The sequence below is a fragment of the Xenorhabdus lircayensis genome (assembly GCF_016306625.1).
GTDB lineage: Bacteria > Pseudomonadota > Gammaproteobacteria > Enterobacterales > Enterobacteriaceae > Xenorhabdus > Xenorhabdus lircayensis.
In genome coordinates this window covers 115344-173014 of record NZ_JACOII010000044.1, presented here as the reverse complement: position 1 = coordinate 173014, position 57671 = coordinate 115344, and the positions used below count along the sequence as shown (strand labels likewise).

Below are 57671 nucleotides of genomic sequence, written 5' to 3'. Positions count from 1 at the left end.
AGCCATTGATTGGGATGTTCGTCAACTCGCTGGTCTTGCGGGCACAGCTTAAGCAGGCTAGCAGTGTAGAAAACCTGATTCAGCAAATACATAATGTGATTACTCAGGCCAAAGCGCATCAGGACATGCCATTTGAGCAGTTAGTTGACGCACTGGCGATTGAGCGCGATACCACCCGCCACCCTATTTTCCAGATCATGTTTGGATTACTGAATGTTGGCGAAAGCTTGCCAAATCGAGCTGGACTGCCGTTTAGCTCAGTGCAATTGGAAGAGTCTCTACACAGTCCCGCCAAGTTTGACCTGAGCCTGTTTATTTCAGAAGGTCAGGCCAATCTTGCCGGCGCCATCAATTATGCAGTGAGCCTGTTTGACGAGGCCACCATAGCGCGTATAGCCGATATCTATCAGCGGGTACTGACGGCTTTCGTGGCGGATCAGAGGCAACCACTGGCCAGACTCGATGTCTTGTCCGCGCAGGAGAAAGACACCTTACTGCATACTTGGAACCAGACCGATACACCGTATCCACAGAACCAAACTCTCCAGCAGCAGTTTGAGGCGCAGGTGGAAACCACGCCGGATAACGTGGCACTGGTGTTTGAGGCAGAAACGCTGACTTACCGTCAGTTAAACGAACGGGCTAACCAACTGGCTGTTGTGCTCCGCGAATGCTATCAACAGCAACACAATAAGCCGATGCCGGCAGACACGCCAATCGCCCTGTATCTGGATCGCAGCCTGGAAATGGTGATCAGTATACTGGCAGTGCTGAAAGCGGGGGGAGCTTATGTGCCGGTGTCGCCAGAATACCCGCCGGAGCGAACGCGATTTATTCTGGCAGACACGCGGGCTCCTTTCATCATTACCCAACAGCGCCATCTGAAAACACTGGGAGAATATACTCAAGCGCTGGCAACTCAACCGGCTCTGATCGCTGCGGATGACCGAACAGTGACCCACGGCCGGTCGGTGGAAAATCTGCTTCCGACGAATGGTGCCTCTGATCTGGCCTATATCATCTATACCTCGGGAACCACTGGGCAGCCGAAAGGTGTAATGATTGAGCACACCAGTGTCATGAATTTAAGCCAGTTTATTGCCAGAACGCATTTACTGGGTCCGCAGGTCAACGCCTTGTTCTTCTCCAATTACGTCTTTGATGCGTCAGTTTTTGAGTTATTCCCGGCCCTGATGACAGGTACAAAGATTTTTATCGCATCATCAGCCATGACGGGGAACAGTGAACAACTGCTGTCTTTTATCAATGCTCACCAAATTACCAAGGCGTTTATTCCCACCACCTTAATAAATCATTTTTCTGCTGAATTCTTCCGCTCCACATTGCAGGTCATCCATACCGGTGGAGAAGCCCTGAATATGCTGTCTGTACCGACGGGTATCCGGCTGTTTAACCAATATGGCCCCACCGAAATCACAGTATGTGCCACCCAAAACTTATTGCAGGGCGGGGACACAGGGATCGGTAAGGGCATTGATAACACCCGACTATATGTCATTGATGATCAGGGTAATTTATCCCCTGTCGGCACGCCGGGAGAACTCTACATTGGCGGCGCCGGGCTGGCACGGGGATATTGGAATCGAACAGAGCTGACCGCAGAACGCTTTGTGGTGAATCCGTTTGCCACGGACGAAGATAAGGCCCGGAGCTATACCCGCCTGTATAAAACCGGCGATTTAGTGCGCTGGCGACCAGATGGCAATCTGGAATATCTGGGACGCAATGATTTTCAGGTCAAAATCCGCGGCTATCGCATTGAGCTGGGGGAAATCGAAAATGCTCTGGCGACCCACCCGCAGATCAAACAAGCAGTGGTGATTGATCACGAGCATGAAGGCAATAAAGCGCTGGCAGCTTACCTGATCATGAGTAAAGAGCTGTCTGAGGAGGCCCTGATCGGCTATTTGTCCGCCCGCTTGCCGGAATATATGGTGCCCACCAGCTTTATCCGAATTGACTCAATCCCCATGACCCTCAATGGCAAGCTGGATCGTCGCGCTTTACCGGCACCAGTGTGGATCAATCGTAACGGTTATGTCGCCCCGCGCAATGAACTGGAAACACAGCTTTGTGCGATCTGGCAGGACGTGCTGGGATTAGAGCAAGTCGGCATTGAAGATAACTTCTTCCGGATCGGTGGAAATTCCATTATGGCCATTAAGCTGGCGGCAGCCATTCGCCGTGCTCTGGCGGTGGAAATACCCTTGGTGCAGGTGTTTGGGCTGAAAACCATCGCCGGGCTGGCCGCGCATATGGGGCAGCAAGCCTGCACAGTGATCCCTCATATTAAGCTGGCACGTTACCCCTTATCGCTTGCCCAAGAACGAATGTTGTTTATCGAGCAATTTGAGCAGGGAAGCCATGCCTATCATGTTCCTTATCTCGTACAGCTGGACGACGGAGCCGATTTGTCTTTGCTGGAAACCGCAATTAACCGAGTCGTTGATCGTCATCCCGTGATGAAGACGGTTTACCGCAGCGATGAGGAAGGTCAAGCCTATCAACAAGTGCTCAAAGACCCGCTTATTTTCAGATCACAGTCTTACGAGTGTACGGGGAGTGAAAGTGTTAACGAATTTTTGCAAATGGTGCGTGTTGAGCTAGCGACTCCGTTCGATCTGACGACCGAACCCAGCCTGCGTCTGTGTCACTATCGGTTAACAAAAACACAAGCCGCAAAAAAGCATTACTTATTGATGATGTGGCACCACATTGCCATTGATGGTTGGTCGATTGATATTTTTATGGATGAACTGGCAGAGATTTACCGTTCCCTGCTGGAAGAGCGTGAGAGCCAGCTTCCGGCTCTGGATATCACTTATGGGGACTACGCCAATTGGCAGCGTAAATATTTGCAGGGCGAAGTGCGTGAACGCCAGTTAGCCTACTGGCAACAAACCTTGGCCGATTATGAGCCTTTATCTCTGCCAACAGACAGAAACCGACCAACGCAGGTGGATTATCGCGGGCAGGATTTCAATTTTGCACTGGGAAGCGAGCTTTCCGAGCAGCTGAGAACACTGGCAAAAACGCAGGAAACGACCCTGTATACCGTTCTGCTCAGTGGTTTTTATGTCACGCTGGCAAGACTGTCCGGACAGAACGATATGGTGTTGGGGACTCCTACCGATAACCGACACCATGCGCAAACCCAGCCATTGATTGGGATGTTCGTCAATTCACTGATCTTACGGGCACAGCTTGAGCAAACTGACAGCGTGGAAAGCCTGATTAGGCAGATACACGAGGTAATCACTCAGGCCAAAGCGCATCAGGACATGCCATTTGAGCAATTGATTGATGCATTGAACATTGAGCGTGACACTACCCGCCACCCGATTTTCCAAGTCATGTTTGGGCTACATAATTTTGGTGACGATCGAACCAACAGAGCCAGGCTGCCGTTTAGTCCGGTTAAACCGGACGAATCTCTCTACAGCCCCGCCAAGTTTGACCTGAGCCTGTTTATTTCAGAAGGTCAGGACACACTGGCTGGTGGCATCAATTACGCAATAAGCCTGTTTGACGAGGCCACGATAGCGCGTATGGCTGATATCTATCAGCGGGTACTGGCGGCTTTCGTCGCAGATCAGAAACAATCCATAGCCGATCTTGACGTCTTGTCCGCACAGGAGCGCTATACCCTGTTGCATACTTGGAACCAGACCGATACACCCTATCCACAGAACCAAACTCTCCAGCAGCAGTTTGAGGCACAGGTGGAAACCACACCAGATAACGCAGCGCTGGTGTTTAGGGGGGAAATCCTGACTTACCGTCAGCTCAATGAACGGGCGAACCAACTGGCGGTAGTGCTCCGCGAACATTATCAACAGCAGCACAATAAGCCGATGCCGGCAGACACGCCGATCGCCCTGTATCTGGATCGCAGTCTGGAGATGGTGATCAGTATGCTGGCAGTGCTGAAAGCCGGCGGAGCTTATGTGCCGGTGTCTCCAGATTACCCACCGGAGCGAACCCGATTTATTCTGGCAGATACCCAGACTCCGAGTGTCGTGACCCAACAGCGCCATCTGAAAACACTGGGAGAATATACTCAAGCGCTGGCAGCTCAACCGGCCCTGATCGCCGCAGATGACCGAGCAGTGACCGCCAGTCGGTCGGTGGAGAATCTTGTTCCAGTAAATGATCCCACTCATCTGGCCTATATCATCTACACCTCAGGAACTACCGGTCAACCCAAAGGCGTAATGGTTGAGCATACCAGCGTCACGAATTTGACCCAGTTTATCGCCAGAACGCATTTACTGAGTCCGCAGGTCAACGCCCTGTTCTTCTCCAATTACGTCTTTGATGCGTCAGTTTTTGAGTTATTCCCGGCCCTGATGACCAGTGCAACCACGTTTATCGCACCCACCAGCGTGACAACAGACAGTGAACAGCTACTGGCCTTTATCAATGCCAACCAGATTACCAAGGCGTTTATTCCCACTGCCTTAATGAATCATTTCTCCGCTGAATTATTCCGCTCCACATTGCAGGTCATTCACACTGGCGGGGAAGCCCTGAATGCACTGCCTGTCCCGACGGATATCCGGCTGTTTAACCAATATGGCCCCACCGAAATCACGGTATGCGCCACCCAGAACCGATTGTTGCAGGACGGAGAACGCGGGATCGGTAAAGGCATTGATAACACCCGCCTGTATGTCCTTGATGATCACGGCAACCTATCCCCGATCGGAGCACCGGGGGAACTCTATATTGGCGGCGCCGGGCTGGCACGGGGATATTTAAATCGTTCAGAACTGACCACAGAACGCTTTGTGATAAATCCGTTTGCCACGGACGAAGATAAGGCTCAAGGCTATACCCGCCTGTATAAAACCGGCGACTTAGTCCGCTGGCGGCCGGACGGCAATCTGGAATATCTGGGACGCAATGATTTTCAGGTCAAAATCCGCGGCTACCGTATTGAGCTGGGGGAAATCGAAAGCGCCCTGTCCGCACATCCTCAGGTCAAACAAGCGGTAGTGATTGATCACGAGCACAAGGGCCATAAAGCGCTGGCGGCTTATCTGGTCACGAACGAAACTTTATCGGATGAAGCCCTGTCGGATGACACCCTGATTGAACACCTATCCACCCGCCTGCCGGAATATATGGTGCCCGCCAGTTTTACCCGCATTGAGTCAGTGCCCCTGACCCTCAATGGCAAGCTGGATCGTCGCGCCCTGCCGACGCCGGTAAAAGTGAATCGGAACCATTATGTGGCTCCGCGCAATGAACTGGAAACTCAATTGTGTGCCATCTGGCAAGACGTACTGGGACTGGCGCAAATTGGCATTGAAGATAACTTCTTCCGGATCGGCGGGGATTCAATTGTCAGTATCCGGCTGGTGTCCAAACTTCGGCAGGCGGGCTTTACCCTGCAAGTCAAATCGATTTTTGAAGCCCCGACAGTGGCACGACTGGCGCAGCTATTGGCACAGGGAACCCCCACGGTAACAACCATTGCAGAACAAGGACGGCTAAGCGGGGAATTTGGCTTATTGCCTATCCAGCAGGACTTCTTCAGCCGGAATTTGTCATCTCCGCACCATTGGAATCAGGCATTTATGATCCTGCTATCCGGTGCAATCAGGCATGCCGATATCGAACAGGCTCTGATTAAGCTGACCGAACGGCACGATATGCTGCGTGCCTACTTTGTCGATACCGGAGCGGGTTACCGCCAATGTTATCAGGCAGAAGATCCCTCTTGGCTGGCCGCATTACAACACGGCGATGTCCGTGAGTTAAATGAGACAGAATTACATCAGCAACTGACACAGTGGCAGAGCAGGTTTGATTATTGTCATGGGCCTTTATGGCAGGCCGCTCATCTGACCGGATACGCTGACGGCAGCGCCCGATTATTCTTTGCATTTCACCACCTGATTATTGATGCAGTGTCCTGGCGAATTATTGCTGAAGATATGCGTTTATTGCTGCAAGGTGCAGTACTGCCGCCGAAGACAAGTAGCTATCGCCAGTGGGTCGCTGCCGTACACCAGTATGCAGCACAGCACCAACAAGAGGTGCCCTACTGGCAGCATGTGATGGCAGGGACAGCGGTTTATTCGGCCTCGGGTGAAATCAGTCAGCACCGGCTGGAGATTTCTGCCGAACTGACGGACATTTTGCTGCGTGAGGCTAATGCCGGTTACCACACCGAAATCAACGACTTATTACTCAGTGCCCTCACTCTGGCGTTGCAAGCGAGTTTTTCCCGATCAGTCAACCACATCGTCCTTGAGGGGCATGGACGGGAAAACATCGATAGCACCCTCGATATCTCAGAAACTGTGGGGTGGTTTACCTCCGTATATCCCGTTCGCCTGGAAATGCAGACCGATATTGCTGAGACGATTATTCACACCAAAGAGATGCTCAGGGCCGTGCCGAATAAAGGCATTGGTTACGGGTCATTGCACCAAGCCGGATACTTGGACGGTGACTTACCAACAATCAGCTTCAATTATTTCGGGCAGTTGGGGGGAGAAGGCGGACAGGTCAGTTATCAAGACGGGGCACTGACTCCTGACGATTGCGGAACAATGATAGCCAGCGATAACCGCAGCCCTCTGCTGATGGATATCAATGGCGCAGTTCAGGCAGGCAGGCTGCAATTCAGTGTGAGATCCCGTTTGCCACCGTCCCAGACAGAGGCATTTATCACCGCATTTGAGCAGGCACTCAATACCATCATCATGGCAAGCCAGGAACAGGCTCGGTTGGGCGGGGTGAAGACTCCCAGTGATTACGGGATTAAAGGCGTTTCAATCGAGCAGTTAAATCAGCTGACTCATCGTTTTGGTCATGTGAATAATGAAAATTCGCACCTCCATGTAGAAAAGAAAACCATTTTGGACGTGTAAAAATATGTTGATGCTACTTAATGAACTCAATAAAAATAATGTGTCAGTATGGACTAGTGAAAATAAGTTAAAACTGGCATTTACAGGAGAAACACCTCCTGTTCAACTCATTGATAAAGTAAAAGAAAAAAGAGAAAACATAGTAGATTTTCTCAACGAAAGAAGTATTTTCTCTGAAGAGGATTTTCAACGCCTTATCTTTAATAAAAATCATTCTAATTTTGATGAGTTCAGCAAACACGCTAAAAACAAAATTGAAGTGATATTTCCTGCTACCAGTTTGCAGCAAGGTTTTGTTTATCATCATTTAGCTCAGCCACAGGATGATGCCTATCGCATACAACTGCTGTTGGATTATCACGCACATTTAGACCTTACGGCCTACCAACAGGCCTGGGCGCTGGCTTCACTGCGCTTCCCCATCCTCCGCACCGCGTTTGACTGGGAAGGGGAAATCTTGCAGATAGTGACTGAGGGCGCCAGTATTGGCCCAACGAATTTCACACTCAAAGATATCAGCCCGTTACCGACAGAAGAGCGGGACGGCGCGATTGAAGCCATCCAACAACATGACCGGACACAGCCTTTTGATTTAAGCCAGCCCGGCTTAATCCGCCTCACTTTAATCCAACAACATGAACAGTTGGTAACGGTACTGATCACACAACATCACTGTATTTCCGACGGCTGGAGTAACCCCATTTTATTGCAAACCGTGCATGAGTATTACAACACGCTTGTGCAGGGACGGGTTCCTCAAATCACCGTGGAAACAGCTTATCTGGCGACGCAGCAATATCATCTTGATCATAAAGCCGCTTCCGAGGCTTACTGGGCTGAACACAAAACCCAGTTTCAGGGAGCCAATGATCTTTCCGCCCTGTTGAGTGATGACGTTGATCTGGCCCAGCTCAAAGCGGTTAAAAAACCCGCCAGCCAAATGCTGACCGTGCAGGGGAACGCCTATGAGCAGCTCAAGAGCATGTGTCGGGAGCAAGGGATCACGCTGAATGTGGTTCTGCAATTTGCCTGGCATAAATTGCTGCACAGTTACAGCGGGGATGAGCGAACCATTGTAGGCACCACCGTTTCCGGACGAGATGTGCCCGTAGAAGGGGTTGAGTCCAGCGTAGGCCTGTATATCAACACGTTGCCGCTACAAGTTCAGTGGAAACATAACAGTCCGGTTGCTGCCGTTTTACAGGAAATACAGCACGATATCGCCGCCCTCAACAGCCACAGTGCCGTATCACTCGCCAGCTTGCAGCCGGACGGGGAACGCCTGTTCCATAGCCTGCTGGTCTTTGAAAACTATCCGGCACCGGTAACGAACGAGAACGGGGAAGGCATTGAAAACAAACTGACATTCCGTCAGGCCATAGAAAAAGTGGATTATCCGGTGTTGCTGATGGCCTATGAACATGACAACAAACTGATAATGAAATTGAGTTATGGCGAAGATTGGCTGGCAGGCGGGCAGGCGCAGCGTTTACTTCGTCAACTTGAGCGCATTCTGCACACCGTCACCCGCGATCCGCACCAGCCACATCCCTCCGTGACGTTTCTCAGTGATGAAGAACGCCACACCCTGCTACACAGCTGGAATCAAACCGATGTACCGTACCCGCAGAACCAAACCCTGCAACAGCAGTTCGAGGTTCAGGCAGCAGCCACGCCGGATCACGTGGCGCTGGTGTTTGAGGGGGAAATCCTGACTTACCGTCAGCTCAATGAACGGGCGAACCAACTGGCGGTAGTGCTCCGTAAACGCTATCAACAGCAGCACAATAAGCCGATACCGGCAGACACGTCGATCGCCCTGTATCTGGATCGCAGTCTGGAGATGGTGATCAGCATGCTGGCAGTGCTGAAAGCGGGAGGAGCCTACGTACCGATTTCTCCAGAATACCCGCAGGAGCGAACCCGATTTATTCTGGCGGACACGCAGGCTCCTTTCGTCATTACCCAGCAGCGCCATCTGAAAACACTGGGAGAATATACTCAAGCGCTGGCAGCTCAACCGGCCCTGATCGCCGCAGATGACCGAACAGCAACCCACGGTCGGTCGGTGGAAAATCTTGTTCCAGTAAATGATCCCACTCATCTGGCCTATATCATCTACACCTCAGGAACTACTGGTCAACCCAAAGGCGTGATGGTTGAGCATGCCAGCGTCACGAATTTGACCGAGTTTATCGCCAGAACGCATTTACTGAGTCCGCAGGTCAACGTCCTGTTCTTCTCCAATTACGTCTTTGATGCGTCAGTTTTTGAGTTATTCCCGGCCCTGATGACCGGTGCAACCACATTTATTGCCCCCGCCAGCGTGACGACAGACAGCGAACAACTACTGGCCTTTATCAATGCCAACCAGATTACCAAGGCGTTTATTCCCACTGCCTTAATGAATCATTTCTCCGCTGAATTATTCCGCTCCACATTGCAGGTCATTCACACCGGCGGGGAAGCCCTGAATGCACTGCCTGTCCCGCCGGATATCCGGCTGTTTAACCAATATGGCCCCACCGAAACCACGGTATGCGCCACCCAGAACCGATTGTTGCAGGACGGAGAACGCGGGATCGGTAAAGGCATCGATAACACCCGCCTGTATGTCCTTGATGACCAAGGCAGCTTATCCCCGCTCGGAGCGCCGGGGGAACTCTATATTGGCGGCACCGGGCTGGCACGGGGATATTTAAATCGACCAGAGCTGACCACAGAACGCTTTGTGATAAATCCGTTTGTCACAGACGAAGATAAGGCTCAAGGCTATACCCGCCTGTATAAAACCGGCGACTTAGTCCGCTGGCGGCCGGACGGCAATCTGGAATATCTGGGACGCAATGATTTTCAGGTCAAAATCCGCGGCTACCGCATTGAACTGGGGGAAATCGAAAGTGCTCTCATCACACACCCTAAAGTCAAACAAGCGGTAGTGATTGATCACGAGCACAAGGGCAATAGAGCGCTGGCAGCGTATCTGGTGACAGATGAGATATTGTCGGATGAGATCTTAATTGAGCTCTTATCTGCCCGCTTGCCGGAATATATGGTGCCCGCCAGCTTTACCCGCATTGAGTCAATCCCCCTGACCCTGAACGGCAAGCTGGATCGTCGCGCCCTGCCGACGCCGGTAAAAGTGAATCAGGACAATTATGTGACTCCGCGCAATGAGCTGGAAACCCAATTGTGTGCCATCTGGCAAGACGTACTGGGGCTGGCGCAAGTTGGCATTGAAGATAACTTCTTCCGGATCGGCGGGGATTCAATTGTCAGTATCCGGCTGGTGTCCAAACTTCGGCAGGCGGGCTTTACCCTGCAAGTCAAATCGATTATTGAAGCGCCAACGGTGGCACGACTGGCACAATTGTTGGCACAGACGTCAACCACAGTAAGCACCATTGCAGAGCAAGGACGGTTAAGCGGGGAATTTGGCTTATTGCCTATCCAGCAAGACTTCTTCAGCCGGAACTTACCGTCTCCACACCATTGGAATCAGGCTTTTATGATCCAACTTTCCGGCGCAATCAGGCACGCTGATATCGAACAGGCTCTGATTAAGCTGACCGAACGACACGATATGCTGCGTGCCTACTTTGTCGATACAGGAGCGGGTTACCGCCAATGTTATCAGGCAGAAAATCCCTCTTGGCTGGCCGCATTACAACACGGCGACGTCAGCAGGTTAAGCGAGACAGAATTGCATCAGCAGCTGACACAGTGGCAGAGCAGGTTTGATTATTGTCATGGGCCTTTATGGCAGGCCGCTCATCTGACCGGATACGCTGACGGCAGCGCCCGATTATTCTTTGCATTCCATCACCTGATTATTGATGCAGTGTCCTGGCAGATTATTGCTGAAGATATGCGTTTATTGCTGCAAGGTGCAGCACTGCCGCCGAAGACAAGTAGCTATCGCCAGTGGGTGGACGCCGTACATCAGTATGCAGCACAGCACCAACAAGAGGTGCCCTACTGGCAGCATGTGATGGCAGGGACAGCGGTTTATTCAACCTCGGGTGAAATCAGTCAGCACCTACTGGAGATTTCTGCCGAACTGACGGACATCTTGCTGCACGAGGCCAATGCCGGTTACCATACCGAAATCAACGACTTATTACTCAGTACCCTCACTCTGGCATTGCAAGCGAGTTTTTCCCGATCAGTCAACCACATCATCCTTGAGGGGCATGGACGGGAAAACATCGATAACACCCTCGATATCTCAGAAACCGTAGGGTGGTTTACCTCCGTATATCCTGTTCGCCTGGAAATGCAGGCTGATATTGCTGAGACGATTATTCACACCAAAGAGATGCTCAGGGCCATACCGAATAAAGGCATTGGCTACGGCGCATTGCATCAAGCTGGGTATTTAACCGGCAATCTATCGGCAATCAACTTCAACTATCTTGGTCAGTTGGGGGGAGAAGCCGGGCAGCTCCGCCATCAAAATGGGTCTCTGACTCTTGTCGATTGCGGGGCAGTGATAGCCAGCGATAACCGCAGCCCTCTGCTGCTGGATATTAATAGTGCCGTTCAGGCAGGCAAGCTGCTATTCAGTGTGAGATCCCGTTTATCGCCGTCCCAGACAGAGAAATTTATCACCGCATTTGAGCAGGCCCTCAATAGCGTCATCATTGCCAGTCAGAAGAAAGTTCGGTTGGGCGGAATGAAGACCCCCAGTGATTACGGAATGAAAGAGATTCCTATCGAACGTCTCATCCATTTTCAGCAAATGTATCAGGTTGAAGCCCTGTATCCCGCCACCAGTTTGCAGCAAGGTTTTATTTATCATCATTTGTCCCAGCCGCAGGATGATGCCTATCGCGTACAACTGCTGTTGGATTATCACGCACATTTAGACCTTGCGGCCTACCAACAGGCCTGGACGCTGGCTTCACTGCGCTTTCCCATCCTCCGCACCGCGTTTGACTGGGAAGGGGAAATCTTACAGATAGTGACTGAGGGTGCCAGTATTGGCCCAACGAATTTCACGCTCAAAGATATCAGCCCGTTACCGGCAGAAAAATGGGACGGCGCGATTGAAACCATCCAACAACATGACCGGACACAGCCTTTTGATTTAAGCCAGCCCGGCTTAATCCGCCTCACTGTAATCCCACAACATGAACAGTTAGTAACGGTACTGATCACGCAACATCACTGCATTGCCGACGGCTGGAGTGGCCCGATTTTATTGCAAACCGTGCATGAGTATTACAACGCGCTGGTACACGGACAAACCCCAGAGGTCGTGGTGGAAACGGCCTATCTGGCGACGCAGCAATACCACCTTGATCATAAAGCCGCCTCCGAGGCTTACTGGAGTGAGCGCAAGACCCAGTTTCAGGGGACAAACGATCTTTCCGCCCTGTTGAGTGATGATGTTGATCTGGCCCAGCTCAAAGCGGTCGAAAAACCTGCGGCCCAGATGCTCACCGTACAGGGGAACGCCTATGAGCAGCTCAAGAGCATGTGCCGGGAGCAAGGGATCACACTGAATGTGGTTCTGCAATTTGCCTGGCATAAATTGTTGCACAGTTACAGCGGGGATGAGAGAACCATTGTAGGCACCACCGTTTCCGGACGAGATGTGCCCGTAGAAGGGGTTGAGTCCAGCGTGGGCTTGTATATCAACACGTTGCCGCTACAAGTTCAGTGGAAACATAACAGCACGGTTGCCACCGTTTTACAGGAAATACAGCACGATATCGCCGGCCTCAACAGCCACAGTGCCGTATCACTCGCCAGCTTGCAGCCGGACGGGGAACGCCTGTTCCATAGCCTGCTGGTCTTTGAAAACTATCCGGCACCGGTAGCGAACGAGAACGGGGAAGGCATTGAAAACAAACTGACATTCCGTCAGACCATCGAAAAAGTGGATTATCCGGTGTTGCTGATGGCCTATGAGCAGGGCAACAAACTGATAATAAAATTGAATTATGGCGAAGATTGGCTGGCGGGTGAACAGGCGCAGCGTTTACTTCGTCAACTTGAGCGTATTCTGCACGCAGTAACCCGCGATCCGCACCAGCCACATCCCTCCGTGACGTTTCTCAGTGATGAAGAACACCACACCCTGCTGCACAGCTGGAACCAAACCGACGTACCCTACCCGCAGAACCAAACCCTGCAACAACAGTTCGAGATTCAGGCAAAAACTACACCGGATCACGTGGCACTGGTGTTTGAGGCAGAAACACTGACTTACCGTCAGTTAAACGAACGGGCGAACCAACTGGCCGTGGTGATCCGCGAACACTATCAACAGCAGCACAATAAGCCGATGCCGGCAGATACACCGATCGCCTTATATCTGGATCGCAGTCTGGAAATGGTGATCAGCATGCTGGCAGTACTGAAAGCCGGCGGAGCCTACGTACCAGTGTCTCCAGCCTACCCACCGGAGCGAACCCGATTTATTCTGGCAGATACCCAACCCCCTTGCGTAGTGACCCAACGACGCTACCTGAAAACACTGGGAGAATATACACAAACGCTGGCAAATCAGCCGACACTGATCGCCGCTGATGATCGGAACACAACCCACGGCCAGCCGTCGGAAAATCTGACACCAGTGAATAGCGCCGCCGATCTGGCCTATATCATCTACACCTCAGGAACTACCGGTCAACCCAAAGGCGTAATGGTTGAGCACACCAGCGTCATGAATTTAACCCAGTTTATCGCCAAAACACATTTACTGAGTCCTCAGGTCAACGCCCTGTTCTTCTCCAATTACGTCTTTGATGCGTCAGTCTTTGAGTTATTCCCGTCCCTGATGACTGGCGCAACTACGTTTATTGCGCCCGCCAACGTAACGAGGGACAGTGAACAGCTACTGGCCTTTATCAATGCTAACCAGATTACCAAGGCGTTTATTCCCACTGCCTTAATGAATCACTTTTCCGCTGAATTATTTGGCTCTGCATTACAAATCATTCATACCGGCGGGGAAGTCCTGAATGCGCTGCCTGTCCCGCCGGATATCCGGCTGTTTAACCAATATGGCCCCACCGAAACCACGGTATGCGCCACCCAGAACCAATTGATGCAGAACGGAGAACGCGGGATCGGTAAAGGCATCGATAACACCCGCCTGTATGTTCTTAATGACCAAGGCAACCTGTCCCCAATCGGAGCGCCGGGAGAACTCTACATTGGCGGTGCCGGAGTCGCCCGGGGGTATTTGAATCGACCAGAACTGACCGCAGAGCGGTTTGTGGAAAACCCGTTTGCCACGGATGAAGATAAGGCTCAAGGCTACACCCGCCTGTATAAAACCGGCGACTTAGTATGCTGGCGGCCGGACGGCAATCTGGAATATCTGGGACGCAATGATTTTCAGGTCAAAATCCGCGGCTACCGCATTGAACTGGGGGAAATCGAAAGTGCCCTGTCCGCACATCCACAGGTCAAACAAGCGGTGGTGATGAACCGCGAGCACGAGGTCAATAAAGCGCTGGCGGCTTATTTGGTGACTGACGGGCCACTGTCGGATGAGACTTTAATCGGCTATTTATCGACCCGTCTGCCGGAATACATGATACCAGTCAGTTTTACCCAGATTGACTCGATCCCCCTGACCCTGAACGGCAAGGTGGACTACCGAGCCTTGCCGGAGCCGGTATGGGAAAACCGTGAGGGTTATGTGGCTCCGCGCGATGAACGGGAAACACAGCTATGTACGATTTGGCAAGAGGTGCTGGGGCGGGCGCGGGTCGGTATTGAGGATAACTTCTTCCGTATCGGTGGAGACTCCATCATTGCCATTAAACTGACTGCGACCATTCGCCGGACTCTAGCGATGGAGGTATCACTGACGCAGTTGTTTGAACTGAAAACCATTGCCGGACTGGCCGCTCAGATGGGGCAGCAAGCCTGCACGGTAATTCCTCACTTCGAGCTGACGCACTATCCCTTGTCATTTGCCCAAGAACGGATGCTCTTTATCGAACGTTTTGAGCAAGGCACCTATGCCTATCATATTCCTTCCTTAGTGCAGTTGAATGATGGGGCCTGCCTGCCGCTGCTGGAAACCGCAATTAACCGGGTAGTTGAGCGCCACCCCGTGATGAACACGGTATACCGCAGTGACGATGAAGGCCATGAATATCAGCACCTACTTGAAGGGAATCTTCTTCTTCGGTCACAATCTTGTGAAAATATAGACGCACTTTTGCAAGCAGTGCGCGCCGAGCTAACCACTCCGTTCGATCTGACCGCCGAACCCAGCCTGCGCCTGTGTCACTATCAGTTAGAAACGCCGTTGACAGAAACGCAAGTAGCCGAAAAGCATTACTTGCTGATCATGTGGCACCATATCGCCATCGATGGCTGGTCGATTGATATTTTTATGAATGAACTCGCGGAGATTTATCATTCTCTGCTAGAAAACCGTAACAGCCAACTCCCCGTTCTGGATATCACTTATGGCGACTACGCCAAATGGCAGCGGGAATATTTGCAAGGCGAAGTCCATAAACGTCAACTCGCATACTGGCAACAGACATTGGCGGGTTATGAACCGTTGACCTTGCCAACAGACAGGCCCCGCCCAACACAGGTGGATTATCGGGGACGGAATTTCGATTTTACGCTGGATGGTAAACTTTCCGAACAGTTAAGAACGCTGGCAAAAACACAAGAAACCACCCTGTATTCAGTGCTGCTCAGTGGTTTTTATGTCACTTTGGCGAAATTGTCCGGACAGGACGATATTATACTGGGCACTCCCACCGACAACCGACACCATGCGCAAACCCAACCATTGATCGGCATGTTCGTCAACTCGCTGATCTTACGGGCACAGATTGAACAAACCGACAGTGTGGAAAAGCTGATCCAGCAGACCCACAAGGTGATTGCCCAAGCCAAGTCTCACCAAGACATCCCATTTGAACAATTGGTTGACGCACTGGAGATTGAACGTGACGCCTCCCGTCACCCTATTTTCCAAGTTATGTTTGGGCTACAAAGCTTCGGTGAAAATCTGCCAAACGGAACAGATCTGCCGTTTAGTCCAGTTAAGCTGGACGAGCCTCTGCACACGCCAGCCAAGTTTGATCTGAGCCTGTTTATGTCTGATAGCCAAACCTGTCTTATTACTGGCGGCATCAATTACGCAGTGAGCCTGTTTGACGAAGCCACGATAACCCGTATCACTGATAGTTATCAGCGGGTTCTGACGGCTTTCGTCACAGACCAGAAACAATCTCTCGCCGGACTTGACGTATTGTCCGCGCAGGAGCGCCACACCCTGCTGCACAGCTGGAACCAGACTGACACGCCGTACCCACAGAACCGAACCCTGCAACAACAATTCGAGGCACAGGTAGAAGCCACACCGGATAACGAAGCTCTGATCTTTGAAGGGAAAACGCTGACTTACCGCCAACTTAACGAACAGGCGAACCAGCTAGCCGTGGTGATCCGCGAACACTATCAACAGCAGCACAATAAACCGATGCCGGCAGACACCCCCATCGCCCTGTATCTGGATCGCAGTCTGGAGATGGTGATCAGTATTCTGGCAGTACTGAAAGCAGGTGGAGCCTATGTGCCGATGTCACCGGAATATCCGCCGGAGAGAATCCGATTTATTCTGGCAGACACGCAGTCTCCATGCGTGGTAACACAGCTACGACATCTGGCAGCACTAGAGGAATATACGTACAAACTGATGGAGCAACCTGCACTGATCGCTTCGGATGACCAAACCGTGACCCTCGACCGACCAGTGGAAAACCCAGTGCCAATAAATGGAGCCACTGATCTGGCCTATATCATCTACACCTCAGGAACAACCGGTCAGCCGAAAGGAGTTGAGCTGACGCATAAAAGCATTGTTAATCGCCTGTGCTGGATGCAATCCCAATATCCTTTCAATGCGACAGATAAAGTGCTGCAAAAAACTCCGTATACCTTTGACGTCTCCGTATGGGAACTACTGCTGGCGAACTGGGTCGGGGCCAGTATCGTGATTGCCTCGCCTGAGATCCATAAACAGCCAGAAGCTCTGCATCAACTTATGCTGAAAACCGGCGTGACGTTGCTTCACTTTATCCCGTCTATGCTAGGGGCATTTTGTCAAACGCTACAGGCTACCAAGCAGCAGTTATCAGATAAAATCCGCCATGTCTTTTGTAGCGGGGAAGCGCTGACGTCTTCTCAGGTCAGTGCATTTGCAAGCATTAATCCAGGCTCCAGTGCCTTAATTAACCTCTATGGGCCAACAGAAGCCGCGATTGAAGTCACCTACGTCGATACCGCCGAAGAATTTACCAGCAATGTCCCCATTGGCCGGGCAATCCATAATACCCGTTTGTATGTCCGTGATAGTCACGGCAATCTGTCCCCTATCGGTGCGCCGGGGGAACTCTATATCGGCGGAGTCGGATTGGCACGGGGGTATTGGAACCGACCAGAGCTGACAGCTGAAAATTTTGTGGTGAACCCGTTTGCAACAACAGAAGATATAGCCCTGGGCTACACCCGCCTGTATAAAACCGGCGACTTAGTCCGCTGGCGGCCGGACGGCAATCTGGAATATCTGGGGCGCAATGATTTTCAGGTCAAAATCCGCGGCTACCGCATTGAACTGGGAGAAATCGAAACGGCTCTGGCCTTGCATCCACAAATTAAACAGGCAGTGGTGATTGATCGGGAACATGAGGGCAACAAAGCCCTGGTGGCTTACCTAATCACTGACGGGGAACTATCGAATGAAGCCCTGATTGGGCATCTGTTCACCCGTCTGCCGGAATACATGGTACCCGCCAGCTTTACCCGAATTGAATCAGTGCCCCTGACCCTCAATGGCAAACTGGATCGCCGAGCCTTGCCTGCACCAGTGTGGGACAACCGTGACCACTATGTCGCTCCGCGCAATGAACTGGAAACGCAGCTTTGTACTATCTGGCAGAAAGTGCTGGGGCTGGCGCAGGTCGGCATTGAGGATAATTTCTTCCGTATCGGTGGAAACTCCCTTATGGCCATTAAACTGACGGCAGCCATTCATCGTGAAATGGAAATGGATATTCCATTGCACATTCTGTTTAGCCACAAATCTATTTCTTTGTTATCTGCATGGTTAGAAGCTGATTGCTCTAAATGCAACTTACTTAATGTATTAACTCCAGAATCAACAGCAACGAATAAACTGTTTATGATTCATGCAGCCAGTTGCGGCAGTGAAGTATATGCTGCTTTAGCCAATGCTTTATCTGATGTATATAACTGTATAGGCATTGATAATTACAATCTCATTACGAATAACCCAGTAGGATCATTGCAAAAGATATCTCAAATCTATTTGGAATTTATTTTGTCTGAAACTTCTATTGATAAACCTATTAGAATTTTAGGATGGTCATTAGGAGGGCAGTTGGCTATGGAGGTTGCATATCAGTTAGAACAAGTCGGTGCAAAAGACATTAAATTATTCTTATTAGATACAGTTATCAATACTAAACAGATAAAAGAAATCAGAAATAAAATAGATATGTCATATGCATTTAAAGAGATTACAATGAAATTACAAAATATGGGAGCATCCAACCGTTATATAGATAAGGTATTGTCAGCAATGCCGTTTGAACATGAAATGGTTAATTGTGATTTAAGTGGGAAATTATCACATACAAACATCACCTTATTTAAAGCGGGTAAAATGAATCCAGATTATAAAGGGGTTGCTGGATTAGAGATAAATCAATTGGTAGTAAAACTACCAGATAATAATATCTCGAAATGGGTAACTAATCCCTTAGTAATCAAATGGATTAATGATCGCTCCCACTCAGATGTTATTGAGTCTATTTCGACTATCAGCACTGAAATAATCAGCGAGTTGTCAATTGAGGGTTATATCAATATAAGTTAATTTGATTGCTATGCTTGATTTTAGTGGGCCTAAATTTAGGCCCACATATTTTAGCGTCAAGTCATTACCGGAGACAGAACAACTATAATTATTTATCTTAAGCTCGCGTTCTACGCTAATTTACGATAGCATCTGCGCCCTTTTAAAAATTTTCCACGATTGAGAATGAGGGAACCTATGTTCATCGGTTTTGACTATGGCACATCGAATTGCGCGGTAGCAGAGATGATCGGGGATACGCCACGGTTGATTGCTATCGAAAATGATAACTTCTACATTCCTTCTGCTCTGGCTGCACCGACCCGAGAATCAGTTTCTGAGCACTTATTTCGTCACTGGAATATCAGCCCAGGCAATCAAACGGGTGAACAGCTACTTCGTAGTGCGATAACTGCGAACCGTGAGGAAGGTATTGAGCTTTTGCCAGATGATATTGTATTTGGGCAAGAAGCATTAGCTCGATATTTGGAAAATCCCCAAGATGTTTACTACGTAAAATCGCCGAAGTCTTTCCTGGGTGCAATGGGATTAAGGGATACTCAAATCAGTTTTTTTGAGGATCTGGTCTGCGCCATGATGGCGAATATCAAGCAGCGGGTAGAAGCCAATAAACAGCAGGCTGTTGAAGACGTCGTGATTGGCCGTCCGATCAATTTTCATGGGCGTGGTGGCGACAAATCTAACCAACAAGCTGAGACAATTTTATTTGATGCCGCAAAACGAGCGGGATTTCGCAACATTGAGTTTCAATTTGAACCAGTAGCTGCTGGTTTGGAATATGAAGCCACACTGACAGAAGATAAAACTGTGCTGGTAGTCGATATTGGCGGCGGAACAACAGATTGCTCCCTGATCCAGATGGGGCCAAGCTGGAGAGGAAAATCCAAACGCAGCGACAGCTTACTGGCACATACTGGCCAGCGTATCGGCGGGAACGATTTAGATATTAATCTGACCTTTAAACAACTCATGCACCCTTTTGGATTAGGAAGTAAAGTTGCTTCGGGTATTGATATGCCACTGACTCAATTTTGGAATCCAATTGCCATCAACGATGTGCAGGCTCAGAAAGAGTTCTACTCTCGCCAGAATTTAACGGCATTAAAATCTTTGCATAGAGACGCCCAAGAACCAGAGAAATTAGCCCGATTATTGAAGGTGTATCAAGACACACTGGGATACAGCTTGGTTCGCAGTGCAGAAGAAGCCAAAATTGCCCTTTCAGACCAATCTGAACATCGCGTTAAATTAAACTTATTATCAGAGATTATTGAAGTTAACATTCAGCGCGAGCAGATGATTGCCGCAATCGAATCCACTAAAGCGAAAATGGCTAAGTTGGTTAGCGAAGCGGTGGTGCAAGGGGGAACTCAGCCCGATGTGATCTTTATGACAGGCGGTTCAGCGAGTTCGCCTATTCTCCGCCAGACAGTTGAACAAGAGCTACCGGGCATCCCGCTGGCCGGTGGTAACTACTTCGGCTCAGTGACTACAGGTCTGGCTCGTTGGGCAAAAATTTGTTTTGATTGATAGACTGCAAACAGGCCCAATAAAAAAGAAAAATCAGAGTTAGATTATGATATTTGTTCATTTTTTGAAGATATGAGTTTTTTTCTTCTGACAATAATGCATATACAGAATGAGATTTTTGACAAAGCCAGCAAAATGTACCTGTAATAGATGAATTTGAATGGTAACTGGGGCGAATGAGCACGACCAACAAAGCAGCAACCTGAAAGATCAAGGATATAAAGTCAAATGGTTTTATATCCTGATACAGGAACATTCTAATCACTAATCCGGATCAACCCTCTTTTTTCTAGTAAATCCGTGCCAATACACTGGCCAGCTATTCTCTTTTCCCACGTTATTAATAAAAGATGCGATCGCAATAAGCGCCAAGCTGCCAGTTAATACAGGCGTAAAAAGAAAATCAAAACCAACAGCTTCCTGACCAGCTAGAAAGATAACCAATGGATTAGCCCCCGCAGGTGGATGCACAACACGAAATAGCTGCATCAACATAATGGCTATTCCCACCGCCAGAGACATCACAATCAACGAGTCACCCAATGAATACAATGTCAGAAGCCCTACAGCCGTCGCCAGTAAATGCCCGCCAATAATATTTCTCGGCTGGGCGAGTGGGGAAGCCGGAGCCGCGAAAAGGATGACACAAGTAGCCCCAAAAGGAGCCATTAACCACGGATATTCTGTCGTTTGGCTTAAATAGCTCAATACTAAGATCCCTAGGAACCCCCCTGATAACCCTTTAATTAATTGAACAAAATCCGGCCTTGGAGGTAAACCGCCCCCGCCCCTCAATTTACTCATGTTTCACTCTCCAGATGATTAGCGTGCAATATTACTCAGTAAGTGTGATACTTCGTGTGTACAAATCTGTACACCCATCAAATGGTACAGATCTGTCCACTTAAAAACAACCTCTGATTTGCAAAAATAAGAGTACTAATCAAAACTAATTGAAATAACTAAGAAAAATGACTATGAGCAAAAAAAATCACATCTTAGACATTGCAGAATCACTGTTTAATGAATTCGGTTACAACGCAGTTGGGGTCGATCTGATTCGAGATAAGGCAAATGTGTCAAAAACCTCTATGTACCGCTACTTCGGCTCCAAAAACAAACTGATTGAAAGCCTACTAATCAGGCGACATAAGAGATTTGAAGAGGCGCTAAATAACACAGTATCCGCCACAGAAGGAACTGAAAATAAGCTAAATGCGATCCTTGATTGGCATTTTTCATGGTTCCAATCCCCTGATTTTAAAGGTTGCCTGTTTATGCATGCCTTAGCAGAATTTAAAGGCCACGACGAGATTATCGCCAAACAAGCTCAACAACATAAAACGTGGCTAAAATCACTCTTATTCTCAATTTTCACAGCCAACCAAAAAGATGCCGAAACCAAGACGGAAATCCTGATGACATTTATCGAAGGGATGATAGTTCGGGCAGAATTTGGCGAAATTGTAGGTTGCGAACAAATTTATCGAATGGGAGCGAAAGCACTGCTCTGAATTTATCAAAAACAAGGGCTTACTCGTCAATTAACTTTATCTATATCTAATGGTTCCCAATTTGCAGTCAACAACTTGAAAAATGAGGGGATAAGTCAGCAATTATCATCATGTTCCATCACTGGAGGCTATATAACATGCCTGTGTACCAGATGAGTTGGATATTATGACTATGATTAAACGACGATTGAACGCACTTCTTCATTACATCGATGAAAATATCGACACCAATATGAATGGAGAAAGTTTGAGCAGCATTGCTGCCTGTTCTAAATATCACTTTCACCGATTATTTTCCGCAAATTACGGTATCGGCGTTGCTGCGTATATCAGGCAGCTCCGATTAAAAAAAGCAGTTTATGATCTGGCGTATAGCCATAGTTCAATTATAGATATTGCTCTTACATGTGGTTATGAAAGTCCAGAAGCATTCTCTAGAGCGTTCAAAAGTGCTGTTGGTCAAAGTCCTATGGAATTCAGGAAAAAACCTGATTGGTCTATCTGGTATAGCCGGCACCAAATCATAAATGATATTAGGACTAAAGTAATGAATGAGAGACTACCGCTTGTTGAAGTAAAAATCGTTAGCTTTCCAGAAACCTCGGTGGCAGTGATGGAACACAAAGGTTCTCCATCAGATATCGGTAATACAGTTCGAGAGTTCAAGGAATGGAGAATAGGCAATAAATTGCCGCCCGAACGGTACAGAACGTTCAATCTCGTTTATGCCGATCCCGAAAAAGTTGAACCGGATGAATACCAATTTGATTTATGTGTAGAAATCACCTCAACGTTTGAGGTTAACCACCCCAAAATTATCCAAAAAACCCTTCCATCAGGAAAATGTGCCTATATAAGACATATCGGCTCAGATGGTGAAATACCTGTCATAGTCAATTACCTGTATACACGTTGGTTATCGGAAAACAATCAAGAAATTAGGGATTTTCCGCTATTTTTTGAACGAATAAAGTTGTTCCCAACTGTCCCTGAAGCCGAGGCCGTGACAGATATTTATCTACCCCTGATATAAAAGGTCATACCTTACACTGTCAAGTTGCGGCTATGTTGGTTGTACCGCAATTTGGAATCTATTGGCTATATGATTGTCCAGTCTCTTAATCAAGAATTCCTGACTAAGAGACTGGCTATCATAAGTTCAAAAAACAAACTAATGTTACCCTGGTGTTGGGCGAATAAAAATTATAATTCAAAATAATGAAAATTATTTGTCTGCATAAAGGGAGACATGTCCCCCTAACCTAACGTCCAGACAAAATATAAATTTTAACTTATGTTTTGACGATGAAATTAATACACCAGACAAATGTTAAAATCAACATATAAAAACACAAATGTTGATTTTAATGATGAATAAGTATGTCATTATTTGATAGCCAATAAATAAAATATGGAACAAATATTACGTATCTAATTGATAGTAAAATAAAATTATATCTTAGATGCAATGTATTCATATTCAGTAGGGAGTAAGAACTGAACATACTATTTACCTTATAAATAGTATGTATATCAACCGCCAGATTGCATAAATATTCATGTGATAAACCTATGTGATAACAATTAGCTTTATAAAAATAAATACATATAAAAACCGTAATAAATATTATTTAGTTATAAACAAATAAGGCAAGATTGTTAGCGAAGAAAGAGCATGAGGGACATTCCCCCATGCGGTTTATCAATTTGCTGTTTTAACAACCCATCGGTTAAATAAATAACGTGAGCCGTAAGCAGGAAAGACATTAAACAATGCGAAGAAAATCTTAATTAAGATTTGTACAACCATCATTGTAATAATTTGATTTAAAGGTAGTTTTCCATAGAATGCGACAAGACAGAAAACAAAACTATCAATCACTGATGCAATAAACGTACTGAAGAATACCCTTAATGCCAAAAAGCGGGAATTTGTCATGTCCTTCAATTTGCACAAGATATAAGAATTGACAAGCTCTGAAACCAAAAATGACAGCGAGGAAGCAAAAATTGCCGACAGAATATGGCTCATTAGAGCATTGTACTGATCATTTAAATCCCAACTTGGAATGGCGGGTAAACTCGTTGAAATACTCAACAGAGATACAATGATCAGGTTAGAAACTAATGACATATATATTGCTTTTCTTGCCAACCTGAACCCATAAAATTCACTCAATAAATCAATAACTAAAAATGAAAAAGGGTAAATAAAGGTACCAGGAGTGACAATAATATCAAGGTATTCAATGTAAACGGGTTTAGCTGCTGCTATATTGCTAAATGTATAGAAAATTGTCAGTAATAATGCGAGAAATGAATACACAATCCAAGATTTTTCATTACGCTCTTCAATTTCATAAACTGAGGGGGTATTTGGAAAACTAGAATATAGCTTCCTATAAAGCGATTTTATCTCGTGATTGTCGAGATCATCTGCTATTTCACTCTTCTCAAGCTCCTTTGTGTTTATTTTTAATACTTTTCCGGTTGATGAAATTAATACGTTAGCGGTATTATCCTGACTGTTGAATCCCAATAATTTATATTTTTTTCCCATATCCGAACCGTTCTTCCATTATATCCCCAATCACCATCAAACTATCCGAACTTTCTCTATTGAATTCTTTGATATGAAACTGCTGCTGTTTTGGTTCGAAACATAATTTTGGATTATTGTTCTGGTAATGACCCCTCTTAATTATTAATAAATCCCCAGCATTATATTTACCTGAGAAATCATTCTCAAGTAAAACGGCAACGATATTAGGTCCCGACCCAAAATAATAAGTCAGTTTTCTTTCAACAATGAGAGAACCGATTTTGCTGTCATAAAAGTCAGGAGTAATGCACTCAGATTGCATAAATAGCGGAACAGCACAGGGATTCATGTTTCCTTCATAAGAGATGATGGCATCCAAACGTTCTTTTTCTGCGATATCAGTTGTCTCTATTTCACTATATGATACGCCAAAGAAATTGGAGACTTTCTGTATTGTGGAAGAGTGAACGCTTTGAACTCTGCCATCCAGAATATTATAGATGGTTGTACGGTTAAGACCTGTTCGATCGCAGATCGATACTCTTGTCTCTCCTCTGGAATCAAGCAGATATTGCAAATTTTTTCTTAGGTGTTCCATTTTTTGTGTTTTATACATATCAACGCCCAGAAAAATATATAACTAGCTAATTTATATGATCTTTTAGATTAAACACTTTTTATGGAATAAGGAAAGAGTGAAAAACACTCTTGTCATTAAACAGCAAAAGTGATAGCAATTTCGTTCTAGACGGGATTATTTAATAAAATAGAGAAATCATTTACTATAGAAAATATTAATTTTATAAGTTATATTTTAGTGGAGACTAACAAAAACAGATAATAAAAAGAATAGCCAAAGAATAGAGAAAATATGACTTATGTAGATATTTTTTAGTTTCAATTTAGCAATCTCCACGGAAAAATTAGCTTTATGAATATGGAGTCAATGAAGGTAGGGATATAAATACAAACGTTATTATTTTTAAATTAAAATTTAACAAGTATAAATTATATGAGATAGAGATGAGTTTATCCTATAAAAATAATGAACCCTATTTAAAGGGGCTAATCGCCATGATGGAGCATCTCAGCGATCCTTGGGGCATTAAGGATTTAGAGTCCCGACATATCTATATGAATAAAGCGGCTTACCTTTACACCAACACACCAGAAAATTTTGACGTCGAAGGTAAGTTAGACTGTGAGTTCCCAACTGATTGGTCTGACGATCAATTTTCACAAGATCTTAAAGAACATGACCGGAGAACAGAAGAATCAAAAGATAGAGTTTCCATTATCGAAACACATTATTGGTACGGAAAAAACAGTTTAGCGCCTTTCATCAGTGAAAAATTTCCTGTGTATAACGATGAAAAAGAGTGCATCGGGATAGTTTGGAACGCTAAGCCACTGAGTAGCCTCTCCCCTTTAAAATATATTAACCGCCAAAAACCCAGCGTTATCACTACAGAAGCTGTCACAGACCTATTTACCCAAGGTGAGCTTGATATCATCTTCTTAATGCTGCAAAGACGCTCAAATAAGGAAATCGCCCAAATATACAACGTTAGCCACAAAACGATAGAAAACAGAGTCTACAACATCTATCAGAAGGCCAATGTCCATTCGATTCAGCAATTTGAGGAGTTTTGTCGGCATTTACAATTAGATAGCTATATTCCAGAACGTCTAATTGAAAAAGGTGTTCTGTTTATCTAAAGCAATCAAAGGAATGATAATAGTGCTCAAAATTGAACACTGTCCACTGAGCCGAGTGCCACAAACACAGCGTTTATCACTGTTAAGCGTGGCTATCGTTCATATGGGCATGTTGACGGCATTGGATCAATTTATGCTTGGGGCTGTGCTCGGCAACTCCATGGCACTGATCGATACCTTTATCGCCATTTTTATCGGCAGTCTGATCTTTGGGATTGCCACTTTCGGGCTTGGCTTTGCGGGGATGCGTGAGGGCTTATCTGGCAGTCTGCTGGCTCGATGGTGTGGTTTTGGCCGTATAGGATCAGTGTTAATTGGCTTGGTTGTTGCAGTCAGTTTATTGGGCTGGTTTGGTATCCAAAATGCGATTTTCGCCCATTCCCTGAACTTTGCCACCGGCGATAAACTCGGGTTCGTCTGGGCAGCAGCGCTATCAGGCATTTTGTTGACAGCGTTGGTTGCCTTTGGTTTTAAAGCGTTGCGGTTTACCGCCAGAATCGCCGTGCCGCTGTTTATTCTACTCGTCGCTTATATTTCTACTCAGGTATTATCCGGAGGCGCGAGTCAACAACTGCATGAAATCATCACGTTGCCTCACTCAGGTGAGACATTGTCCATCAATGCAGGCATCACGATTGTGGTTGGTGGTGCGATTGTTGCCAGCTTGATGACTCCCGATTTGACCCGTTATACCAAATCAGGCAAGCATGTTTTTGGGATCACGTTGCTGACTATCCTTGCTGGTGAATTTGTGATTAATGGTTTGGCGATCCTCATTGTAAAAGCCCTGAATACGGCGGATGTCGTCACTATTATGTCGCAAGCCGCAGGGGGAGCCGGTCTTCTGGTTGTCGTATTCTCTACATTAAGAGTCAATGACCTGAACCTGTATTCTTCTTCATTAGGCGTTATCAACGCCGTAGAAGGCATAACCGGCAAAAAACTTCGCTATCCCCCAACGACGATGATGATCGGAATGCTAGGAACGCTACTTTCTATTCTGGGTATTCTAGAACGGTTTGTGGATTTCCTGACTGTATTAGGCGTCGTCTTTCCTCCCATTCTTGGGATCATGTTGGTTGATTACTATATTCTACGTTCCCACCGCAAAGTGTTGGATGAGAGTCGGCAACAAGGCACTCTTCCGAATGAAACGCCAACCATTGGCTGGGCGGCCATTATCGCCAGTCTTATTGGCAGTGTTATTGGTCTGGGAGCGGATTGGGGCGTTCCAGCAATTAACTCATTATTGGTAGCAAGCGTAGCCTATGGGCTATTTAAGCTAGTCTGCAAACGCCTTTAACATTACGCTTTCATGATATTGCTCCCCATTTGGGGAGCAATTCTCCACTTAACGGCTGGCATGTTTTGCCGCATATTCCTCGCCATTAACCCATTGGTGATCTTTTTCCCATGTAAATAACCAGTTACGCGTTGGGCCAGCCATCACATTCAGGTAATAACTGTCATACCCCGCTATAGTGGCTACGGGGTGATAGCCTTTCGGCACCATCACCACATCCTTGTTATAGACCGCCATTACTTCATCCAGTGAGCGATCGTCAGTGTAGACTCTCTGCACGCAAAAACCCTGCGATGGATCCAAGCGGTGATAATAAGTCTCTTCCAAATAGGTTTCTTGTGGTGCGTTATCGGTATCATGTTTGTGGCTAGGATAAGAGCTGGTACAACCCTCATCGGTATAAACCTCAACAACCAATAAGCTATCCGCTGGTTGATCATCGGGCAGGATATTGTGAACATAGCGCCGATTATTACCATTGCCACGCTGTTCAGCACTAATATCCTGCGGCGTAACCAAACGGGTGGGATAATTTCCCTTGCCTTTCGCCTGACATACGGCCAGTTCAAGGTGAGTTTCGGCAATGATTTCCATCGCTTCATGCGGTGCAACGTAGACGGCGTAAGGCTTTTTACGCTCAAATGGGTTCATGCGATCCCCAACCTGCGCAAACTGTTGCTGAGGTGTCACTACCGTGGCTTTTCCCGCCACCAACACTAGACAGGTTTCATTTTCCGATGCGGGCAAGGTGATGGATTCTCCCGCATTCAATTCATAAACAGCAAAGTAAACATATCCCCAATTTGCCGTTTCCGGTGTGATATGTTGTGTCCGTTTATCCTGATCAGGTGCTTGGTATTTTGACAATAGTTTAGACATTTGGCCCCCCAATCTTCGCGTTTAAATCAATCCCGCTTCTTTGGCGAATCTGTACAAATTGTTATATCCCATCGTGGCATAAGTCAGTGGGTGGGCGACGGCAGGATCTTGTTCTGCTTCAACCACCAGCCAGCCGTTATAGTGATTCGCCTTCAATACCTCAAAAATAGCCGGATAATCGACGCAACCATCTCCCGGTACGGTAAAAACGCCATTCAAGACGGCATCAAGGAAGCTGGTTTTGCGGTTTTTGGCATCTTTTAACACATCTGGACGAATATCTTTGCAGTGCACATGATTAATACGTTTGCACCAGCGTTTTGCCACTGCCAATGGATCATCCCCCGCAAAGGTCAGATGCCCTGTATCCAACAACAAACCCACTTCTTCGCCTGTATTTTCCATCAGATTATCGACATCTTGCGCACTTTCAATCACAGTTCCCATATGGTGATGATAAGTAATCTGAACTCCCTGCGACTGAGTATAACGGGCAAATTCCGTCAGTTTTTCGCCATATTCTTGCCAGCGATCTGTCGGAAACAGTGGACGAAGATGCACAGGTTTATCCTGATTGCCATGAATACAGTGTGTCACTTCGGCAAAAACCATCACAGTAGCACCCAATTCACATAACAGGGCCAAATATGGCTGAACAGCGGCAATTTCTTCTTCAACACTGCGCGTCAGCAGTTCACCGGAATACCAGCCAGACACCAATTGCAAATCATGGGCAACCAAGATAGGTCCCAAAATCTGCGCCTGGCGGGGAAATTTATTACCCAGTTCAAAACCTGTAAATCCCGCCTTCCGACCTTCTGTCAGACAAGTTTCTAAAGGTGTTTCAGCACCCAAAGAAGGCAAGTCATCATTGGTCCATGTCAAGGGGTTGATGCCAAGTTGAACAGCCATAAGAGTTCTCCTGTAAGATGAAAAAGATAATGTTCTATTAGAGTTGTTATCTGTTGGCTCTGTGATTTATTTTTTGTTATTTATTTTTTGTTATTCACTTGCTTTGTTACCCACGCTGACGCCAGTGGCTAATCAAATTGTGATAGTTAGTTTTTATTTGCCGAATGAGGGTTTCTTCATCAATTTCATCCGCCAGCCATTGCAATGAAGGCTGACCAAATAGCGTTCGTCCAACGGCAAAACCTTTGACGATCGATTTACCCGCAGCCGCATTGAAACTTGCTTTCAAGATCGCCTCTGGTGCATCAAGACCAAGGATCACAACGCCACGGCAATAGGGATCACGCTGTTCAACCAATGCCGTAATTTGATCCCAAGTGACCGATTGCATTGGCGGTAGTTTCCACCAATCCGGTTTAATGCCGAGATTATAGAAACGCTGGAGCGCACGCAGGTAAAGCTCATCAGAATGGGGCATATCTACTGGCAAAATCACTTCCAGCAACAATTCATGACCAGATTGGCAGCAGGCGGCATACACTTCCTGTACAGTTTTTTCCTGTTCCAGACGCAAGGGTTGGTTATCTTCTGGATGGAAGAACACTAAACATTTCACAATATGTTCCCGTGGCCAACTGACAAGCTGGGAGCCAAGATTACCGTGTTCAAGGCAAAGCGGGCGGGAGCCGGGCAGTTCAATCGGGCGCCCAATCCATAGCCCCTGCCCTGTCGCGGTATTCAGTACGTCTTGGCCGAAACTGCTGTCACACAATATTCCCGCTTTCCCCTCCAAATGAGCTTCTACGCTGACTTCCTGACTGGCACGGAACAACAGTTTTTTTAGTTGCGGGATTCGATCGAGACTAGCATTTACTTTGCGCGCCATTTCGACAAACTGGATGCGGTGATCAAATGCCATGACACACAGTTCATCCCACTGTTTGTGGCGGCTACCAATGCGATGCAGGTGGTTGAGATACGAATCTACATCAGGGCGCGGTATTTCTGCCGCTCGGACAAGATAACTATCCAACTCAGTTTTATCTGGCATGGCTGGCGCACAGCCATGGCGGGAAACTACCAGAGCGCCACAGGCATTGGCATAAGTGCAGGCCTGTTCCCAGCTTTCGTTATTGAGATAACCACGCAACAAGCCAGACATAAAGGCATCCCCTGCTCCCAAAACGTTCAGGACTTCCACCTTGATGCCCTGTACAGTGACCCCCTCATCCAAAGTGTCGGGAATGGTTGCAGTAAATACAGAGCATCCCAATGCGCCCCGCTTGCAAACCAATGTGGCGGCAGTCAGCGCCCTCACTTGGCGCAAAGCGTCAACCGTATCCGTAGAGCCGCCAGCAATATGAAATTCCTCTTCAGTCCCCACAATCAAGTCAAACTGAGAGAGCACTTCCTGCAATTGCGCCGTCACCTGACCTGAAGGGATATAGCGAGTTTCTCCGTCACCGAGCGAAGTCAGCCCCCACAATACCGGACGATAATCGATATCAATGGCCGTTTTGACACCATTACGACGAGCATATCGCAGTGCAGTCAACACAGCATCACGAGTTTGCGGATGGGAAAGGTGAGTTCCGGTGATCGCCAGACAACGGGCAGAAGCAATATAGTCTTCGCTGAAATCATCACGAGTGATGGCCATATCAGCACAGTTATCACGGTAAAAAACCAGTGGGAAGGTTTCGCTATCTTTAATGCCGAGCAGAACTAAAGCCGTCAGACGCTCTTTGTCGGTAATCAAATGGCTGGTATCACAACCAATCCGCTCCAACTCTTCACGCAGAAAGCGCCCCATGTGTTCATCACCGACTCTTGCCAGCATTGAAGATTTTAACCCCTGACGCGCCGTACCATAGGCCACATTCCCCGAAGATCCCCCCAGGTATTTTGAAAAACTCCCCATGTCTTCCAGACGAGAGCCAATTTGCTGACCATACAGATCAACCGCGATACGCCCCATGCAGATAACATCAAACTTTCTATGCTGCTCCATTGATTCACCTCTTACCGAATACGGTATTTTGCTGAACTCTTTATTTTGTTGAACCTTAGACGATTTTGAACATCAGCTCTGGACAGCAGAATTTAATTAATTTCTGTGACATTAACCCAACGTTTCTCTTGGTGAGAATAGAGGATTGCATCCAGAATGCGTGAAACTTTCCAGCCTTCAGTAAAATCAGGCCACATGTTTTGCTCCAACGCGATACCATCAATCAAATCTCTGACTTCTACCGTTTTTTGATCGTTGAAACCAATACCATGCCCTGCACCATGACAGAAAGGGGCATAATCAGGATGTTCCGGCCCCACTAAAATAGTCTTGAATCCTTGACGGCTGGCGGGTTCGTCATGGCGATAAAGTTTCAATTCTGCCATCCGTTCCTGCGTGAAACTCAGTGTGCCTTTGGTGCCTGTCACAACATAGCCCAACCCCATTTTGCGGCCACAGGCGATACGGGATGTTTCAATGACTCCCATTGCTCCGGTATTGAAACGCACCATCGCATGAGCCTGATCTTCATTTTCGACAGGAATCAGCACAGAAGACCCCGCTTTTTCAGGACGCGCCTTCACTACCGTTTCTATGTCACCACAAACTGTCACAATATCCCCCACCAGATACTGCGCCATATTGATGATATGGGTGGCCAGATCCCCCAACGCGCCCAATCCCGCTTGTTCTTTAAAACAATGCCAGTGAATCGGACTAAGAGGATCAGCCATATAGTCTTCATTGTGAGTGCCATAAAAATGCACTACCTTACCAATTTCGCCATTCGCGATAATCTCTTTCGCCAGTTGTGCGGTGGGATTTTTCATGTAGTTAAAACCGACCAATGTCTTAACGCCCGCTTGGGCTGCGGCTTCCACCATCTGTTTTGCATCGTGGGAATTCAGTGCCAGTGGCTTTTCACAATAGATATGTTTACCGTGCTTGATGGCTTCCAATGCCATTTCTTTATGCAGGAAATTAGGAGTGCAGATATCGACAACATCAATATTGGGATCAGAAACCAATTCACGCCAGTTACCTGTCGAGCGTCGAAAACCGAGTACTTTTGCCTGCTCACAAGCCAGCTCTGCGGTTACGTCAGCGACCATTTCACGTATTAGTTGGCCTTTTAACGGAAATACTGTCGGAGCCTGTGCATAAGCAATGGCATGGGTACGGCCGATATAGCCTGTACCAATCAACCCAACTCGAATCTCTTTCATGCTATTTATTCTCCACTCCCTATCTCTTTTGCTCTTTATACGAAACATTTATTTCACAATCAACAATAAATGAAATATAAATTTCAATTCGTGATCCAGAAGGGTCTTTTTCAATAACAACATGAAAATAATTACATTCCTTTGGTATTGGACACGCCTGACAAGGAATTCCTGCACATTGGGGAGCAATGATGCTTCCATTTCTGCTCCTTCCATTTATTTTCCTGACATTACGCGTCTTCTGACGTACTTCCCGCCACAGGCCGCTTAAATAGAGCTTTGCCTATCTGATAGAAGACATAGCCCAGAATGCTGGCAGCAAATACATAGTAGAGTGCCATCACATAAGTCGGCACGTTATGGGCAAGGAAGACATACATGGAAATCGCAGCCAATGTGATTAACCACCCCATCGGTTTCACCACCGACCACGGCGTAATATCCACCTGCTCGGTATACACCTCTTGATAAGATTCGGCCGGAAAGAAATAGCCAATCGTCAGCATGAAGATGATATTCAGGACAAACAGAAGGCCAACCAGATGGAAGAAGTGGATATTAATGTTCAGGATAAAATTACAAATGATGTAAGCCGACATGCCAAACAACAGCCCCAATTTTGCCGCAATCGGGGGAACACGTTTTGTCATTAACCCAACCAGCACCACACTGAGGATCGGCGCATTGAAAATCCCCTGTAGTTGCTGAATCAGATAAAACAGTCCATCGGGGGCATTGGCGGCAAGTGGGGCAATGATCATCGTTGCCAGCGCCAATCCAATTCCCAGATATTTACCCAGCGCCACAGCCTGCGCTTCTGTGGCATGCGGGTTAATCCTCGATTTGTAGATATTGACGGTAAATAACGTCACGGAAGAGTTCAGCCCACCACTGAATGTCGAGAATACTGCTCCTACGACAACCGCAGCAAAGAAACCAACCAGAACTTTGGGCAGTACCAATTGTACTAATGCGGGATAGGCGTTATCTGGATTATCCATCTGACCGCTGAAGATATGGAATGCAATAATCCCCGGCAAAATAATGATGGAAGGAATGATGAGCTTAAATAAGGCACACAGCATTACACCTTTTTGCCCTTCCGCTAGATTCTTGGCACCCAATGATTTCTGCACAATCGATTGGTTGGTACACCAGAAGAACATGTTAGAGACAATCAGCCCTGTAAACAGAGTCGAGAATGGAACAAGCGAATCTTCACTACCAATGGAGTTAAATTTCTCAGGATGAGCTTGATAGACATCGGTTAAACCTTTCCATGCACTGCCATCCCCGACATACAACAAGGCAAAAACAGTCACTATCAAGCCACCGACAATTAAGCCAACGCCATTAATGGTATCGGCAACCGCAATGGCTTTGATCCCACCGAAGATTGCGTAAATTGCCCCAAGCCCGCCAACACCCCAAACCATGATCCAAAGCGCCGTGGTCTTATCAACCTGAAAAACATGAGAAACCTGAAACAAACTTTCCAGCGCAATGGCTCCGGTATATAACACGATGGGTAATAGTGAAATCACATACATCGCCAGAAATAGAATTGAGGTAATTAATAAGGTGTTTTTATCAAACCGGCGTTCAAGATATTCCGGGATCGTCGAAATTCCCAATTTCAGATACTTTGGCAGGAAGTAAATGGCAAATAAGACAATCGTTAATGCCGCAATCACTTCCCAAGCCATGACAATAAATCCGGTTCTGAATGCCAAACCATTCAAGCCGACCAAATGTTCTGTGGACAGGTTCATTAATAACATGGAGCTGCCGATATATATTCCAGTCAGGGAACGTCCGCCAAGAAAATAACCTTCGGTCGAAGCGCTTAATTGTTTGTTTCGCGTTTTGTAATAAGCAAACCCTGCCACCAGTAGGGTAAAACCAATAAAAGAAATAAAAGCTGACATATGACCCTCCACCCTGATTAACCGCTTTCAGGCAGTAATGAGCTGACAGGAAAGATGGTTGCTGGAACAGGCAAGGTATTTTTCTGAAATAAATGTTCCAGCAATACTTTTTATAAAATTCAGTTATAGGATCCGGTTATAAAATCCTGTCGTTATAGTTTGATTTCTTTACCGGATTGCAGAGATTCAAGTGCTTTGTCTGCAAGGTACAGCGCTTGTTCACCATCAGTGCCGCTGGTTTCAGGTGTTACCCTGCCCGCCATAACATCAACGAAATGGCTCCATTCTGCGATATAAGCTTCACGGTAGCGTTGCAAGAAGAAGTGCTCTGGTTTTGCGGTGATACAGCCTTCCTCGCCCCAGAATTCAACGCTGTTTTCCTTGATATTTCCGGCTGTCAGCAAACCTTTCTCACCATGCAGTTCAAGGCGCTGATCATAGCCATAGCCTGAACGACGGCTGTTGGTGATAGTCGCCATTGCCCCCGATGGGAATTTCATGACAATAAACGCGGTGTCAATGTCCCCTGCCTGACCAATGGCAGGATCAACAAGGTTGCTGCCCTGTGCATAGATAGCACAAGGCTCTTCGCCAATGATAAAACGCGCCATGTCAAAGTCATGAATGGTCATGTCTCGGAACATACCGCCAGATACCCGAACATATTCAGCGGGTGGAGGAGAAGGATCACGGGAGGTAATGAGCAAGGATTCCGCTTTGCCAACCGTACCAGCATCAAGCAGGTTTTTCAGCCGACGAAATTGGGGATCGTAGCGGCGATTAAACCCGACAAACAGAAGAACCTGACACGCTTTTACCGTTGCAAGACACTGATGAACCCGTTCAAGATCAAGATGAACCGGTTTTTCACAGAAAATCATTTTATTGTGACGAGCCGCCAATTCTATCAGATCCGCGTGAGTATCCGTTGCTGATGCGATCAGGACACCATGAACATCAGGATCTGCCATCGCTTCTTCGGTAGTCTGTATTTTGGTCTGATATTTCTGTGCCAATGTTTCAGCACTTGCCTGATGGGGATCTATCACAGAATAGAGACAAGTTTCTTTATGGCTGGCAATGTTCACAGCGTGAACCTGCCCAATTCGCCCAGCGCCAAATAACGCAATATTGAACATGAATGCTCCTTGATACCTCGGTAGCTGCTTTTGGTGTGGATAAAAACATATCAAATAAAATATTTATTTCAATTTTGTTTTATTTGAAAATTTTATTTTTTAGAGCCAGCTCATATAACTTTTATTCGGACACTCATTTTCCTGACAATTTTCGTCATAAACCTTTTGTTAATGAAGGCAAGTTAATTCAAATGCTCGATCATTTGCGGTATCGTCCCGCCAAAAAACAGATTAATTAATACTGGCGCACCTTTTTCTCCACATATTCCCTGATTTTTTCTGCTGAGGCTGTAATTACGGGATTATCAGCGACCTGTGCGGTTCCTGTTCTCCACCATGATTCATAGTCGTGAGTCATGGTTTTTGGCAGGACTTTAATGTCGATCAAGGTCGTGCATAGCTGTTTCTGCGCATCCTGCAAAGCGGCAATCAATTGTTGTTCGTCATGCACCCGATAACTTTTGCAACCGTAACTTTCCGCATTCTTGGCAAAATCTACCAGTATCAGTGCCCCATCCAACTGACCATTCTGCTGATTGCGATAACGATTTTCCGTGGCAAAACTTCCCATGCCTTGACTCATCTGCAAATTGTTAATGCAACCGAATCCGGCATTATCAAACAGCAGCACAGTGACCTTGATATTTTCCTGAATGGCTGTTTGTAATTCGCTGTTCAGCATCAGGTACGAGCCATCACCAACCATTGCGTAAACGGGCTGTTCCGGACAGGCGAGTTTTGCCCCCAGCGATGCCGCGATCTCATACCCCATACAGGAATAACCATATTCAAGGTGATAAGTATCGGGTACTTTCGGTTGCCAAACTCGTTGTAAGTCCCCCGGCAGAGAACCCGCCGCCCCCACAATGATGGCGTTTGGTTCCAAATACTGATCCATCACGCCAAGCACGCGTGTTTGGGTCAGGTTGGTTTGCAGCGTTGCGCTGTACTCGACTAATTTTTCATCCAAATGCCCCGCGATTTCTGGCTGGAACCCGGCCTGATATTGAATAGAAAACAATCGGCCCAATTCCTGCTTCCAAGCTGCCTTCGCCTGTGCAATTTCCTGCTGCCACGCCGAACACCATGCAGTTTTTGCCAGTTCTTGCGCAATGGCATTCAGCCCCTCACGAGCATCCGCCAACACGCCTACGGCATCCAGTTTACAGGCGTCAAATTCCGCCACGTTGATAGTGAGGAATTCCACTTCTGGGTGTTGGAACAGTGATTTTGAAGCGGTCGTGAAATCGGTAAAACGTGTCCCAACGCCGATAATCAAATCGGCTTCTTTGGCAAGTAGATTCGCCGCCAGACAGCCCGTCGTGCCAATTCCACCACAATTCAATGGATGTTCTGCCACAACCGCACTTTTCCCAGCCTGTGTTTCGGCGAATGGAATATTGAATGTTTCAGCAAACTGGCGAAAAGCGTCATGCGCTTCGGAATAACGCACGCCACCACCACAAATCAGCAGCGGCTTTTTCTTGCGCTGAATCAGTGCCAGCGCATCCTGAATTCGAGACTGGGAAGCAGGGCGACGTTCAATCTGATGAACCCGTTTCTGGAAGAAGTAATCAGGATAATTCCATACTTCTCCCTGAACATCTTGCGGAAGACAGATCGTAACGGCGCCGGTAGCTGCCGGATCTGTCAATACCCGCAGGGCGTGGATCATCGCAGTCATCAATTGTTCTGGTCTGGAAACGCGATCCCAGTAACGGGATACTGGACGGAAACAATCATTAGTACTGATGGTGCCATCGCCATATTGTTCAACTTGCTGCAAAACAGGATCAGGCTGACGGCAAGCAAAGGTATCCCCCGGCAATAACAGTAATGGAATGCGGTTCGCTGTTGCGGTTGCGGCAGCCGTCACCATATTGGCCGCTCCTGGCCCAACAGAAGAGGTTACGGCAAAAATCTGCCGACGTTTTTTCTGCTTGGCAAAACCTGTCGCAATATGCGCCATTCCCTGCTCATTACAGCCTTGATAAACGTGAAGATGTCCGGGTTCCTGCTCCAATGCTTGCCCTAATCCCACCACATTACCGTGACCAAATATTGTGAAGACACCCCGAATAAAGGGATATTCTTTATCATCGACATGGATATATTGCTGGTTGAGAAATTTAACCAAAGCCTGAGCCATCGTCATTTTCTGTGTATTCACTGGCGTATTATTCATAGAAATAGCTACTCCATCGTTGGCATCACAAAGTGGCTATCGTGATGTTCCAGACGCACACTGGCAGGCCAGCGGCTAGTGACGGTTTTCATGCGAGTATAGAAGCGCACACCATCATTGCCATGTACATTGAGTGGCCCGAAGATGGAACGTTTCCAGCCGCCAAAACTATGGAATGCCATCGGCACTGGGATGGGAATATTCACGCCAACCATACCAGCCTGAACATCTTCACTGAATTGGCGGGCAGTTTCGCCATCACGGGTAAAAATAGCCGCCCCATTGCCATATTCATGGTGATTAACCAATTTCAATGCGGTGTCATAATCCGGTACGCGGACAATGACAAGCACAGGGCCAAAAATCTCTTCTTTATAGATTTTCATGTCTGGCGTGACATAATCAAATAGTGTCGGCCCCACGAAATAGCCATTTTCATAGCCAGCAACCTGATATCCGCGCCCATCCACCAACAATTTTGCGCCCTGCTCTACACCACTTCGGATGTAGTCACAGATTTTCGCCTTGTGCTGTTCGGAAATCACCGGCCCCATATCGTTTTCTTTTCCTTTGCTAATCCCCATTCCGTCATTAATACCGGGGCCTACCGATATTTGGCTGATCTGTTGCTGGAGCTTTTCTACCAGTTCATCTGCAATCTCATCCCCAACTGCCAGCACAACAGACAATGCCATGCAGCGTTCCCCTGCCGCCCCAAAAGCCGCCCCCATAATGGCATTCGCAGCCATATCCATATCCGCATCCGGCATTAAAACACTGTGGTTCTTCGCGCCGCCCAATGCCTGACAACGTTTGCCATGCGCCGATGCCGTCGTGTAGACATACTCCGCAATCGGTGTTGAACCGACAAAACTCACCGCATGAATGTGAGGATCAGTGAGCAACACATCAACCGCTTCCTTATCCCCTTGCACAACATTAAATACCCCATCCGGCAAGCCTGCCTGCTGCAATAATTTCGCCAGTTCAATGGAGAGGGATGGATCTTTTTCAGACGGTTTCAAGACAAAGGTATTTCCCGTCGCCAATGCAATCGGGAACATCCACATTGGCACCATTGCAGGAAAGTTAAATGGAGTGATACCAGCACAGACACCTAATGGCTGCATTAGAGAGTGGCTGTCAACACCTGTTCCCACATTAGCAGAGTGCTCCCCTTTTTGCAGATGAGGCATACCGCAGACAAACTCGACCACTTCAAGACCGCGAGTCAATTCTCCCACGGCATCAGAATAGATTTTTCCATGTTCCTCAGAAATCAGCCGTGCCAATCTATCGCAGTTCTCTTCAAGCAATGACTTAAATTTGAACATGATTCGGGCACGTTTCAGCGGGGAAGTTTTTGACCATTCGTTAAAGGCCAGATGGGCAGATTCAATGGCATGCTTGGTCTCATGAACAGTGCTCAAGGCGACCCGCCGAATTTCCTGCCCCGTGGCCGGATTAAAGATGGATGAAATGCGATCACTTTGACTATCAATGAGTTGCCCGCCAATAAAATTTTTAATCTGTTCCATTCTGCGCCTCACTAAATACAATTACGATTGAATTACTAAGGATTGAATTACTAAGGATTGAGTCAAGATGCTACAGATATATGAAATATACATTTCATTTTCAATAAGTATTGAAATACTCTTTAATTAATGTGATCAACACGCTATTTTTATGCAATTACATTCATTACATAGTGGCAACTTGCGAGCACCTTCGCTTGCATCAAGCATAATTGCCTGATGATGAATGAATTATCTATTTCATTACAATTTCTTTATGGGGGCATTATGTCTGCTGCGTCTAACCTGAATGAACTTCAAGAACAAGTGCGCTCACGTTATGGTGAGTTAAGTAAACGATTACAACAAGTTGCAAGATATATACTGGATAATACGAATAGTGTCGCATTTGATACCGTTGCCGTTATCGCAAAAGAGGCCGATGTTCCGCCTTCCACACTGATCCGCTTTGCCAATGCCTTTAATTTCAGTGGGTTCAATGAAATGAAACAACTATTTCGCATGAATCTGGTGGAAGAAACGGCCAGCTATACCGATCGGGCACGGCTGTTCAAAGAGTTGGATAGCGATCATCAAATACCGGAAGATCCACAGCATATTTTGCAGGAATTTGCTCATTCCAATGCTCAGGCCATGCAACAGCTCGCCGCCCGTACTCCGGCAGAGGATTTGAATAATGCGGTGAATTTGCTGGCGAATGCCAACAACATTTACATTATTGGGCTACGCCGCTCTTTCAGTGTCGCGTCATACCTGACTTACGCTCTCAGTCATCTGGAGTGCCGCCCCTTGCTGATCGATGGTTTGGGTGGCATGTTCCGCGAGCAAATGAATATGATTGGCCCGAAGGATGTGGTGGTATCCATCAGTTTTACGCCCTATGCCGAAGAAACCGTGATGGTCAGTGAAAAAGCGGCACAGGCCGGTGCAAAGCAAATTGTGATTACTGATAGCCAAATTAGCCCACTGGCCAGTTTTAGCGATGTTTGTTTTGTGGTGAAAGAAGCACAAGTTGATGCGTTCCGTTCTCAGTCGGCTACGTTGTGTCTGGTGCAGTCATTGACCGTGGCACTGGCTTATCGGCAAGGAAATGCGGATTGATGGTGTTTGATCGTGCTTTTTGATAGCTAATAACCTTCTATTGACCTCTCACAGCTTATATTCGCTCAGAATCAAATATTCTTGCTTTTGAGCGAATCATTTTCATGTCATCACCATTTCAAATTTTTCTCCTACGTAAACAGAGTTATTTTAAATATCCTTAAACTTGTAAATCACAGATATAATTTCATTATAAAATAATCACAATCAATTTTTATTATAAATATATATTATAAATATATCTATATATTTAAATATTTTATGATTCGTGCATTATTTAAAATAATATTTATTTAATTTTGGTATGAAAGTATCTTTTAAAGACAAACTGTTTCAATAACTAATAATAACCATTAATGAAAATATTTAATGGCAATTAGTTTTATTTCTTTTTTCGGCATTGGCTCCACAATGTAGGACAATAAAAACCGTGAATTTAAAAATTAACACATTGATAAAGAATAACTTTAATTCAAACAAAGTTTACCAACTCCAATAATCGCTTATGAATTCAATAACTGTCAGTGATTGGGACAACCTTCAAAGCTATATATCACTATACGCTATATATCACTATACCAAAATATGATTATACCAAGATATCTCTATACACAGGGTTAAGCCTTACAAGTATTGGCATAGGCACACCCAAAATATAAAAAATAAAGAGTAATAATGGTTAATCCTTGACAAAAGAATGGGATGAATATGCTTCAAAAGCAGAATTCCTGCCAAATTAAAAATGCCCATAACAACAATAAATTACTATATCTGCCGATCAGCCAATATAGGCATGAAGGCTAATTAAAATATTTATTTTCCAATGTAACACCAGGACCGATTCGAAAAGTAATCACCTGATATTTGCTCAGATGAATAAATTTTTATTTAACCCTAAATCCGAAGGAAGTATTCGCATGGATAACATTCTGGCCTCTCCATTTACACGCCTGTTTTGGAATGAATGGACTCTCGATCCTGATTCATTTAAGTACAATATGGTTGTGGACCAAACTATTTATGGCAATTTGGATAAAAACAAATTGAGTTGGTCTGTACAGGAATTGATGAATCAATATCCTTTACTACGCGCTCGGCTTGATGAAGAAAATGGTGAGTTATATTGGAAACCCTGTTTGGATTGCGATAATCCTCTGCAAATTTTTGACAGCGAAGAAAAACTACGCCAATTTGCCTTAATGCCATTTGATTTGAAACAAGGGCCGCTGATCCGGTTTGGATTGTTTCAGCAGTCAACACAGCAATTTCAACTGGCCATTGTATTGCACCATATTGTTGTGGATGGCGAGAGCACTGAGGAGTTCTACCACGCCATATCCGACCTCTATAATCAACGGCCCCTGCGTCATTCTCCCCTGACTCTGGAACAAATTGCAGAAAAGTTTGCTCAATATCATCGACAGGTAGAGATATTGGAAAAGCATCATCCCGAACAATTCTGGCAAACCTGTCTGGATGGCGTGAACGCCAGCAATTCTTTGCCCTATTTGTCAGTACAGAAAAAAGATGAGCAGGAATTGGCCGGAGAATACCGTTTCAGCCTGCCATTGAATGACTGGCAACGTCTCAGGCACTCTGTGCGACACGGTACACCATTTCTTATATTCAAAACGTTGTGGGCAGTACTGATTGCGCAATATTCCCCTGATAAGAAAGCGCATATCAGTTACCCTCTCGCTCTGGCAGGCAGCGAATCCCTTTCATTGGGTGCTCAAATCAATACCGCAGTTTTTCCTCTACAATTGGATGATACTGCCAGTTTTGCTTCACTCTATCAGCACACGCTAAGTTATACTTCATCATTGAAAGCGGCACCCGGCCTGCGTTTCTCATCCTGGCCGATCTTTCAGGTTCTGCGTTCTACCCCTGTTCGTCAGTTGAATGTTGCCCTGTCCCAAGCTCATCTCAAGGATATCCGTCTGGAACTGGAAGATTGTGAAGTTCATTACAATCACCGTTTCAACAATGATTTAGCCAATTCAGAATTAGTACTGGAATACCAGCAACAAGCTGATCAATGGTCTTTTCGCATCCGCTATCTGCTCGACCGCTTTCACCCGATGCAAATCGCAGTCTTGGGCGAACAGTTCCAACAATTACTGGTGAATGCCCTGACGAGTCCTGAAACGCCGCTCCAACAATTTCCGTTCCTGTCCACTAGTCAAAGCAGAATGTTATTGGAATTCGGAAATCGGGGGAAACAGATAGATATTCCTGCGGCAACTCTTCATACGACAACTCTTCATACGACAACGCTCCATAAAAATTTTCAGCAGCAGGCGAAGCTACATCCGCAACGCATTGCCCTGATCGATAACCAGCAACAATTGAGTTATGCGGAATTGGAACAGCGCAGCAATCAATTAGCTCACCTGATACAAGGGCGCTATCAACAGGCAACAGGGCAGTCACTATCCCCTGATATCTTATTGCCTATTTGCCTGAACCGTGGGGTCGACATGGTGATTGCCATGCTGGCGATCATGAAAGCAGGCGCGGCCTATCTGCCTCTTGACCCGCAAATACCATCCCAACGATTGGCCTATATTCTGGCAGACAGTCAGTCTCGGTTGGCCATTACGCAGATGGCACACCAAGCCAGATTGCACGATCACGGGCAAAATCTGGCTCTGCTGGCATTAGATAACCCCAACGATGATTATCGCCACCAACCAGACTGTGCCCCAGAAACAGCCGCTGGGCCACGTTCGCTGGCCTATTCTATTTATACTTCCGGGACGACAGGGCGTCCAAAGGGAACGTTGTTAGAACATCGCGGCGTATTGACTATGCTTGATGGTCAATATGCCGCTCTCATTGAAGGTATTGAGTTTCCTCAACGCTGGTTGCAGTTCGCTTCTCTGGCGTTTGATGCTCATGTGTTCGAGACGTTCATCGCCCTGTGTTTTGGGCATACATTGGTGATTGCTTCGGAAGAAGAGCGCCATGATATCGACCTGCTGATAAAATTAATCGAACAATATCAGGTTGAAGGCGCTATTTTTCCGCCTACGCTACTGAAAACAAAACCAGCATTGCCTGTTACATTGCAAACCATCCTGGTCGGAGGCGAATCAACCCCACAAGCCATTCTGGATCATTACACAATGCAGGGTCGGCGATTGTTCAATGCTTATGGCCCGACGGAAGCCAGCGTGTGTGCCACCATACACCGTTATCAAGGGAATGGGGATGGCGATCGCAATATTGGTCAACCGTTTCCGGGTGTTCATGCCTATGTGTTGGATGAGCGGTTGCAGTTGGTGCCGATGGGAATGGGCGGTGGACTGTACCTTTCTGGGCCTGTGTTAGCCAGAGAATATCTGGGACAACCCGAGTTAACGGCAAAGGCGTTCATCGCCAATCCTTTTGCACAGCATTCCGATGATCAGCGGCTCTACCGCACAGGTGATCAGGCCCGTTGGTTGCCGAATGGAGAACTGGAATATCTGGGGCGCAAGGATTTTCAGGTAAAAATTCGCGGACATCGGGTGGAATTGGCTGAAATCGAACAAGCGTTTATTGCGGCATCGGGGCTAATTCAATGTACGGCGCAAGTACGCGGTCAGGATCGCTCACAAATCGTGGTCTACTATGTTTCAAATATTACTGTTTCAAATATCACTGTTTCAAATATCACCCTAAACGAAGATAATCTCCGGCGCTCGTTACGGCTTTCCCTGCCGGATTACATGATGCCATCTGCATTCGTGCAGTTGGAAACCTTGCCGATGACCATTAATGGCAAGCTGGATGCGACGGCGTTACCAGAACCCGATTTCAAACAGAGCCATCACTTTTACCGTGCCGCAACCACTGAGCTGGAGCACAAGCTGCAAATTATCTGGCAGCACATTTTGGGAGTGGATGAGATTGGCATTGATGATGACTTTTTCCATCTGGGGGGCGATTCCATTTCCGTCATCCGCCTGATTTCAGAAATGCGTCGTCAGCAGTTACCATGCAGCACCAAGCTATTACATCAATGCCGCACTATTGCCAAGCTGGCAGCACAGTTGTCAGAGCCAAATGAAGCTCAGATGCTACCTGCCGAACAGGGAAGACTACAGGGTGATTTCCCTCTGCATCCCATTCAGCATTGGTTTTTCGAACAGGCATTTCCTCAATCCAACCATTGGAATCAGGCTTTCTTGATTCAAGTGCCGCCTTTAATGCCCCAGAAACTAGAAACCGCAGTTCAGGCATTGGCAGAACGGCATGATATGTTACGAGTTCGCTTTCTCCCTGCTGATCGCCAGCGTTATCTGGATTTCACGCAAGTGACACCAACGGCGCTGGAAATTTGCCATTATGATCAATTGAGCGAGAGCGAGTTCAATAATTGTCTGGATGCTTGGCAAAGTGATTTCGATATCGCCACTGGTCCACTGTGGCGTTTTGCTTATATTGATGGATATCCAGATGGTTCAGCACGTATTTATTGTGCCCTGCATCACCTGATTGTTGATGCCGTATCATGGCGCATCCTATTGGATGATTTGAAACAGCTTTATCATGGTGAAACACTTGGCCCCAAAACAGCCAGCTATCGGCAATGGCAAGCAGCCCTGACGGAACAAATTCCTCACTTTGAGTCTCAACGTGAATTCTGGCAGCAACAATGTGTATCACAAAGTGACTACCGTCCGTTGCTGGATACCCGCGATACCCGCCAATACCTGTGGCAAACTTTGCCATCCACAGCCAGTATCCGTCTGCTGAATGTGGCCAGTGGTGCAGCAAAGCACGATCCCCAAAAACACAATCCCAATGAGGTATTACTGACTGCGCTGCTGCATACTCTGGATCATGTCAGCGGAATATCAAATCATACACTGCTATTGGAAGGGCATGGCCGCCAGCTCCCATCCGTGCAATTGGATGTTGGCCGTACTGTTGGCTGGTTTACTGCGCTGTATCCCCTGCATTTTTCTACCGATGGTGAAAGGACAATTTCCTTACAGCAAGTCCACTCGACTCTAGCCAACGTACCGGATTCAGGTATTTCATACGGCCCCCTGCGCAACACGCTCTCCTTACCTTATCCGGCAATTGTATTCAATTATCTGGGGCAGTTACAGACGCATGAAAGTGATTGGCAAATGACCGCCGAAACAGCCGGCCAGACGATCCATCCACGTAATGTTGATAGCGGTTTGCTTACCCTTAACGTCTGGTTTATCGGCCAAGATCTGCACTATCGCTGGGACGGCTTACTGAGCCAAACGCAGCTTGTTCAACTGGATCACCACTTCCAGACCGCATTGATACAGTTGATCGACAATGTCGTACCTTCCACTGATACAACCCTGCAAGAAATGGACTACGAAATTGATGCCGCTTTACTGGCGCGGCTGCCAGCAGGATTAGAACCTGTTTGGGTCTATCCGGCCAACAGCCTGCAACAGGGATTCATTCACCATCATCTGAGCCATCCGCATAATTCGATCTACCATTTTCAGTTTGTACTGGATTACGCACAACCCATCGAACCCCGCCATTACCGCAAGGCTTGGCTATGTGCACAACAAAAGTATCCTATATTGCGCACGGGTTTTGACTGGCAGGAACAGTTTCGGCAAATTGTGTTCCAGCATGTTGAATTGTCCTGGCAATACCATGATCTCACTGCTCACTCCGCCCCAGACCAAGCGTTGGTGGAACTGAGCCAACACCAAAATAATCAGCCTTTCGACCTGCGCCAGCCGGAATTAATGCGCGTTTGCCTCGTTAAGCTAGATGCAGGCCGATACAGCCTGATTCATACCAGTCACCATATTATTAACGATGGCTGGAGTAATCAGATCTTGCTGGAATACGTTCACCGTACTTACCAACAGCTACAGGCAGGTCAAACACCAGATACCCACAGCGATACAGCCTATCTGGCTACTCAGCGTTATTACGCCAGTCAAGCGGGAGAATGCCGCAGCCACTGGCAGCAACTTGGTATCCAGCATTGGGAAAGCACCGATATTTCTCTGCTGTTGAATACCCCTGACAATGGCGCGTCAGAAGCCCAAACTACAGTGCATTACACACTTCCCCATGCGGTTGCTTTGTCATTGCAAGAAACCGCCCGCAATCATGGCCTGACACTCAACGTCATGTTGCAGTTCGCTTGGCATAAGTTACTGCACCTGTTTAGCCAACAAGCTCAAACCATCGTTGGCATTACCCTGTCTGGCCGCAATCACCCCGTCTCAGGGATAGAAAATAGCGTCGGTCTATTTATCAATACATTACCCTTGATGATGGATTGGGAACCACAACTGACTTGCCTCCAACAACTTCGTACACTTCATCAACGCATGATTGATTTGGATACTTACAGTTATCAACCTCTGGCTGAATTACCATTCATTGGTGAAAAACTCAGTGGTGGAAAATTCAGTGGTGGAAAACTGTTCCAAACGCTCTTTGTCTATGAAAACTACCCCACGACAAAATTAGAGACCATGCAGGCCAGTGTAAGGGCTGCCAAGGGCGATACTGACTACCCGTTGAATCTGATTGCCGAAGGTAATGTAGAACAAGGCCTGAAGCTCTCTCTGGCTTACAAACCCAGTTGCCTCAATGCAGAACGGGCCAATGCCATTTTGGAGATGTTAAGCGTATTGCTGGCTCGTCTGCCTTCCCATCTCCATTATCCGCACCAGAGGCTCTCCGCACTGAGTGACAACAAGCGCAAACAACTCTTAGAAGAGTGGGCTTTTGCTGCGCCAGAACCAAAAATAGAGGAATCCATCACTCTGCATGGTCTGTTGGAGAGACAGGCTCGATTGACACCACAGCATCCGGCCTTAATTGACGATCACCGAACGTTGAGTTATCAAGAGCTGGATGATATTTCATCACATTATGCGGCTCAACTTCGGGCAATATACCGCCATCGCTTCCAGCGTGAATTAGCTTCAGGTGAACTGATTGGTCTGTGCTGCGAACGCAGCATTGATATGATTGTCTCATTACTGACCATTCTAAAAGCTGGCGCCGCCTATATCCCGATGGATACAAGAATGCCAGCAGAAAGGCTGGATTACATCATGCAGGACAGCAAAATGCGGCTGGTACTGACTGAGCCGGATCTGGCATCACTGTTTGACCGTCCCAACCTGCAACAGCTTTATCTGAGCGAATTGGTGGATGCAGAAACCATCGACGATATACCGCCATCTCTGCCGCAAGTTGAGCCTAATCAGTTAGCCTATGTGATTTACACCTCAGGCACGACTGGCAAACCAAAGGGAACACTGATAGAACACCGTGGCCCTGCGATCATGGCGCGCAGTTTACTATCCAGAATGGGATTGGGATCAGCACAACCAGGTCTTCGCTTCCTGCAATTTTCTTCCCTTGTATTTGATGCCCATTTGATGGAAAGCTTCCCGGCATTTGCCGGTGGCCACGCTCTGGTAGTCGCCTCTGACGCACAGCGTTATGACTTGCAGGAACTGCAAACGTTGTTGCAAAAGTGGCAAATGAGTTATGCAATGTTGCCACCTGCCTTGCTCAAACTCAAACCGACATTGCCGGATAGCCTGCAATGGCTGGCGGTGGGCGGTGAAGCGGTATCTCAGGATGTGTTGGATCACTATACGGCTCAGGGACGCCAGGTATTCAACTGCTACGGCCCAACCGAAGACAGTGTCTGTGCCACCGTTAACCCCTATCGTTACAATGGTGCGACGAATATCGGCAAGCCATTGGCTCAGAATGGTGCCTATGTGTTGGATACCAATCTGCAACCACTGCCTGTCGGCGTGCCGGGTGAGTTGTTCCTCTCTGGTGTAGGATTGTCCCGTGGTTATCTGAACCAACCCGCATTGAGCCAAGAAAAATTCATTGCCAACCCGTTCCAGCAACACACTGACCATTCGCGCTTATATCGCACTGGCGATATTGTTCGTTGGCGGGATGAGGGGTCATTGGAGTACCTTGGCCGCAATGACAGTCAGGTGAAAATTCGCGGGCATCGGATCGAACTGGGCGAAATTGAGAGTGTGCTCGCCACTGTCTCTGGTGTCGATCAGGCTGTGGCTATCATTCATGGCAAGGAATCCCCCAGAATTGTTTGTTACTACACTTCAACCCGTGGTGTAGAACCCTCCGAAATTCGCCAAGCACTGGCACAAGTGTTACCGCACTATATGCAGCCCAGTGCATTGATTCCGTTACCCCTCATTCCAATGACCATCAATGGCAAGCTGGATCACCGCATACTCCCAGCGCCCACCTTTACTGATTTACAGCAGAAATACACGTCCGCAGAAACACCTTTACAACAGCAATGTTGTGATATCTGGGCAGAATTGCTGCAATCGGAACGCATCGGCATCGACGATAACTTTTTCCAACTGGGCGGCAACTCTATTATGGCTATTCAATTGAGTAACCGTCTCAGTCAGGTATTGCAACGCCAAATACCTTTGGCTGCACTGAATCGTCATCCTACCGTCAGAGCCCTATGTACTTTCCTGTCAAGTCACGATGCTCAACTTGACGAAATACCAAAAGCAAATTTGCAACGCGGCGCCCTATCTTTTTCACAAATGCGGCTCTGGTTTATCGAAACGCTGATGCAGGAAAGTAATATCTATCATATTCCGCTGTTATTCACCCTGCGGGCCGATACCCAAATAGACCATTTTATCCGTAGCCTGCAAGCGGTAGTTCACCGTCATCAGGTATTACGCTGTACTTTTGAGCAAGATGACGAGGAGGCGTTTTTCCTGCAAGCCCATGATGAAGCGTTGCTCGTTCCCTGCGCTGAAGTGCAGGCAGATGAGTGGATAGATTTCTTGCGTCAAGAGAGCTTCCGAGTCTTTGATTTGCGCCACGAATACCCCATCAGGGCCAGACTATTGCAACGGATTGAACATGATGGGCAAGTCTCCCATTTCTGCCTGATCAACGTTCATCACATCAGCTTTGACGGCTGGTCGCTGAATATACTGTTAAGGGAGTTGGCCGAGTTTTATGCCGCAGAGTTGAACCAACGTCCACCAGCATTACCACCGCTGTCTATTCAATATATGGATTATGCCTCTTGGCATCAGCAATTGCTGTCCAGCGATAAACTAGAGCAGCTAAAACAGTTCTGGTTAAAACAGTTGCAACACTGCCCGCAGTTGGAACTTCCCTGCGACTATCCGCGCCCCAACATTTTTGACCACCGTGGCCACACGGTTGCTTTCTCTATCGTCCCACAATTGAGCCATCAACTGCGGCAATTGGCACGCCAATTAGGTGTTACATTACATTCCGTGTTGTTGACCGGTGTCAATTTCCTACTGCTCAGGTATTGCGGTCAGCACGATATTGTCGTCGGCAGCCCAATTGCCAACCGTTCACATCCGCAACTGGAATCACTGATAGGCATGTTCGTCAATATGTTGGTATTGCGTAATCACATAGCGACGGATTGGAGTGTAACCGAGCAAATCCGGCAGGTATTCGCCAGCACGATTACCAGCCAGCAGAATCAGGACATGCCTTTCGAGAAACTGGTTGAATTCCTGAACTTGCCACGTGACTTATCGCGCCATCCGCTGTTCCAAGTCTCTTTCTCCGTGGAGCAAAAAGCGAATGATATTGATGCCCCCTTCGCCATGCAAAGTCTGGCGGATGTGTATGATGTTGCCAAATTTGATCTCGGCTTCTGTTTTGAAGACGGTAACGAAGCGCTGTCTGGCAGCATTAACTATGCTACTGCATTGTTTGCACCAGACACCATTGATGGGATGATCAAGCACTTGCAGAATATATTCATACAGATGGCAGCTCATCCTGAGCAATTGGTGAAAAGCATCAGCCTATATTCACCAGAAGAGAGAATCGCCTTGTTGAAGCCGCCAATGGAAACACAGGATGCAGCTCTCTACTGTCATCCGCTGTATCAGGGTATCCTCGATTGGACTCAGCAGTCCCCGAATGATATCGCCCTGATTGATGCCAACGGCCAATGCAGCTATGCGAAAATGCTCCAGTCTGCACAGATATTGGCGGCACAAATCCACCAACATCCGCGCAACCAATCTGAGCTGATTGCGGTTCAGGTCAGCAAAGGCAGAGCGCAAATCATCGCTGTTCTGGCAATTTTACTGGCAGGACGGGCTTATGTACCGATGGATGTATCCTGGCCTCAGCAGCGTTGCCGGAAGATCATCGAACAGACCGGAACGCAATTAGTGATCAGTAACAAACCGTGGACAATGGCAACCTGTGAAGTGATCCAACTTGATCCTTACGGGCATACCCTGCACCAGCCAGCGCCTACACCTATGTCACTCCCCGTCCCTATTCGCTGTGACAGTCTGGCTTATGTGATTTTCACCTCTGGCTCCACGGGAACACCGAAAGGCATTGCTACCCGGCATGACACCGCGAATAACACCTTGATAGACATCAACCGTAAATTGAACGTCGTGCGGGGAGATACTTTGCTGGCGCTCAATGCCCTGTGCTTTGATCTGTCGGTTTATGACATATTCGGTATTTTGAGTGTGGGAGGAAGACTGGTTATACCTAGCGAAGAACAGCGATACCAGCCTGACACCTTGTTAACCCTGATCCGTGAACACGATGTCACTATCTGGAATGCGGCTCCTGCGCTGTTCGAGCTGCTATTGCAAGAAGTAGAAAACCGGACGGAGCCACCTATTGTTGAGATGGACAGAGTACTGTTATCCGGCGATTGGATCCCGGTTAACCATGTGCAGCGTTGCCGTGACTGGATTCCCAATTGCCGTATATTCAGCGGCGGTGGCGTCACCGAAGCCTCGGTCTGGTCAATTCTATTCGAAGTACCACCAGGGGCCAGCTATAACCACAGTATTCCTTATGGCAAGGCACTGGTTAATCAGGCTTTCCATATCTTGGATAATGATCTGGAACCTGTGCCGGCCCAAGCTATCGGTAAAATGTACATCAGTGGAATCGGATTGGCGATTGGTTACTATAAAGATCCGATCCGCACGGAAGAACGTTTCATCCAACACCCGATAAGCGGTGAGCGTCTGTATTGTACAGGCGATTTAGGTCGCTGGCTGCCAGATGGCAATATTGAATTCTTAGGCCGGATAGATAGTCAGGTTAAAGTCAATGGTTATCGGGTTGAGCTGGGGGCAATTGAAAATACGCTGATGGCAATAGAAGATATCCGCCAGTGTGCACTGGTTAAAGTCAGCGGTTCGTCTGACAGCTTGGCTGCCTATTACATCAGTGATAACCCCCTTGATGACACTGATTTGCGCCAACATCTCGCCCGCACGCTGCCGCCGTATATGGTGCCGGCTGTATTGGTGCGGATGCCGGAGCTGCCGCTGAACTCCAGTGGCAAGATAGACCGCAAGCAACTGTCAGCACTCAGTCACACCGCGCCAAAACAGCATCACTATCATGCACCACAGACCGAACAAGAGCAGCAACTCTGCCAACTCTGGCAACAGAGGCTAGGTCTGGAGCATGTTGGTATCAGCGACGACTTTTTTGAATGTGGAGGTACTTCCATTCTGGCGATCCCAGTCTGCCAACAGATGTCCGCCTTGCTGGGGCAATCAATTCCCGTGATGGAACTGTTCAAGCAACGCAATATTCGTGGCATTTTGGACAGCCTTGAATACCGGTTGGTACAGCCGTTGAACAAAAAGTCAACTCAGGAAACATTATGGATGATCCACCCAGCGATGGCAGGATGTGAAGTTTATCTGGATATCGCCAAAACGCTGGAGGGGCAATTGCATTGTCTGGGCGTGGATAATTACAACCTGTACCACCGGCCGTTAATCACCTCATTGCATGACATTGCCCGCTTCTATCTGGAGCAGATGGAAGGCTATCAACCATTGGCACAAGGCCCGGTGCATATTTTAGGCTGGTCAATGGGAGGGTTGATTGCGTTGGAGCTCGCCGCTCAACTGGAAGCCAGAGGAATCACGGATATCCATCTCTATCTGCTGGACAGTTTCTATCAGGTCAGTTTAGATTCCCTGCACCCAAGCTGGCGGCAAATGTTGTTGCAAGAATTGGGGCTGGAAGGCGATGCCGCAGCGCGGGCACTGGAAGCTGGCCCGGCGGATGACGCCATTTGCCAGAGTAAGATTTCCCAACGCTTGCAACATAGCCAAGTCACCCTGTTCAAAGCTACCCGACTGCCGAAATTCCATTCCCAATTAACTAAACGGGAAGTGACGCCAGCGGAGGCAATGTCCGCCAGTGACAACCATATAGGGCAAGCTTGCCAACATCTGTCCGTCATACCACTGCTTTGTGATCACCACGATATTATCAGGCAGGAAGTACAGATTATTGAGGGGATGTTAGAAATGGCTGATTGAGCCGATTTTTTGTAAAAGAACGGCGTGATTTTTATGGCAGTAAAACATATTGATTGCGCCAAATAATGAATATATCAGGCCCGGTTTGACAATGAACCTGGGCCTATTTTAATGTCTTCCCCCCCCCCAATTTTCTCCTTAGTATGAGGCAATTTTTATCTCTATGATGGATGATGACTAAATGGCTTTTCATAATAGTGCTCCACTCATTTTTCGTATTCCTGGCTTTTGATGTGATGAAAACGATCGTAAAAAGGCATCAACATAATTGAGTAATTGCCACATAAATTGACAACAATGATTCCGAGTCACTGTTTCATGAAGCGATTGCCATCGCCGCTCTATTTTATTTAACCAGGGAGAATAAACCTGTAAAAACAAAAGGATAAACTTGGGATGGTGTGTCAACCAACGCTTGACTTTGTGACTTTTATGGATGCAGTAATTATCTAAAATTAATGTGATCGTTTCCGCATGGGGATTGCGGGCATTAAGTTCATCTAACATTTTGATAAATAAATCAGAATTCTTTTTTTTCCCCTGTCACATAAGTCACTTCTTTTGTTTGCGCATTGAGACAGCCTGCAAGGTAATGTTTTTCATTTTTGCCGGGGGGTGATTACCCGCTTTTGCTGGCCCTTGAAACACCAATCCGCACCGATTTTCGGGTTTAAATCAATGTCTGCCTCATCTTCATAAAAAACAGGATGCTTTTCTGAAATACTGGCTTTGGCTTTTGTGATTTTTGCCATTTTCTCGTCATATTCAGGAGCAGGTTTTTTCACCGTTGGTGCCGCCCTGCGCCAGACAATACCGACCTGAGAGAAATAACGGTATAACGTACTCCGTGTCAATGAGAGACTGAGTAATTCATTCAATGTATTGCTTATGAGCTCAAGGCCCCAACGAGAACGAAGATAGCCTAACTCTTGAGGGGACTGCTGTAATAAGAAAAGCAAGATGTTGTAGAGAGGAGTTAGCTCCCAGACTGCCGGTCTGCCAGCCGGTAAACTTTTGAGTCCTTCCAGTCCATATAACGTAAACCACCCAATCCAACGATTGACAGAAGAGCGGGCAGCGCGAAGGGTTTTAGCGACAGCCGTCACAGTAAGCCCTTCATTTAACATCAGTAACGCCGTTAATCGACGGGAATAGTCCTTATCACGGGTTTTATGGATAAGTTTTTTCATTTTTTGACATTCATCTTGGGGTATCGGTGCTATTATTGGCATCACTCAGTCCGTATTGTGGTTTGGGATTTTTCGCAATTGATCAGATCGCAAAAATCGGGCTGAGTTCCCTCCGAGTGATCTACTATTCTGAAAACTTATTTATTAAAAAATAATAAGTGAAACATGTCAATGTGATTACACTCTATCACCTCATTATTGCGATTACATTGGTGGTGAAAAAAAGTTGTAAATTCTCATCACTCCGAGAATTATTTGATATAGCGAAAAAACATTCAGAAACAATCCATAACAGTGGGTTGAACGCACTATCGAGTGAGTATTTTTATTTTAATATAGATATGCTTTTTATACAGAAAAAAAACGTAACTTTCGTTTGCCTGATTATGTTTTTAATGACAATCAGTTTCCTGATGAATGTTGTGCTTTAGTATTATTAGGTACTATGGATTATCAACAAACCAAAAAAATCTCTACTGGTTCATTGTTTCATAATGATTATGATAAGTTAACATCTTCTCCAGATAAGCGATTTTTGAACCCTATGGGATTTGCTTTTTGGAATAAGAAAAGTTTATTTGCATTTGACCTAAACACTGGCGGATGTCAGAAAATTCACACTATACAGAATAGAGATTGCTATAAATAGCATGTACTTCTGAATAAATATTCCTAAACGAATTAGGATCATGATCTTTTATTTCTTGGATTTCAGTGATAGAAAAAGTAAATATTTAAATAATATTATTGAACAAATGTAAGTATTAATCGAAGAAAAGGTTAGCTATGCTCCTAAATAGCTATTTAGGCTTTACAATGTCAACCCAGGAGGCAGGGAAAACCCTACCCCCTATCACGACTAAAAAAATAAAAATGAACTACAGCTTAATGATAAAAGCGAGAATATAATATGGGGGTACCACATTAACACTATGAGAATGGCTGTCTTGAGTTGCAGAGGCGCCATGGCTATGCGAGCCACCCCCTCCTTCTGACCTTGAAAACCACGATTTATAACTAGGACTCCTCCCATTCCTCTCATATATAGATTGCCCGCCACTCCCTTCATTCCCCGCAGTGTAAATAGAGTGATTGTGCGATGGGATCTGAGAAATTGTTAGGGTATGCCCATTAACATTAACTCTAATGTTGGGGGTTTTCGTATCTGAATTCACATTAGAATACTTGGCATTATTATTCCCCTGTACCTTTTGATTATTGGTTTGTCTAACATTGGTAAATTTGGTAGAGCCAAGTACAAATCTATCCTGTAAATCCGGCCTTCCACTTTGGCCATCGCATAATGCCCACCCCTTCGGCATTTCAGACTCAGTTCCGGCAAACATCATCACCATCCCTTTCTGGAAGGTTTGCTCAGGAGTAAGACCAATACTATTTCCATTTACTTGAATACCATTGCTGACAACAACTTTTAAACCATTATTCTCATCCGCACTTAATCCACTGTTGGTCGCGAGTTTAATGCTCATCCCATTGGCATTAATTTGAATACCATTGCTGACAACGGCTTTTAAACCATTACTCTCATCCGCACTTAATCCACTGTTGGTCGCGAGTTTAACGCTCACCCCTTTGGCATTAATTTGAATACCATTGCTGACAACGGCTTTTAAACCATTACTCTCATCTGCACTTAATCCACTGTTGGTCGCGAGTTTAACGCTCACCCCTTTGGTATTAATTTGAATGCCTTCCCCGGCATCAACAGATAACCCGCTGCTGCTTAACGCCAGACCTCCGGCATTGCCGTTGGTTTGCCCATCAGTACCTTGACCACTGCCGCCATTGACATGCGAGCCTTTCGCCAGTTTTAATGACACACTATTGGTGCCGACGGCAAGACCGTTCCCCTCACCCACGCAGATACCGTCTTTTTTATACACCAACCCGGAACCAAGGTCGGTTGCTAACATATCCTTCACGCTAATTAGCGGTGCATAGTCAGTGTCGGTACTGCCTGGATTTAATTTAAGTTGCAGCGTCCCGCTATCATCCAGTTTGAATCCATCACCAGAACCACTTTGATCTGAGGCTTGTCCTGTGGCACGTAGCCCAATATTTGCCATATCAATTAAATCAGAAAAATCAGTTTGCAATGGAATACTGCCCGATTTAAAACGTTCTTTTAGTGCATCTGCCAGCGGTATTGCGTTTGTTTTAGCTGGAATCAAACTTTCCGAATTACGATTGTTATCAGTCATTTTCTTCTCCAAATAGATGAACATTTATGATGAACATTTATAACGTTGACGGAATATCTTTCAGGATACAGAAGAGCTCATCTTATAAATAAATACATTTATCATATTTTTTATTTGAGTTTTTTTAATTCTATTTGTTCAAGGGTATCCATATTTAATTTACCACATCAGGTTTAACAAATAACAAACTTTAACAGGCAAGGAATAATACCTTTATCTTAGTTCACATGTAAATAAAGTTGCATAAAAAGCAAATTGCATTATTGGCAATGTACTCATTGTCACTTTTTCGGCACGATGACTATCGATATAAGCATGATATAGCCCCACAAAAATATTTTCAGAATGATATATCTGTCATTTTGTGGCGGTAGCTTTATCTAAATATATTTTTACACCCTATTTTAATTGAAATTAATCATAACCATTTTTATTTTAAAAGAGGCTATTATGTCTACAAGTACATCTCAAATTGCAGTTGAATATCCTATTCCCTCTTATCGTTTCCTTGTTTCTGTCGGGGATGAACAAATTCCATTTAACAGTGTTTCAGGACTGGATATTAGTTATGACACCATTGAGTACCGCGATGGTGTGGGTAATTGGTTCAAAATGCCCGGCCAACGTCAACCAATCAATATTACCCTGCGTAAAGGTGTTTTCCCCGGCAAAACTGAACTGTTTGATTGGATTAATTCTATCCAACTTAATCAAGTCGAGAAAAAAGATATTACCATTAGCTTAACTAATGACGCAGGCACCGAATTATTGATGACCTGGAATGTGGCTAATGCTTTCCCTACCTCATTGACTTCGCCTTCCTTTGATGCCACCAGCAATGATATTGCCGTTCAGGAAATTAGCCTGACAGCCGATCGCGTAACCATGCAGGCTGTTTAAGGCATTACATAGTTAATCATTTCGTATAAAGGAATTTTTATGACAACCGTTACCAGTTATCCCGGCGTTTATATTGAAGAATTAAATAGCCTGGCTTTATCTGTATCAAATAGTGCCACAGCCGTTCCTGTTTTTGCCGTGAATAAAGAAAACAAACATTTTAATGGAGATACTGCACTCCGAATTAATTCCTGGATGGATTATCTAAATTTGGTTGACGACTTTGACAACAAAGATAAGTTGTCAGTTTCTCTGCGGGCTTATTTTACCAATGGCGGAGGCTACTGCTATCTCATCCAGACTCAGAATTTAGAAAAACTAATTCCAACTTTAGATGATGTCACTTTGCTGGTTGCTGCGGGTGAAAATATTAAAACAGCCGCAGCAACTTTATGCCTGTCAGGAAAAGGGTTATTTGCCATATTTGATGGCCCTGAAGAAGCACTGACTATCGAGAAAGCGGAAACGATCAAGAAAGATTATGACGCCACACCATTTGCCGCGGTTTACTACCCGTGGCTGAAAGCGGACTGGGCTAAAATCGATATTCCACCAAGTGCCGTTATGGCAGGGGTTTACGCATCCGTCGATTTATCCCGCGGAGTGTGGAAAGCACCCGCCAATATCGCCTTGAAAGGCGGTCTGGAGCCTGCATTCTTGGTCACGGATGAATTACAG

General features: G+C 46.5%; 23 protein-coding genes and 1 pseudogene (2 of these 24 cut by a window edge). 11 read left to right on the top strand and 13 right to left on the bottom strand.

Annotation, left to right across the window (positions count from 1 at the left end):
- The 3 genes from H8A87_RS13340 to yegD form a co-directional block, all read left to right on the top strand.
- Positions 1-6905 carry the 3' end of a non-ribosomal peptide synthetase gene (locus tag H8A87_RS13340; protein ID WP_198690437.1) on the top strand. Its footprint begins 7306 nt before the window's first position, so the window shows 6905 of its 14211 coding nt (coding positions 7307-14211); the start codon falls outside the window, past its left edge; its stop codon occupies positions 6903-6905.
- Positions 6906-6909: 4 nt separating this feature from the next.
- Complete coding sequence (locus tag H8A87_RS13335) at positions 6910-18795, top strand: non-ribosomal peptide synthetase (protein ID WP_198690436.1); 11886 nt, start codon at positions 6910-6912, stop codon at positions 18793-18795.
- A gap of 177 nt (positions 18796-18972) precedes the next feature.
- Positions 18973-20325, top strand: a complete 1353-nt coding sequence (gene yegD, locus H8A87_RS13330) for a molecular chaperone (protein WP_198690435.1) — start codon at positions 18973-18975, stop codon at positions 20323-20325.
- A gap of 264 nt (positions 20326-20589) precedes the next feature.
- On the opposite strand, the gene H8A87_RS13325 is transcribed toward yegD, so the two are convergent.
- Positions 20590-21129: an HPP family protein gene (locus H8A87_RS13325; protein WP_198690434.1), complete on the bottom strand. Its 540-nt coding sequence runs from the start codon at positions 21127-21129 to the stop codon at positions 20590-20592.
- A 173-nt stretch (positions 21130-21302) separates the two neighbouring features.
- On the opposite strand from H8A87_RS13325, the gene H8A87_RS13320 reads away from it, so the two are divergent.
- Positions 21303-21839, top strand: a complete 537-nt coding sequence (locus H8A87_RS13320) for a TetR/AcrR family transcriptional regulator (protein WP_198690433.1) — start codon at positions 21303-21305, stop codon at positions 21837-21839.
- Between the two features lie 166 nt (positions 21840-22005).
- The gene (locus H8A87_RS13315; RefSeq protein ID WP_198690432.1) at positions 22006-22872 is read left to right on the top strand and encodes an AraC family transcriptional regulator; all 867 of its coding nucleotides are present in this window, start codon (positions 22006-22008) and stop codon (positions 22870-22872) included.
- Between the two features lie 669 nt (positions 22873-23541).
- Here the strand turns inward: H8A87_RS13315 and H8A87_RS13310 are convergent.
- Together H8A87_RS13310 and H8A87_RS13305 are read right to left on the bottom strand one after the other, a co-directional pair.
- Entirely contained in the window at positions 23542-24399 is an 858-nt protein-coding gene (locus H8A87_RS13310; RefSeq protein WP_198690431.1) for a queuosine precursor transporter, read from the bottom strand.
- The gene (locus tag H8A87_RS13305) at positions 24383-24997 is read right to left on the bottom strand and encodes a helix-turn-helix domain-containing protein (RefSeq protein ID WP_198690430.1); all 615 of its coding nucleotides are present in this window, start codon (positions 24995-24997) and stop codon (positions 24383-24385) included. Before H8A87_RS13305 ends, H8A87_RS13310 begins: the two co-directional genes overlap by 17 nt.
- A 407-nt stretch (positions 24998-25404) precedes the next feature.
- On the opposite strand from H8A87_RS13305, the gene H8A87_RS13300 reads away from it, so the two are divergent.
- Entirely contained in the window at positions 25405-26100 is a 696-nt protein-coding gene (locus tag H8A87_RS13300) for a helix-turn-helix transcriptional regulator (RefSeq protein WP_198690429.1), read from the top strand.
- A 22-nt stretch (positions 26101-26122) separates the two neighbouring features.
- Positions 26123-27403 carry a cytosine permease gene (locus H8A87_RS13295; protein ID WP_198690428.1) on the top strand — a complete coding sequence of 427 codons (1281 nt, stop codon included), beginning with the start codon at positions 26123-26125 and terminating at the stop codon, positions 27401-27403.
- 48 nt (positions 27404-27451) lie between these two features.
- On the opposite strand, the gene iolB is transcribed toward H8A87_RS13295, so the two are convergent.
- The 8 genes from iolB to H8A87_RS13255 form a co-directional block, all read right to left on the bottom strand.
- Complete coding sequence (gene iolB / locus H8A87_RS13290) at positions 27452-28282, bottom strand: 5-deoxy-glucuronate isomerase (protein ID WP_198690427.1); 831 nt, start codon at positions 28280-28282, stop codon at positions 27452-27454.
- 21 nt (positions 28283-28303) lie between these two features.
- Entirely contained in the window at positions 28304-29194 is an 891-nt protein-coding gene (gene iolE, locus H8A87_RS13285) for a myo-inosose-2 dehydratase (RefSeq protein WP_198690426.1), read from the bottom strand.
- Positions 29195-29300: 106 nt separating this feature from the next.
- Positions 29301-31205, bottom strand: a complete 1905-nt coding sequence (locus H8A87_RS13280) for a bifunctional 5-dehydro-2-deoxygluconokinase/5-dehydro-2-deoxyphosphogluconate aldolase (protein WP_198690425.1) — start codon at positions 31203-31205, stop codon at positions 29301-29303.
- A 92-nt stretch (positions 31206-31297) separates the two neighbouring features.
- The gene (locus H8A87_RS13275; RefSeq protein ID WP_198690424.1) at positions 31298-32431 is read right to left on the bottom strand and encodes a Gfo/Idh/MocA family protein; all 1134 of its coding nucleotides are present in this window, start codon (positions 32429-32431) and stop codon (positions 31298-31300) included.
- Between the two features lie 230 nt (positions 32432-32661).
- Positions 32662-34359, bottom strand: coding sequence for a solute:sodium symporter family transporter (locus H8A87_RS13270; RefSeq protein ID WP_198690423.1), 1698 nt, complete (start codon positions 34357-34359; stop codon positions 32662-32664).
- A 152-nt stretch (positions 34360-34511) separates the two neighbouring features.
- Positions 34512-35498, bottom strand: a complete 987-nt coding sequence (iolG, locus tag H8A87_RS13265) for an inositol 2-dehydrogenase (RefSeq protein ID WP_198690422.1) — start codon at positions 35496-35498, stop codon at positions 34512-34514.
- A gap of 235 nt (positions 35499-35733) precedes the next feature.
- A complete protein-coding gene (gene iolD, locus H8A87_RS13260) occupies positions 35734-37668 on the bottom strand; it encodes a 3D-(3,5/4)-trihydroxycyclohexane-1,2-dione acylhydrolase (decyclizing) (protein ID WP_198690449.1) in 1935 nt (644 codons plus the stop codon).
- Between the two features lie 23 nt (positions 37669-37691).
- Positions 37692-39221, bottom strand: coding sequence for a CoA-acylating methylmalonate-semialdehyde dehydrogenase (locus H8A87_RS13255; RefSeq protein WP_198690421.1), 1530 nt, complete (start codon positions 39219-39221; stop codon positions 37692-37694).
- Positions 39222-39488: 267 nt separating this feature from the next.
- On the opposite strand from H8A87_RS13255, the gene H8A87_RS13250 reads away from it, so the two are divergent.
- The gene (locus H8A87_RS13250; protein ID WP_198690420.1) at positions 39489-40322 is read left to right on the top strand and encodes a MurR/RpiR family transcriptional regulator; all 834 of its coding nucleotides are present in this window, start codon (positions 39489-39491) and stop codon (positions 40320-40322) included.
- Positions 40323-41239: 917 nt separating this feature from the next.
- Complete coding sequence (locus H8A87_RS13245) at positions 41240-52681, top strand: non-ribosomal peptide synthetase (RefSeq protein ID WP_198690419.1); 11442 nt, start codon at positions 41240-41242, stop codon at positions 52679-52681.
- A gap of 189 nt (positions 52682-52870) precedes the next feature.
- Here the strand turns inward: H8A87_RS13245 and H8A87_RS13240 are convergent.
- Positions 52871-53913, bottom strand: a pseudogene (locus H8A87_RS13240) (IS630 family transposase).
- Positions 53914-54749: 836 nt separating this feature from the next.
- Positions 54750-56093, bottom strand: coding sequence for a phage tail protein (locus H8A87_RS13235; RefSeq protein WP_198690418.1), 1344 nt, complete (start codon positions 56091-56093; stop codon positions 54750-54752).
- Positions 56094-56543: 450 nt separating this feature from the next.
- Here H8A87_RS13235 and H8A87_RS13230 point away from each other — a divergent pair, with 450 nt between their 5' ends.
- Positions 56544-56993 (top strand): phage tail protein, encoded by a 450-nt coding sequence (locus H8A87_RS13230; RefSeq protein WP_198690417.1) that lies wholly within the window; start codon positions 56544-56546, stop codon positions 56991-56993.
- Positions 56994-57032: 39 nt separating this feature from the next.
- Positions 57033-57671 carry the 5' portion of a phage tail sheath family protein gene (locus tag H8A87_RS13225; protein ID WP_198690416.1) on the top strand. 429 nt of this gene lie beyond the right edge of the window, so the window shows 639 of its 1068 coding nt (coding positions 1-639); it begins with the start codon at positions 57033-57035; the stop codon falls past the right edge of the window.

What these genes read in the sequence shown, in the direction of transcription:
- H8A87_RS13230 (WP_198690417.1), top strand. Translation starts at nt 56,544, where the DNA reads ATGTCTACAAGTACATCTCAAATTGCAGTTGAATATCCTATTCCCTCT.
- H8A87_RS13255 (WP_198690421.1), bottom strand. Translation starts at nt 39,221, where the DNA reads ATGGAACAGATTAAAAATTTTATTGGCGGGCAACTCATTGATAGTCAA.
- iolB (WP_198690427.1), bottom strand. Translation starts at nt 28,282, where the DNA reads ATGTCTAAACTATTGTCAAAATACCAAGCACCTGATCAGGATAAACGG.
- H8A87_RS13325 (WP_198690434.1), bottom strand. Translation starts at nt 21,129, where the DNA reads ATGAGTAAATTGAGGGGCGGGGGCGGTTTACCTCCAAGGCCGGATTTT.
- iolE (WP_198690426.1), bottom strand. Translation starts at nt 29,194, where the DNA reads ATGGCTGTTCAACTTGGCATCAACCCCTTGACATGGACCAATGATGAC.
- H8A87_RS13315 (WP_198690432.1), top strand. Translation starts at nt 22,006, where the DNA reads ATGACTATGATTAAACGACGATTGAACGCACTTCTTCATTACATCGAT.
- H8A87_RS13270 (WP_198690423.1), bottom strand. Translation starts at nt 34,359, where the DNA reads ATGTCAGCTTTTATTTCTTTTATTGGTTTTACCCTACTGGTGGCAGGG.
- H8A87_RS13335 (WP_198690436.1), top strand. Translation starts at nt 6,910, where the DNA reads ATGTTGATGCTACTTAATGAACTCAATAAAAATAATGTGTCAGTATGG.
- H8A87_RS13310 (WP_198690431.1), bottom strand. Translation starts at nt 24,399, where the DNA reads ATGGGAAAAAAATATAAATTATTGGGATTCAACAGTCAGGATAATACC.
- H8A87_RS13250 (WP_198690420.1), top strand. Translation starts at nt 39,489, where the DNA reads ATGTCTGCTGCGTCTAACCTGAATGAACTTCAAGAACAAGTGCGCTCA.
- H8A87_RS13235 (WP_198690418.1), bottom strand. Translation starts at nt 56,093, where the DNA reads ATGACTGATAACAATCGTAATTCGGAAAGTTTGATTCCAGCTAAAACA.
- H8A87_RS13275 (WP_198690424.1), bottom strand. Translation starts at nt 32,431, where the DNA reads ATGAAAGAGATTCGAGTTGGGTTGATTGGTACAGGCTATATCGGCCGT.
- yegD (WP_198690435.1), top strand. Translation starts at nt 18,973, where the DNA reads ATGTTCATCGGTTTTGACTATGGCACATCGAATTGCGCGGTAGCAGAG.
- H8A87_RS13280 (WP_198690425.1), bottom strand. Translation starts at nt 31,205, where the DNA reads ATGGAGCAGCATAGAAAGTTTGATGTTATCTGCATGGGGCGTATCGCG.
- H8A87_RS13320 (WP_198690433.1), top strand. Translation starts at nt 21,303, where the DNA reads ATGAGCAAAAAAAATCACATCTTAGACATTGCAGAATCACTGTTTAAT.
- iolG (WP_198690422.1), bottom strand. Translation starts at nt 35,498, where the DNA reads ATGTTCAATATTGCGTTATTTGGCGCTGGGCGAATTGGGCAGGTTCAC.
- H8A87_RS13245 (WP_198690419.1), top strand. Translation starts at nt 41,240, where the DNA reads ATGGATAACATTCTGGCCTCTCCATTTACACGCCTGTTTTGGAATGAA.
- H8A87_RS13300 (WP_198690429.1), top strand. Translation starts at nt 25,405, where the DNA reads ATGAGTTTATCCTATAAAAATAATGAACCCTATTTAAAGGGGCTAATC.
- H8A87_RS13305 (WP_198690430.1), bottom strand. Translation starts at nt 24,997, where the DNA reads ATGTATAAAACACAAAAAATGGAACACCTAAGAAAAAATTTGCAATAT.